Origin of the sequence: Pseudomonas mendocina (genome assembly GCF_003008615.1) — a bacterium.
GTDB classification, from domain to species: domain Bacteria; phylum Pseudomonadota; class Gammaproteobacteria; order Pseudomonadales; family Pseudomonadaceae; genus Aquipseudomonas; species Aquipseudomonas mendocina_C.
The window spans coordinates 2,996,657-3,054,327 of the sequence record NZ_CP027657.1 but is presented as its reverse complement, the minus strand read 5'-3'; the positions used below and the strand labels follow the sequence as shown (position 1 = coordinate 3,054,327).

General features: G+C 59.8%; 47 protein-coding genes, 6 tRNA genes, 3 rRNA genes and 2 pseudogenes (2 of these 58 running past the window's edge). 14 read left to right on the top strand and 44 right to left on the bottom strand.

Going from position 1 to position 57,671, the window contains the following annotated elements:
- The 22 genes from rpoC to tyrS form a co-directional block, all read right to left on the bottom strand.
- Positions 1-1,886 carry the start of a DNA-directed RNA polymerase subunit beta' gene (gene rpoC, locus C7A17_RS14200; RefSeq protein ID WP_106738639.1) on the bottom strand. It extends 2,314 nt beyond the left edge of the window, so only the first 1,886 of its 4,200 coding nucleotides appear in the window; the start codon lies at positions 1,884-1,886; its stop codon lies beyond the left edge, outside the window.
- A gap of 63 nt (positions 1,887-1,949) precedes the next feature.
- Positions 1,950-6,023 carry a DNA-directed RNA polymerase subunit beta gene (rpoB, locus tag C7A17_RS14195; protein ID WP_106738638.1) on the bottom strand — a complete coding sequence of 1,358 codons (4,074 nt, stop codon included), beginning with the start codon at positions 6,021-6,023 and terminating at the stop codon, positions 1,950-1,952.
- Positions 6,024-6,244: 221 nt separating this feature from the next.
- On the bottom strand, positions 6,245-6,613 hold the full coding sequence (rplL, locus tag C7A17_RS14190) for a 50S ribosomal protein L7/L12 (RefSeq protein ID WP_106738637.1): 369 nt from the start codon (positions 6,611-6,613) through the stop codon (positions 6,245-6,247).
- 80 nt (positions 6,614-6,693) lie between these two features.
- Positions 6,694-7,194 (bottom strand): 50S ribosomal protein L10, encoded by a 501-nt coding sequence (gene rplJ / locus C7A17_RS14185; protein WP_106738636.1) that lies wholly within the window; start codon positions 7,192-7,194, stop codon positions 6,694-6,696.
- Positions 7,195-7,405: 211 nt separating this feature from the next.
- Entirely contained in the window at positions 7,406-8,101 is a 696-nt protein-coding gene (gene rplA, locus C7A17_RS14180) for a 50S ribosomal protein L1 (protein WP_106738635.1), read from the bottom strand.
- On the bottom strand, positions 8,101-8,532 hold the full coding sequence (gene rplK, locus C7A17_RS14175; protein WP_004373444.1) for a 50S ribosomal protein L11: 432 nt from the start codon (positions 8,530-8,532) through the stop codon (positions 8,101-8,103). The genes rplA and rplK overlap by 1 nt, the downstream gene beginning before the upstream one ends.
- 118 nt (positions 8,533-8,650) lie before the next feature.
- Positions 8,651-9,184, bottom strand: a complete 534-nt coding sequence (nusG, locus tag C7A17_RS14170) for a transcription termination/antitermination protein NusG (protein ID WP_004373446.1) — start codon at positions 9,182-9,184, stop codon at positions 8,651-8,653.
- A gap of 9 nt (positions 9,185-9,193) precedes the next feature.
- Positions 9,194-9,562: a preprotein translocase subunit SecE gene (gene secE, locus C7A17_RS14165; RefSeq protein ID WP_106738634.1), complete on the bottom strand. Its 369-nt coding sequence runs from the start codon at positions 9,560-9,562 to the stop codon at positions 9,194-9,196.
- Positions 9,563-9,604: 42 nt separating this feature from the next.
- A tRNA-Trp gene (locus C7A17_RS14160) sits at positions 9,605-9,680 on the bottom strand.
- Positions 9,681-9,733: 53 nt separating this feature from the next.
- Positions 9,734-10,927, bottom strand: coding sequence for an elongation factor Tu (gene tuf, locus C7A17_RS14155; protein WP_106738633.1), 1,194 nt, complete (start codon positions 10,925-10,927; stop codon positions 9,734-9,736).
- A gap of 84 nt (positions 10,928-11,011) precedes the next feature.
- Positions 11,012-11,087: transfer RNA gene (locus C7A17_RS14150), tRNA-Thr, on the bottom strand.
- A 26-nt stretch (positions 11,088-11,113) separates the two neighbouring features.
- A tRNA-Gly gene (locus tag C7A17_RS14145) sits at positions 11,114-11,187 on the bottom strand.
- A 24-nt stretch (positions 11,188-11,211) separates the two neighbouring features.
- A tRNA-Tyr gene (locus C7A17_RS14140) sits at positions 11,212-11,296 on the bottom strand.
- Between the two features lie 142 nt (positions 11,297-11,438).
- On the bottom strand, positions 11,439-12,131 hold the full coding sequence (locus C7A17_RS14135; RefSeq protein WP_106738632.1) for a sporulation protein: 693 nt from the start codon (positions 12,129-12,131) through the stop codon (positions 11,439-11,441).
- A gap of 7 nt (positions 12,132-12,138) precedes the next feature.
- Positions 12,139-12,888 carry a pantothenate kinase gene (locus C7A17_RS14130; protein WP_106738631.1) on the bottom strand — a complete coding sequence of 250 codons (750 nt, stop codon included), beginning with the start codon at positions 12,886-12,888 and terminating at the stop codon, positions 12,139-12,141.
- Entirely contained in the window at positions 12,878-13,843 is a 966-nt protein-coding gene (birA, locus tag C7A17_RS14125; protein WP_106738630.1) for a bifunctional biotin--[acetyl-CoA-carboxylase] ligase/biotin operon repressor BirA, read from the bottom strand. Before birA ends, C7A17_RS14130 begins: the two co-directional genes overlap by 11 nt.
- Before the next feature lie 331 nt (positions 13,844-14,174).
- A 5S ribosomal RNA gene (gene rrf, locus C7A17_RS14120) occupies positions 14,175-14,290 on the bottom strand.
- 141 nt (positions 14,291-14,431) lie between these two features.
- Positions 14,432-17,326: ribosomal RNA gene (locus C7A17_RS14115) — 23S ribosomal RNA — on the bottom strand.
- Between the two features lie 253 nt (positions 17,327-17,579).
- A tRNA-Ala gene (locus tag C7A17_RS14110) sits at positions 17,580-17,655 on the bottom strand.
- A 20-nt stretch (positions 17,656-17,675) separates the two neighbouring features.
- Positions 17,676-17,752: transfer RNA gene (locus C7A17_RS14105), tRNA-Ile, on the bottom strand.
- Between the two features lie 85 nt (positions 17,753-17,837).
- Positions 17,838-19,374, bottom strand: a 16S ribosomal RNA gene (locus C7A17_RS14100).
- Together the 16S, 23S and 5S rRNA genes with 2 tRNA genes alongside form the textbook arrangement of a ribosomal RNA operon.
- 561 nt (positions 19,375-19,935) lie before the next feature.
- Positions 19,936-21,135 carry a tyrosine--tRNA ligase gene (tyrS, locus tag C7A17_RS14090; RefSeq protein WP_106738629.1) on the bottom strand — a complete coding sequence of 400 codons (1,200 nt, stop codon included), beginning with the start codon at positions 21,133-21,135 and terminating at the stop codon, positions 19,936-19,938.
- 182 nt (positions 21,136-21,317) lie between these two features.
- Between tyrS and C7A17_RS14085 the strand changes: the two genes are divergently transcribed.
- Positions 21,318-22,745 carry a peptidoglycan DD-metalloendopeptidase family protein gene (locus C7A17_RS14085; protein WP_106738628.1) on the top strand — a complete coding sequence of 476 codons (1,428 nt, stop codon included), beginning with the start codon at positions 21,318-21,320 and terminating at the stop codon, positions 22,743-22,745.
- 3 nt (positions 22,746-22,748) lie between these two features.
- Positions 22,749-23,840 (top strand): anhydro-N-acetylmuramic acid kinase, encoded by a 1,092-nt coding sequence (locus tag C7A17_RS14080; RefSeq protein WP_106738627.1) that lies wholly within the window; start codon positions 22,749-22,751, stop codon positions 23,838-23,840.
- A gap of 63 nt (positions 23,841-23,903) precedes the next feature.
- Here C7A17_RS14080 and erpA read toward each other — a convergent pair whose 3' ends face one another.
- The 4 genes from erpA to argC form a co-directional block, all read right to left on the bottom strand.
- Positions 23,904-24,254, bottom strand: coding sequence for an iron-sulfur cluster insertion protein ErpA (gene erpA, locus C7A17_RS14075; RefSeq protein WP_106738626.1), 351 nt, complete (start codon positions 24,252-24,254; stop codon positions 23,904-23,906).
- A 128-nt stretch (positions 24,255-24,382) separates the two neighbouring features.
- Positions 24,383-24,793: a bactofilin family protein gene (locus C7A17_RS14070; RefSeq protein WP_106738625.1), complete on the bottom strand. Its 411-nt coding sequence runs from the start codon at positions 24,791-24,793 to the stop codon at positions 24,383-24,385.
- On the bottom strand, positions 24,783-25,526 hold the full coding sequence (locus tag C7A17_RS14065) for a DUF6776 family protein (RefSeq protein ID WP_234035805.1): 744 nt from the start codon (positions 25,524-25,526) through the stop codon (positions 24,783-24,785). The genes C7A17_RS14070 and C7A17_RS14065 overlap by 11 nt, the downstream gene beginning before the upstream one ends.
- Positions 25,523-26,557, bottom strand: a complete 1,035-nt coding sequence (argC, locus tag C7A17_RS14060) for an N-acetyl-gamma-glutamyl-phosphate reductase (RefSeq protein ID WP_106738624.1) — start codon at positions 26,555-26,557, stop codon at positions 25,523-25,525. The genes C7A17_RS14065 and argC overlap by 4 nt, the downstream gene beginning before the upstream one ends.
- A gap of 134 nt (positions 26,558-26,691) precedes the next feature.
- On the opposite strand from argC, the gene hemJ reads away from it, so the two are divergent.
- From hemJ to C7A17_RS14035, 5 genes are all read left to right on the top strand, one after another.
- Positions 26,692-27,120, top strand: coding sequence for a protoporphyrinogen oxidase HemJ (gene hemJ, locus C7A17_RS14055; RefSeq protein ID WP_106738623.1), 429 nt, complete (start codon positions 26,692-26,694; stop codon positions 27,118-27,120).
- Between the two features lie 10 nt (positions 27,121-27,130).
- A complete protein-coding gene (locus C7A17_RS14050; RefSeq protein WP_106738622.1) occupies positions 27,131-28,093 on the top strand; it encodes an NAD(P)H-dependent flavin oxidoreductase in 963 nt (320 codons plus the stop codon).
- On the top strand, positions 28,090-29,352 hold the full coding sequence (locus tag C7A17_RS14045; protein ID WP_106738621.1) for an alanine racemase: 1,263 nt from the start codon (positions 28,090-28,092) through the stop codon (positions 29,350-29,352). The genes C7A17_RS14050 and C7A17_RS14045 overlap by 4 nt, the downstream gene beginning before the upstream one ends.
- Before the next feature lie 122 nt (positions 29,353-29,474).
- Positions 29,475-30,434 (top strand): DUF805 domain-containing protein, encoded by a 960-nt coding sequence (locus tag C7A17_RS14040; protein WP_106738620.1) that lies wholly within the window; start codon positions 29,475-29,477, stop codon positions 30,432-30,434.
- Positions 30,435-30,443: 9 nt separating this feature from the next.
- Positions 30,444-31,232, top strand: coding sequence for an SDR family NAD(P)-dependent oxidoreductase (locus tag C7A17_RS14035; RefSeq protein ID WP_106738619.1), 789 nt, complete (start codon positions 30,444-30,446; stop codon positions 31,230-31,232).
- 8 nt (positions 31,233-31,240) lie between these two features.
- On the opposite strand, the gene C7A17_RS14030 is transcribed toward C7A17_RS14035, so the two are convergent.
- Positions 31,241-32,722: an AAA family ATPase gene (locus C7A17_RS14030; protein ID WP_106738618.1), complete on the bottom strand. Its 1,482-nt coding sequence runs from the start codon at positions 32,720-32,722 to the stop codon at positions 31,241-31,243.
- A gap of 100 nt (positions 32,723-32,822) precedes the next feature.
- Between C7A17_RS14030 and C7A17_RS14025 the strand changes: the two genes are divergently transcribed.
- From C7A17_RS14025 to coq7, 3 genes are all read left to right on the top strand, one after another.
- Complete coding sequence (locus tag C7A17_RS14025) at positions 32,823-33,161, top strand: histidine triad nucleotide-binding protein (protein WP_106738617.1); 339 nt, start codon at positions 32,823-32,825, stop codon at positions 33,159-33,161.
- Positions 33,161-33,970 carry a formylglycine-generating enzyme family protein gene (locus C7A17_RS14020; protein ID WP_106738616.1) on the top strand — a complete coding sequence of 270 codons (810 nt, stop codon included), beginning with the start codon at positions 33,161-33,163 and terminating at the stop codon, positions 33,968-33,970. The genes C7A17_RS14025 and C7A17_RS14020 overlap by 1 nt, the downstream gene beginning before the upstream one ends.
- A gap of 110 nt (positions 33,971-34,080) precedes the next feature.
- Positions 34,081-34,728, top strand: a complete 648-nt coding sequence (gene coq7, locus C7A17_RS14015) for a 2-polyprenyl-3-methyl-6-methoxy-1,4-benzoquinone monooxygenase (protein ID WP_106738615.1) — start codon at positions 34,081-34,083, stop codon at positions 34,726-34,728.
- A 190-nt stretch (positions 34,729-34,918) separates the two neighbouring features.
- Here coq7 and C7A17_RS14005 read toward each other — a convergent pair whose 3' ends face one another.
- The gene (locus tag C7A17_RS14005; RefSeq protein WP_106738614.1) at positions 34,919-35,341 is read right to left on the bottom strand and encodes an OsmC family protein; all 423 of its coding nucleotides are present in this window, start codon (positions 35,339-35,341) and stop codon (positions 34,919-34,921) included.
- A 235-nt stretch (positions 35,342-35,576) separates the two neighbouring features.
- Here C7A17_RS14005 and crp point away from each other — a divergent pair, with 235 nt between their 5' ends.
- A complete protein-coding gene (gene crp / locus C7A17_RS14000; protein ID WP_106738613.1) occupies positions 35,577-36,221 on the top strand; it encodes a cAMP-activated global transcriptional regulator CRP in 645 nt (214 codons plus the stop codon).
- A gap of 46 nt (positions 36,222-36,267) precedes the next feature.
- Here the strand turns inward: crp and trpC are convergent, their stop codons facing one another.
- The 12 genes and pseudogenes from trpC to C7A17_RS13940 form a co-directional block, all read right to left on the bottom strand.
- Positions 36,268-37,068 (bottom strand): indole-3-glycerol phosphate synthase TrpC, encoded by an 801-nt coding sequence (gene trpC, locus C7A17_RS13995; RefSeq protein WP_106738612.1) that lies wholly within the window; start codon positions 37,066-37,068, stop codon positions 36,268-36,270.
- Entirely contained in the window at positions 37,065-38,111 is a 1,047-nt protein-coding gene (gene trpD, locus C7A17_RS13990; protein ID WP_106738611.1) for an anthranilate phosphoribosyltransferase, read from the bottom strand. Before trpD ends, trpC begins: the two co-directional genes overlap by 4 nt.
- Positions 38,108-38,704 (bottom strand): aminodeoxychorismate/anthranilate synthase component II, encoded by a 597-nt coding sequence (locus tag C7A17_RS13985; protein WP_106738610.1) that lies wholly within the window; start codon positions 38,702-38,704, stop codon positions 38,108-38,110. The genes trpD and C7A17_RS13985 overlap by 4 nt, the downstream gene beginning before the upstream one ends.
- 15 nt (positions 38,705-38,719) lie before the next feature.
- Positions 38,720-40,210: an anthranilate synthase component I gene (gene trpE / locus C7A17_RS13980; protein ID WP_106738609.1), complete on the bottom strand. Its 1,491-nt coding sequence runs from the start codon at positions 40,208-40,210 to the stop codon at positions 38,720-38,722.
- Positions 40,211-40,275: 65 nt separating this feature from the next.
- A pseudogene (locus tag C7A17_RS13975) lies at positions 40,276-41,097 on the bottom strand (phosphoglycolate phosphatase).
- Positions 41,094-41,768 (bottom strand): ribulose-phosphate 3-epimerase, encoded by a 675-nt coding sequence (rpe, locus tag C7A17_RS13970; protein ID WP_106738607.1) that lies wholly within the window; start codon positions 41,766-41,768, stop codon positions 41,094-41,096. The pseudogene C7A17_RS13975 and the gene rpe overlap by 4 nt, the downstream one beginning before the upstream one ends.
- Positions 41,769-41,920: 152 nt before the next feature.
- Positions 41,921-42,748 carry an ABC transporter permease gene (locus tag C7A17_RS13965; RefSeq protein WP_106738606.1) on the bottom strand — a complete coding sequence of 276 codons (828 nt, stop codon included), beginning with the start codon at positions 42,746-42,748 and terminating at the stop codon, positions 41,921-41,923.
- 158 nt (positions 42,749-42,906) lie between these two features.
- Complete coding sequence (locus C7A17_RS13960) at positions 42,907-44,154, bottom strand: ABC transporter permease (RefSeq protein ID WP_106738605.1); 1,248 nt, start codon at positions 44,152-44,154, stop codon at positions 42,907-42,909.
- Between the two features lie 68 nt (positions 44,155-44,222).
- Positions 44,223-45,254, bottom strand: a complete 1,032-nt coding sequence (locus C7A17_RS13955; protein WP_106738604.1) for an ABC transporter substrate-binding protein — start codon at positions 45,252-45,254, stop codon at positions 44,223-44,225.
- 53 nt (positions 45,255-45,307) lie between these two features.
- Positions 45,308-46,405, bottom strand: coding sequence for an ABC transporter ATP-binding protein (locus C7A17_RS13950; protein ID WP_106738603.1), 1,098 nt, complete (start codon positions 46,403-46,405; stop codon positions 45,308-45,310).
- Positions 46,406-46,625: 220 nt separating this feature from the next.
- Complete coding sequence (locus C7A17_RS13945) at positions 46,626-47,255, bottom strand: response regulator (protein ID WP_106738602.1); 630 nt, start codon at positions 47,253-47,255, stop codon at positions 46,626-46,628.
- Positions 47,252-49,657, bottom strand: a complete 2,406-nt coding sequence (locus tag C7A17_RS13940; protein ID WP_106738601.1) for a PAS domain-containing sensor histidine kinase — start codon at positions 49,655-49,657, stop codon at positions 47,252-47,254. Before C7A17_RS13940 ends, C7A17_RS13945 begins: the two co-directional genes overlap by 4 nt.
- Before the next feature lie 115 nt (positions 49,658-49,772).
- Here C7A17_RS13940 and C7A17_RS13935 point away from each other — a divergent pair, with 115 nt between their 5' ends.
- Positions 49,773-50,753, top strand: coding sequence for an alpha/beta hydrolase family protein (locus C7A17_RS13935; protein WP_106738600.1), 981 nt, complete (start codon positions 49,773-49,775; stop codon positions 50,751-50,753).
- A 196-nt stretch (positions 50,754-50,949) separates the two neighbouring features.
- Here the strand turns inward: C7A17_RS13935 and C7A17_RS13930 are convergent, their stop codons facing one another.
- The gene (locus C7A17_RS13930) at positions 50,950-52,575 is read right to left on the bottom strand and encodes a methyl-accepting chemotaxis protein (protein WP_106738599.1); all 1,626 of its coding nucleotides are present in this window, start codon (positions 52,573-52,575) and stop codon (positions 50,950-50,952) included.
- Positions 52,576-53,088: 513 nt separating this feature from the next.
- Between C7A17_RS13930 and C7A17_RS27335 the strand changes: the two are divergent.
- A pseudogene (locus C7A17_RS27335) lies at positions 53,089-53,190 on the top strand (IS5/IS1182 family transposase); the annotation flags it as partial.
- A gap of 174 nt (positions 53,191-53,364) precedes the next feature.
- On the opposite strand, the gene C7A17_RS13925 reads toward C7A17_RS27335, so the two are convergent.
- From C7A17_RS13925 to C7A17_RS13915, 3 genes are read right to left on the bottom strand one after another with little or no spacing between them, the layout of a single operon-like run.
- A complete protein-coding gene (locus tag C7A17_RS13925) occupies positions 53,365-54,126 on the bottom strand; it encodes a DnaJ domain-containing protein (RefSeq protein ID WP_106738598.1) in 762 nt (253 codons plus the stop codon).
- On the bottom strand, positions 54,127-54,798 hold the full coding sequence (gene murU / locus C7A17_RS13920) for an N-acetylmuramate alpha-1-phosphate uridylyltransferase MurU (protein WP_106738597.1): 672 nt from the start codon (positions 54,796-54,798) through the stop codon (positions 54,127-54,129). It lies immediately after the preceding gene.
- Positions 54,795-55,820 carry an aminoglycoside phosphotransferase family protein gene (locus tag C7A17_RS13915; RefSeq protein ID WP_106738596.1) on the bottom strand — a complete coding sequence of 342 codons (1,026 nt, stop codon included), beginning with the start codon at positions 55,818-55,820 and terminating at the stop codon, positions 54,795-54,797. The genes murU and C7A17_RS13915 overlap by 4 nt, the downstream gene beginning before the upstream one ends.
- Before the next feature lie 124 nt (positions 55,821-55,944).
- Between C7A17_RS13915 and C7A17_RS13910 the strand changes: the two genes are divergently transcribed.
- Positions 55,945-57,671, top strand: partial view of an LPS-assembly protein LptD gene (locus tag C7A17_RS13910; protein WP_106738595.1) — the 5' portion only. 1,072 nt of this gene lie beyond the right edge of the window; only the first 1,727 of its 2,799 coding nucleotides appear in the window; the start codon lies at positions 55,945-55,947; its stop codon lies off the right edge, out of view.

Below are 57,671 nucleotides of genomic sequence, written 5' to 3'. Positions count from 1 at the left end.
AAACCGGTGTACATCAGCTGGTCGGCGAAGATCACGGTGTCCTTCAGACCCACGGTGCGGTAGCACTGGTTGATCAGCTTGGAGATCGCCTTCTTCTTCATCGACTGGTTGACCACGTCGTAGGACAGGCCAGCCGGTACGATCTGGAACAGCAGCGCACGGCCGACAGTGGTGTCGACGATGCGGGTGTTCTTGGTGATCGAACCATCTTTCTCTTTGATGGTTTCGTTGATACGCACTTTCACACGGGCGTGCAGGGACGCTTCGCCGGCGCGGAATACGCGGTCGACTTCCTGCAGGTCGGCGAATACGCGACCTTCGCCTTTGGCGTTCACCGCTTCACGGGTCATGTAGTACAGACCCAGTACCACGTCCTGCGACGGCACGATGATTGGCTCACCGTTGGCGGGCGACAGGATGTTGTTGGTCGACATCATCAGCGCGCGCGCTTCGAGCTGGGCTTCCAGCGTCAGCGGCACATGAACGGCCATCTGGTCACCGTCGAAGTCGGCGTTGTACGCGGCGCAGACCAGCGGGTGCAGCTGGATCGCTTTACCTTCGATCAGTACCGGCTCGAACGCCTGGATGCCCAGACGGTGCAGGGTCGGTGCACGGTTGAGCAGTACGGGGTGTTCGCGAATCACTTCAGCGAGAACGTCCCACACTTCCGGCAGCTCACGCTCGACCATCTTCTTGGCAGCCTTGATGGTGGTCGCCAGACCACGCATTTCCAGCTTGCCGAAAATGAACGGCTTGAACAGCTCGAGGGCCATCTTCTTCGGCAGACCGCACTGGTGCAGACGCAGGGTCGGGCCTACGGTAATAACGGAACGACCGGAGTAGTCCACGCGCTTACCGAGCAGGTTCTGACGGAAGCGACCTTGCTTACCTTTGATCATGTCGGCCAGCGACTTCAGCGGACGCTTGTTCGAGCCAGTGATGGCGCGACCGCGACGGCCGTTGTCGAGCAGGGCGTCAACCGCTTCCTGCAGCATGCGCTTTTCGTTGCGCACGATGATGTCCGGCGCCGACAGGTCGAGCAGGCGCTTCAGACGGTTGTTACGGTTGATGACGCGGCGGTACAGGTCGTTCAGGTCGGAGGTCGCGAAGCGGCCACCGTCCAGCGGTACCAGCGGACGCAGATCCGGCGGCAGAACCGGCAGAACGGTCAGCACCATCCACTCTGGCAGGTTGCCGGAGTCCTTGAAGGCTTCCATCAGCTTCAGGCGCTTGGACAACTTCTTGATCTTGGTCTCGGAGTTGGTCTGCGGAATCTCTTCACGCAGGCGGCCGATCTCGTGATCCAGGTCGATGGCGTGCAGCAGCTCGCGAACGGCCTCGGCGCCCATGCGCGCGTCGAAGTCATCACCGAACTCTTCGAGGGCTTCGAAGTACTGCTCGTCGTTCAGCAGCTGGCCCTTCTCCAGGGTGGTCATGCCCGGATCGATCACGACGTAGCTCTCGAAATAGAGCACGCGCTCGATATCACGCAGGGTCATGTCCATCAGCAGGCCGATACGGGACGGCAGCGACTTCAGGAACCAGATGTGGGCGACCGGCGAGGCCAGTTCGATGTGCGCCATGCGCTCACGACGAACCTTGGCCAGGGCCACTTCAACGCCGCACTTCTCGCAGATCACACCGCGGTGCTTGAGGCGCTTGTACTTGCCGCACAGGCACTCGTAGTCCTTGACCGGGCCAAAGATCTTGGCGCAGAACAAGCCGTCGCGCTCTGGCTTGAAGGTACGGTAGTTGATGGTTTCCGGCTTTTTAACTTCACCGAACGACCACGAACGGATCATCTCAGGCGAGGCCAACCCAATACGGATGGCGTCGAACTCTTCGATCTGACCCTGGTTTTTCAGCAAATTCAGTAGGTCTTTCAAGGCCTTTCCTCCTGGCGGAGCGGGCAGCGAGCTGGACGAGCCCCGCTGCCGATTCACGTCGTGTTATTCGGTTTCCAGATCGATATCGATGCCGAGCGAACGGATCTCTTTGATCAGTACGTTGAAGGACTCGGGCATGCCCGGCTCCATACGGTGATCGCCATCCACGATGTTCTTGTACATCTTGGTACGGCCGTTCACGTCGTCCGACTTCACGGTCAGCATTTCCTGCAGGGTGTAGGCGGCGCCATAGGCTTCCAGTGCCCAGACCTCCATCTCCCCGAAACGCTGACCACCGAACTGCGCCTTACCACCCAGCGGCTGCTGGGTAACCAGGCTGTAGGAACCAGTGGAACGGGCGTGCATCTTGTCGTCCACCAGGTGGTTCAGTTTGAGCATGTACATGTAGCCGACGGTGGTCGGACGCTCGAACTGGTTACCGGTACGACCGTCGAACAGGCGCATCTGGCCGCTCTCAGGCAGATCAGCCAACTTCAGCATGGCCTTGATCTCGGTTTCCTTGGCGCCGTCGAACACGGCAGTTGCCATCGGTACACCGCCCTTGAGGTTCTTCGCCAGCTCGAGGATCTCGGTATCGGAGAACTCGTCGAGGTTTTCCTGACGGCCACCGATCTCGTTGTATATCTCAGCGAGGAACTTGCGCAGTTCGGCGATCTTGCGCTGCTCTTCGAGCATGCGGTTGATCTTCTCGCCCAAGCCCTTGGCCGCAAGGCCCAGGTGGGTTTCAAGAATCTGACCGACGTTCATACGCGACGGAACGCCCAGCGGGTTCAGTACGATGTCCACCGGCGTACCGTTGGCGTCGTGCGGCATGTCTTCGACCGGCATGATCACCGAGACCACACCCTTGTTACCGTGACGACCGGCCATCTTGTCACCCGGCTGGATGCGACGGCGGATGGCCAGGTAGACCTTGACGATCTTCAGTACGCCCGGAGCCAGGTCATCGCCCTGCTGCAGCTTGCGCTTCTTGTCTTCGAACTTGTCGTCGAGCAGCTGACGGCGGTCGGAGATGTAAGCCTGGGCCTTCTCCAGTTGCTCGTTCAGGGCGTCGTCGGCCATGCGCAGTTTGAACCACTGGCCACGCTCGAGACCGTCGAGGAACTCGTCGGTGATCGCAGTGCCTTTCTTCAGGCCAGCGCCGCCTTCGGCGATCGCGCCAACCAGAGCGGAACGCAGACGCTCGAAAGTCGCGCCTTCGACGATGCGGAACTCTTCGTTCAGATCCTTGCGGATCTCGTCCAGTTGCATCTTCTCGATCGACAGAGCACGGCTATCGCGCTCGACGCCATCACGGGTGAAGACCTGCACGTCGATGACGGTGCCCTTGGTGCCGGTCGGCACACGCAGGGAGGTGTCCTTAACGTCGGACGCCTTCTCACCGAAGATCGCACGCAGCAGCTTCTCTTCCGGAGTCAGTTGGGTCTCGCCCTTCGGCGTGACCTTGCCGACCAGGATGTCGCCTGGGCCGACTTCGGCGCCGACGTAGACGATACCGGCTTCGTCCAGCTTGTTCAGGGCAGCTTCGCCAACGTTCGGAATATCGGAGGAGATTTCCTCTGGGCCGAGCTTGGTATCACGCGCCACACAGGTCAGTTCCTGGATGTGGATAGTGGTGAAGCGGTCTTCCTGGACCACGCGTTCGGACAGACAGATGGAGTCTTCGAAGTTGAAGCCGTTCCACGGCATGAACGCAACGCGCATGTTCTGACCCAGAGCCAGCTCACCCATATCAGTGGACGGGCCGTCAGCCATGATGTCGCTGCGAGCAACCTTGTCACCCTTGCTCACCAGCGGACGCTGGTTGATGCAGGTGTTCTGGTTGGAGCGGGTGTACTTGGTCAGGTTGTAGATGTCGACACCGGCTTCGCCAGTTTCGACTTCATCATCGTTGACGCGAACCACGATACGGCTGGCGTCGACCGAGTCGATCACACCACCACGACGTGCCACGACGCAGACGCCGGAGTCACGGGCGACGTTGCGCTCCATGCCGGTACCTACCAGCGGCTTGTCAGCGCGCAGGGTCGGTACAGCCTGACGCTGCATGTTCGAACCCATCAGTGCACGGTTGGCGTCGTCGTGCTCGAGGAACGGAATCAGCGAGGCGGCCACCGAGACTACCTGCTTCGGCGAAACGTCCATCAGGGTGACGTCTTCCGGCGCCTTGACGGTGAACTCGTTGAGGTGACGCACGGCAACCAGTTCGTCGATCAGCTGACCCTTGTCGTTCAGGGTCGCGGACGCCTGAGCGATCACGTGGTCGGCTTCTTCGATAGCGGACAGGAACACGATCTCGTCGGTGACCTGGCCTTCCTTGACCACGCGGTACGGGCTCTCCAGGAAACCGTACTGGTTGGTGCGGGCATAGGCCGCCAGCGAGTTGATCAGACCGATGTTCGGACCTTCCGGCGTTTCGATCGGGCACACACGGCCATAGTGGGTCGGGTGTACGTCGCGGACTTCGAAGCCTGCGCGCTCACGGGTCAGACCGCCTGGGCCGAGCGCAGAAACACGGCGCTTGTGGGTGATCTCGGAGAGCGGGTTGTTCTGATCCATGAACTGCGAGAGCTGGCTGGAACCGAAGAACTCCTTCACCGCCGCCGCAACCGGCTTGGCGTTGATCAGGTCTTGCGGCATCAGGCCTTCGCTTTCGGCCATCGACAAACGCTCTTTGACCGCACGCTCAACACGTACCAGACCCACGCGGAACTGGTTCTCGGCCATCTCGCCGACGCAACGTACGCGACGGTTACCCAGGTGGTCGATGTCGTCGACGATGCCTTTACCGTTACGAATGTCGACCAGAGTCTTCAGCACGGCAACGATGTCTTCGCGGCTCAGCACGCCCGAACCTTCGATCTCGGTACGACCGATACGACGGTTGAACTTCATGCGGCCAACGGCGGACAGGTCGTAACGCTCGGCACTGAAGAACAGGTTGTTGAACAGGGTCTCGGCAGCATCCTTGGTTGGCGGCTCGCCAGGACGCATCATGCGGTAGATCTCGACCAGCGCCTCGAGCTGATTGGTGGTGCTGTCGATCTTCAGCGTGTCGCTGATGAACGGGCCACAATCGATATCGTTGGTGTACAGGGTCTCGAAACGGACGACCTGAGCCTTGGCCATCTTGACCAGCAGATCGGCGGTCAGCTCGGTGTTGCACTCGGCAATGATTTCACCGGTAGCCGGGTGCACGATCGCCTTGGCAGTGGTGCGGCCAATGACGTAGTCGAGCGGAACTTCCAGCTCTTTGATACCAGCCTTGTCCAGCTGGTTGATATGACGGGCAGTGATACGACGACCCTGCTCGACGATGACCTTACCGCTGTCATCCTTGATGTCGAGCACGGCGACTTCACCGCGCAGACGCTGGGGAACCAGCTCCAGGTTCAGGCTCTCGCCCTTCACGTGGAAGACGTTGGTGTCATAGAAGGCATCCAGCACTTCTTCAGTGCTGTAGCCCAGCGCGCGCAGCAGGACGGAAGCCGGCAGTTTGCGGCGACGGTCGATACGTACGAACACCGCATCTTTCGGATCGAACTCGAAGTCCAGCCAGGAGCCGCGGTAAGGAATGATGCGAGCGGAGTACAGCAGCTTGCCCGAGCTGTGGGTCTTGCCACGGTCGTGATCGAAGAACACACCTGGCGAACGATGCAGCTGGGACACGATGACGCGCTCGGTACCGTTGATGACGAAGGTACCGTTCTCGGTCATGAGCGGAATTTCGCCCATGTACACTTCTTGCTCTTTGATGTCCTTGATCGCTTTGTTCGACGATTCTTTGTCGAAAATGATCAGGCGCACTTTCACGCGTAGCGGCACGGCGAAGGTCACGCCACGCAGGACGCACTCCTTGACGTCGAACGCCGGCTCGCCCAGGCGATAGCCGACGTACTCCAGGGCGGCGTTGCCGGAGTAGCTGATGATCGGGAATACCGATTTGAAGGCCGCGTGCAGGCCGATGTCGCGGAACTGTTCCTTGCTCACCCCTTGCTGCAGGAATTCGCGGTACGAATCCAGCTGGATGGCCAGGAGGTAAGGCACATCCATGACATCCGGCAACTTGCTAAAGTCCTTGCGGATACGTTTTTTCTCAGTGTATGAGTAAGCCATCAGCGTTCCCCAGCTTGGTCACCTGCTTGTTTGGTCAGCGCCGGCGGCGGTGACCAGAAAATCGTGCAAACCCTAGGTTTGCGACCGTCTCGACGGACGGGTTTTTCCTGCTCCAGGCCGGCTGACGAACAGCCAACCTAGAACGGAAAAAGGCCGGTGGCATAAGCCACCAGCCATCAGCCTTACGCGAATCGCTCGGGCTGTAGACGCAAGGTACGAACTTACTTGAGCTCGACCTTGGCGCCAGCTTCTTCCAGTGCCTTCTTGGCAGCTTCGGCTTCTTCTTTCGAAACGCCTTCTTTGACCACGCCCGGGGCGCCGTCAACAACAGCCTTGGCTTCTTTCAGACCCAGACCGGTCAGCTCGCGAACGGCTTTGATCACGTTCACTTTCTTGTCGCCAGCTTCAGCCAGGACGATGGTGAACTCGGTCTGCTCTTCAGCAGCAGCAGCGGCAACAGCCGGGCCAGCGGCAACAGCAGCAGCAGCGGTAACGCCGAAGGTTTCTTCCATCGCTTTGATCAGCTCAACGATTTCCACAACGGATTTCTGGCCGATCGCTTCGATGATTTGCTCGTTAGTCAGAGACATGACTATCAATTCCTGTATTGGGGTGACGGCCTACGCGACCATCAAATTAAACGTTTGATTTCGAAAGTGCTCACGCCGCCTTAGGCAGCAGCAGCTTCTTTCTGGTCGCGAATAGCTGCCAGGGTGCGGGCGAGCTTGCTGGTGGCGCCTTGAATAACGCTCATCAGCTGCGCGATGCCCTCATCACGGGTCGGCAGAGTTGCCAGTACGTCGATCTGGTTTGCTGCGAGGAACTTGCCCTCGAACGCAGCTGCCTTGATCTCGAACTTGTCCTGACCCTTGGCGAATTCCTTGAAGATACGAGCAGCAGCGCCCGGATGTTCGTTGGAGAACGCGATCAGGGTCGGGCCTTTGAACACGTCGTTGAGCACGTCAAACTGAGTGCCTTCAACAGCGCGCTTGAGCAGGGTGTTACGCACGACTTTCACGTACACACCAGCCGCTCGGGCCTCTTTACGGAGTCCGGTCATTGCGCCGACAGTCACGCCACGGGCATCAGCCACGACAGCGGACAGACCGGCTTTGGCAGCCTCGTTGACTTCAGCGACGATGGCCTTCTTGTCTTCGAGTTTAATTGCCACGGGTTTACTCCTGGTTTTTACCGTTTCGCCGGGCCGAAGCTCGGCGGCGTTTTGGTGTCTGATTCGGTAACGAATCGGGAGCACCATCTGCGTAGGCCATCAGGCGAACCTGACATTTAAAACGCTAGTCACCTACGGTCTTGGATAGCCCCCGCCAGGCAGGGACCCCAATCTTTCATGGCTGGCGGCGCAGGCCGCCAGCCGAACTTCATTACGCTTCGAGCGAAGCCTGATCGATGATCAGACCAGGACCCATGGTGGTGCTCAGGGTCACGCGCTTGACGTAGATACCTTTCGAAGTCGACGGCTTCAGACGCTTCAGGTCGGACAGCAGGGCTTCCACGTTCTGCTTCAGCGCAGCGGCTTCGAAGCCGACCTTGCCAACGGAGGTGTGGATGATGCCGTTCTTGTCGGTACGGAAACGTACCTGACCAGCCTTGGCGTTCTTGACAGCGGTGGCGACGTCCGGAGTAACGGTACCGACTTTCGGGTTCGGCATCAGGCCGCGCGGGCCGAGAACCTGACCCAGCTGACCGACGACACGCATGGCGTCCGGGGAAGCGATGACCACGTCATAGTTCAGGTCGCCAGCTTTCATTTCGGCAGCCAGATCGTCCATGCCGACTTTGTCTGCACCGGCAGCCAGGGCAGCTTCAGCGCCCGGGCCTTGGGTGAAGACGGCAACGCGAACGCTTTTACCGGTGCCATTCGGCAGAACGGTAGCGCCACGAACGACCTGGTCGGATTTACGCGGATCAACGCCCAGGTTCACAGCGATGTCGAAAGACTCGGTGAACTTGACAGCGGACAGCTCAGCCAGCAGGCCGGCAGCTTCTTCGAAGGAGTAAGCCTTGCCGGCTTCAACCTTGGCCGCGATGGCCTTTTGGCGCTTGGTCAACTTAGCCATTACACACCCTCCACGTTCAGGCCCATGCTACGCGCGGAGCCGGCGATGGTACGCACGGCCGCATCCAGGTCAGCGGCAGTCAGATCGGCCTGCTTGGTCTTGGCGATCTCTTCCAGCTGAGCACGGGTAACGGTGCCAACTTTGACGGTGTTCGGACGAGCGGAGCCGCTGGTCAGGCCTGCAGCCTTCTTCAGCAGTACCGATGCCGGGGTGCTCTTGGTTTCAAAGGTGAAGCTACGGTCGCTGTAAACGGTGATGATCACAGGAGTCGGCAGACCAGGTTCCATGCCCTGAGTCTTGGCGTTGAACGCCTTGCAGAATTCCATGATATTAACACCGTGCTGACCCAGTGCCGGACCAACGGGCGGCGAAGGGTTTGCCTGACCGGCTTTAACCTGCAGCTTGATATAAGCCTGAATTTTCTTAGCCATTAGCTACTCCAATTTCGGGTTCGAACGCCTGACGGCTCCCCGGGTTACTTACGCATTTATCCCAGTGACGACAAAACCCCGCAGCCTGCGGCTGCGGGGTCAGGGATGCTTATGTCAGTTATGCCTTCTCGACCTGACTGAACTCCAGCTCGACCGGGGTTGAGCGACCGAAGATGGTCACAGCAACCTGGATACGGCTCTTCTCGTAATTCACTTCTTCGACCACACCACCGAAATCGGCGAACGGGCCATCGACAACACGAACCATCTCGCCCGGCTCGAACAGCGTCTTCGGCTTGGGCTTGTCGCCGCTATCAGCGACACGACGCAAGATGGCTTCGGCTTCTTTCTCAGTGATAGGCGCCGGCTTGTCTGCCGTACCACCGATGAAGCCCATGACGCGCGGCGTATCCTTGATCAAGTGCCAAGTCGCCTCGTTCATCTCCATCTGCACCAGGACGTAGCCGGGGAAGAACTTGCGCTCACTCTTGCGCTTCTGACCATTGCGCATCTCGACCACCTCTTCAGTGGGAACGAGAATCTCGCCAAAGTCATCTTCCATACCAGCCAGCTTGACGCGCTCGATCAGCGAGCGCATGACATGCTTCTCGTAACCCGAGTATGCATGCACGACGTACCAACGCTTAGCCACGAGACACCCTTAACCAACAATCAGGGAAACAAGCAAACCGAGCAGGGAATCAAGCCCCCACAACAGCAGCGCCATCACCAGAACCACAGCAACCACGATCAACGTAGTCTGAGTAGTCTCCTGGCGGGTCGGCCAAACAACTTTACGAATCTCGACACGCGCCTCTTTCAACAACACCGCGAAAGCCTGACCACGCGCCGTCTGCAGGGCAACCACACCCGCAACAGCAGCCAATACAACCAGACCGAGAACGCGATAAAGAATCGACTCAGCGGAGAAGTACTGATTACCGACCACACCCACCACAACCAGGGCAGCGACAATCAGCCACTTAACCAGATCAAAGCGAGAGTCTTTGGCTTCAGCCTTAACATTCATTCGAGAGGATCCTGTGAAAGACACGCCAGATTCGTTAGAAAATGGCAGGTCAGGAGGGAATCGAACCCCCAACCTGCGGTTTTGGAGACCGCCGCTCTGCCAATTGAGCTACTGACCTAAAGCAAAATCAGGCCGACCATTATGCCGGCCCGAGAGGAACAGATCAACCGATTACTCGACGATCTTGGCAACCACGCCGGCACCAACGGTACGACCACCTTCGCGAATTGCGAAGCGCAGGCCGTCTTCCATGGCGATCGGCTTGATCAGGGTGACAACCATTTTGATGTTGTCGCCCGGCATTACCATCTCAACGCCTTCCGGCAGTTCGCACGAACCGGTCACGTCAGTGGTACGGAAGTAGAACTGAGGACGGTAGCCTTTGAAGAACGGGGTGTGACGACCACCTTCTTCTTTGGACAGAACGTACACTTCAGCTTCGAACTTGGTGTGCGGCTTGATGGTGCCCGGCTTGGCCAGAACCTGACCACGCTCGACCTCATCACGCTTGGTGCCGCGCAGCAGCACGCCGCAGTTCTCACCAGCACGACCTTCATCCAGCAGCTTGCGGAACATCTCAACGCCGGTGCAGGTGGTTTTGGTGGTCGGACGCAGACCAACGATTTCGATTTCTTCCTGGATCTTGACGATACCGCGCTCTACACGACCGGTAACTACAGTACCGCGGCCGGAGATCGAGAATACGTCTTCGATCGGCATCAGGAACGGGCGATCAATGGCACGAACCGGCTCAGGAATGTAGCTGTCCAGAGTCTCAACCAGCTTCTTGACGGCAGTGGTGCCCAGCTCGTTGTCGTCTTCGCCGTTCAGAGCCATCAGCGCGGAGCCGATGATGATCGGAGTGTCGTCACCCGGGAAATCGTAGGTGCTCAGCAGGTCGCGAACTTCCATCTCGACCAGCTCCAGCAGCTCAGCGTCGTCAACCATGTCAGCCTTGTTCAGGAAGACAACGATGTACGGTACGCCAACCTGACGGGACAGCAGGATGTGCTCACGGGTTTGCGGCATCGGACCATCGGCAGCCGAGCAGACCAGGATCGCGCCGTCCATCTGGGCAGCACCGGTGATCATGTTCTTCACGTAGTCGGCGTGACCCGGGCAGTCAACGTGCGCGTAGTGACGAATGTTGGAATCGTACTCTACGTGTGCAGTGTTGATGGTGATACCACGAGCCTTCTCTTCCGGAGCGCTATCGATCTTGTCGAAGTCGACCTTGGCCGAACCGAAAACTTCGGAGCAGACACGGGTCAGAGCAGCGGTCAGAGTGGTTTTACCGTGGTCAACGTGACCGATGGTGCCTACGTTGACGTGCGGTTTGTTACGTTCGAATTTCTCTTTAGCCATCTTGACCGTCTCCTAGCGAAGAATTGAGCAAGCCATGCCGCCATTAAAACAAAGGCAGATACTTTCATATCTGCCTTCATTAGATGGAGCTCATGAGCGGACTTGAACCGCTGACCTCACCCTTACCAAGGGTGTGCTCTACCAACTGAGCTACATGAGCCAAACTCTTTTGCACAAACAACAAACTGGAGCGGGTAGCGGGAATCGAACCCGCATCATCAGCTTGGAAGGCTGAGGTTCTACCACTGAACTATACCCGCGGAGCTTGCAGCTCACGCTGAATCTGGTGGAGGGGGAAGGATTCGAACCTTCGAAGTCGATGACGTCAGATTTACAGTCTGATCCCTTTGGCCGCTCGGGAACCCCTCCAAAGTGAGGCGGCATTTTCTAGATCTGCCACCCTGCTGTCAAGCATTTTCTCATTTAAAATCGTGAGGTTAGCTACCTTGACAACATCTTTACAGGGAACCAACTTTGACCACCCTGCGAAGCGGGCGCCATTCTATGCAAACTACTGGGGCAATGCAACGCCTTCACAAGGCATTAATTGATGCTGCAGCCCAGCGAAATCACCCGCCAGTTTCCCAAGTAGATATTCATCAGCCAGTCGCCTGCTTTCCGGCGCCACGCGCACCCAGAAACTGCGATGCGCGCGAGACAACTCACGCATTTGGGGCTCATAACCGACCTCTCGCAAACGCTGCATGACACTTCCCGCCGAATCACTACGCGGAAAGATGCCAAGCGAAATACCGTTGGCCAACTCACCTTGGGTAATGATGTAGCTGTCGATACGTCGAGCCTGCAACTCACGCAACTGCCGCAACGACGCCTGCCGAGAAGCGAGCGGCGGCAGATAAACCCAGAACTCGACCCCCGCCGCTGCATCGATACTGCGCACATCAGCTCGTATGTCCAGACTCAGTAGGCGTTGCTCTACCACCTCTGCCTGCGTCTGCCCATCGAAGCCCCCAAGGAAAAGACACACAGCAGCCTCAGGAGGAGAGTTCTCGGCAGGAGTGGACGAGAACGAAGGCGCCCGAACAGGCGGCGACCCAGCCTCGCTCAACAAACGGATGTCCTTTCGCGCAGCCTGGTAAGCGGTCGCCGGCTCGACCTCCTTGGCACGTAGAGGCGCTTGCTGCTGATGCCAGACGTAATAAAAGGCATTCAGCAATATGAGCAGTAGCAGGATCCAACGCATGCTCACCTCAACCTAAAGGACAGGCAATTGCCAGCCCAACAAAGACCAGATCCGGAACGACCTGAGCACCAGGAGCAACATCTCGCACCAGATCGGCATCCCCCCCCGTCAGGAACACCTCGAACCCATCAGGAAAGCGCGCGCGCGCCTGAAGCAGTTGCTGCTCGACGAACCCCCTGAGCATCAATAGGCAGCCACGCTCTACAGCTTCCGCAGTGGAACGCCCCGGCTCAAGCTCCTGCAGCGCGGCTAGTGCAACCTGGCGGTCGTAGCGGATGCGCCGCGTATGCGTACTCAACTGGTCACGCATCAGCGGAAGCCCCGGGCAAATGAAGCCACCAAGATGAGCGCCGTCAGCAGAAACGAAGTCAGCCGTCACCGCAGTTCCCAGATCCACCACCAAGCAAGCCCGCTGCCCCAGATGATAAGCACCCAGCACCGCCAGCCAACGATCCAAACCCAGGCGCTGAAAGTCCTCGTAACCATTACGAACCGCACCGACCTGAATGGCTGACTGAGCAGAGACCGCCTCTACCCCCAAAGACCCACGCAAGCGATCTATCAGCTGCTCGGTTTCCACATCGCTACGCACACTTACCAATCGGCAATGAGTAATCGACAGCGCGGAAGAATGGGCAAGCGCCTCGAACAAACTGGAATCGGTGTCAACGACACCCGCCGCCGAGCGCTCACGCCCATCGATGGAGATAACGCGCCACTTGATAAAGCTGTTACCGCAGTCGAGCTCAAGAATCATTTCGCAGCCTCAAGCTCAACTCACCGCCACTGAAAGAACGCTCACAACCATCGACCTGAAGGCGAATAGCCCCTCGCTGATCCACACCAAGCACGACACCCAAGGTGGCCCCCTGCCCCGCCGTCAATGCAACGGGTTTTCCACGCCAAACGTGCAGCGCTTCCCACTCATCGCGCAACCCAGCAAAGCCATCCCGCCAATGAGTGGCGAAATAGGCACGCAATTGACGCAATAGCTCGCCAGCCAACTGATTGCGATCCATAGCCTTACCCGAGCATTGGCGTACGGACGTCCATGGCTGATCGATCACAGCCGAGGCATCGACCAGCATGTTCACATTGATACCCACGCCAACCACGACATGGCAGACATCCGCCGGATCACCAGCAAGCTCCAGCAATATTCCGGATATCTTGTGACCATCGACTAGAACGTCATTCGGCCACTTCAAACCCGCCGCAGACAGACCACAAGCCTGTAACGCACGAGCCACCGCCAGACCGACAGTAAGACTTAGCGCCTCGACCTGGCTCATGCCGCCATCGACACGCACCACGACACTGCAATAGAGGTTCTCTGCAAATGGACTCGACCATGCACGCCCCCGCCGCCCCCGCCCAGCCGTCTGACGCTCGGCGAGCAGAACAAAAGGCGCACGGACACCGGCGTCGAGACGACGAAATATCTCAGCATTGGTAGAGTCAAGACTCGACTCGACAAATACAGGCCAATCCACCTGGCCCGAGTTAAGCCGAATCTGCTCCGCATCCAGCAGCTTCATAGGCGCCGCGAGCCGATAGCCACGACCCGGAACCTTGAATATCTCGATCCCGAGCTCACTCTCCAGACCTTGTAGCTGCTTCCAGACGGCACTACGACTGACTCCCAGCGCGGCCCCCAGGGCCTCACCAGAATGGAATCGACCATCCTGCAGAAGTTTCAACAATGCCAGCATGCCAGGCCCCACTACGAACAAGGCTGGCATGATAACGACGAGCCCATTACTTGCATAGAAAACACAAGTTCCGGCCTAGTCATTCGGACAGGCTTTTCCTAGGATTGCCCTATCGCCAGCGAACCCTGCGGCAACTGATTCCATCCCCAACGCCCAAAGGCCACCTGACGGTGGCCTTTTCGTTGCGGCACGATCCCCGTAGGGTGCGCCGCGCGCAGCGGCCTGTCGGCGTGATTGGCGGTGCGCGCAGCGCACCCCACGCGAAGCGCTATTTTCCTTGCCACAAAGAAGAAACCCCAGACCGCTAGGCGATCTGGGGTTTCGTATAGGAGCTTGACGATGACCTACTCTCACATGGTGAAGCACCACACTACCATCGGCGATGCGTCGTTTCACTACTGAGTTCGGGATGGGATCAGGTGGTTCCAACGCTCTATGGTCGTCAAGCAATTTGTTGCTGTCTCGGGTTTAACCGTTACAGCGAATTGGGTATGTGATTCGTAATTTGTAGTTCTTGCAAACTTTCGGCTTTCTGTCGACTTCACCATCGACACCCTCTGCTTTGAGGGCAGATTGTTTGGGTGTTATATGGTCAAGCCTCACGGGCAATTAGTATTGGTTAGCTCAACGCCTCACAGCGCTTACACACCCAACCTATCAACGTCGTAGTCTTCGACGGCCCTTTAGGGAGCTCAAGGCTCCAGTGAGATCTCATCTTGAGGCAAGTTTCCCGCTTAGATGCTTTCAGCGGTTATCTTTTCCGAACATAGCTACCCGGCAATGCCACTGGCGTGACAACCGGAACACCAGAGGTTCGTCCAACCCGGTCCTCTCGTACTAAGGTCAGCCCCTCTCAAATCTCAAACGTCCACGGCAGATAGGGACCGAACTGTCTCACGACGTTCTAAACCCAGCTCGCGTACCACTTTAAATGGCGAACAGCCATACCCTTGGGACCGGCTTCAGCCCCAGGATGTGATGAGCCGACATCGAGGTGCCAAACACCGCCGTCGATATGAACTCTTGGGCGGTATCAGCCTGTTATCCCCGGAGTACCTTTTATCCGTTGAGCGATGGCCCTTCCATACAGAACCACCGGATCACTAAGACCTACTTTCGTACCTGCTCGACGTGTCTGTCTCGCAGTCAAGCGCGCTTTTGCCTTTATACTCTACGACCGATTTCCGACCGGTCTGAGCGCACCTTCGTACTCCTCCGTTACTCTTTGGGAGGAGACCGCCCCAGTCAAACTACCCACCATACACTGTCCTCGATCCGGATAACGGACCAGAGTTAGAACCTCAAGGTTGCCAGGGTGGTATTTCAAGGATGGCTCCATGAGAACTGGCGTCCCCACTTCAAAGCCTCCCACCTATCCTACACAAGCAAGCTCAAAGTCCAGTGCAAAGCTATAGTAAAGGTTCACGGGGTCTTTCCGTCTAGCCGCGGATACACTGCATCTTCACAGCGATTTCAATTTCACTGAGTCTCGGGTGGAGACAGCGCCGCCATCGTTACGCCATTCGTGCAGGTCGGAACTTACCCGACAAGGAATTTCGCTACCTTAGGACCGTTATAGTTACGGCCGCCGTTTACCGGGGCTTCGATCAAGAGCTTCGCTTGCGCTAACCCCATCAATTAACCTTCCGGCACCGGGCAGGCGTCACACCCTATACGTCCACTTTCGTGTTTGCAGAGTGCTGTGTTTTTAATAAACAGTCGCAGCGGCCTGGTATCTTCGACCGGCATGGGCTTACGTAGTAAATACTTCACCCTCACCGGCGCACCTTCTCCCGAAGTTACGGTGCCATTTTGCCTAGTTCCTTCACCCGAGTTCTCTCAAGCGCCTTGGTATTCTCTACCTAACCACCTGTGTCGGTTTGGGGTACGGTTCCTAGTTACCTGAAGCTTAGAAGCTTTTCCTGGAAGCATGGCATCAACCACTTCGCATTCTAAAAGAACGCTCGTCATCAGCTCTCGGCCTTAAGATCCCGGATTTACCTAAGATCTCAGCCTACCACCTTAAACACGGACAACCAACGCCGTGCTGGCCTAGCCTTCTCCGTCCCTCCATCGCAGTAACTAGAAGTACGGGAATATTAACCCGTTTCCCATCGACTACGCATTTCTGCCTCGCCTTAGGGGCCGACTAACCCTGCGTCGATTAACGTTGCGCAGGAAACCTTGGTCTTTCGGCGTGCGAGTTTTTCACTCGCATTGTCGTTACTCATGTCAGCATTCGCACTTCTGATACCTCCAGCAAGCTTCTCAACTCACCTTCACAGGCTTACAGAACGCTCCTCTACCGCTCATCCAAAGGATGAACCCGTAGCTTCGGTGTATGGTTTGAGCCCCGTTACATCTTCCGCGCAGGCCGACTCGACTAGTGAGCTATTACGCTTTCTTTAAAGGGTGGCTGCTTCTAAGCCAACCTCCTAGCTGTCTAAGCCTTCCCACATCGTTTCCCACTTAACCATAACTTTGGGACCTTAGCTGACGGTCTGGGTTGTTTCCCTTTTCACGACGGACGTTAGCACCCGCCGTGTGTCTCCCGTGCTGACACTTGCTGGTATTCGGAGTTTGCATCGGTTTGGTAAGTCGGGATGACCCCCTAGCCGAAACAGTGCTCTACCCCCAGCAGTGATACACGAGGCGCTACCTAAATAGCTTTCGAGGAGAACCAGCTATCTCCGAGCTTGATTAGCCTTTCACTCCGATCCACAGGTCATCCGCTAACTTTTCAACGGTAGTCGGTTCGGTCCTCCAGTCAGTGTTACCTAACCTTCAACCTGCCCATGGATAGATCGCCCGGTTTCGGGTCTATACCCAGCGACTAAAGCGCCCTATTAAGACTCGCTTTCGCTACGCCTCCCCTATTCGGTTAAGCTCGCCACTGAATATAAGTCGCTGACCCATTATACAAAAGGTACGCAGTCACCCAACAAAGTAGGCTCCCACTGCTTGTACGCATACGGTTTCAGGTTCTATTTCACTCCCCTCTCCGGGGTTCTTTTCGCCTTTCCCTCACGGTACTGGTTCACTATCGGTCAGTCAGTAGTATTTAGCCTTGGAGGATGGTCCCCCCATGTTCAGACAAAGTTTCTCGTGCTCCGTCCTACTCGATTTCATTGATAAGAGATTTTCGTGTACGGGGCTATCACCCACTACGGCGGAACTTTCCAGAACCTTCCACTAATCTCAAATCAACTTAAGGGCTAGTCCCCGTTCGCTCGCCACTACTTAGGGAATCTCGGTTGATTTCTATTCCTCAGGGTACTTAGATGTTTCAGTTCCCCTGGTTCGCCTCTTGCACCTATGGATTCAGTACAAGATAACCAGCTTATGCTGGCTGGGTTCCCCCATTCAGAGATCTCCGGGTCATAACGGTTGTTTGCCACCTAACCGGAGCTTATCGCAGGCTACCACGTCTTTCATCGCCTCTGACTGCCAAGGCATCCACCGTATGCGCTTCTTCACTTGACCATATAACCCCAAGCAATCTGGTTACTGTCTCAATCGTGAAGACGACATTCGCCGAAAATTTGCGTCTTGAGAACTACAAATTTTACCTTGACCAGATCAATTGCCAGTGAAAGCAATTAATCAGTCACTTCTATCACATACCCAAATTTTTAAAGAACGATGTTTCGACTGATCAAAAGACCAGAAATCAACACTCTTCTGCTTCTGCAGGAATGCTCATTTCTGAACTCTTACGCTACGATCAAACTGTAAGTGGTGGAGCCAAGCGGGATCGAACCGCTGACCTCCTGCGTGCAAGGCAGGCGCTCTCCCAGCTGAGCTATGGCCCCGTAAGCATCTGCACCTGAATTGGTAGGTCTGGGCAGATTTGAACTGCCGACCTCACCCTTATCAGGGGTGCGCTCTAACCAACTGAGCTACAGACCTATAACAGGGTCGCGTTACAGCATCGTCTTCTACAATGAATCAAGCAATTCGTGTGGGAGCTTATGAGAAAGCTGAAGTCTTCGATTAAGGAGGTGATCCAGCCGCAGGTTCCCCTACGGCTACCTTGTTACGACTTCACCCCAGTCATGAATCACTCCGTGGTAACCGTCCCCCCGAAGGTTAGACTAGCTACTTCTGGAGCAACCCACTCCCATGGTGTGACGGGCGGTGTGTACAAGGCCCGGGAACGTATTCACCGTGACATTCTGATTCACGATTACTAGCGATTCCGACTTCACGCAGTCGAGTTGCAGACTGCGATCCGGACTACGATCGGTTTTATGGGATTAGCTCCACCTCGCGGCTTGGCAACCCTTTGTACCGACCATTGTAGCACGTGTGTAGCCCTGGCCGTAAGGGCCATGATGACTTGACGTCATCCCCACCTTCCTCCGGTTTGTCACCGGCAGTCTCCTTAGAGTGCCCACCATAACGTGCTGGTAACTAAGGACAAGGGTTGCGCTCGTTACGGGACTTAACCCAACATCTCACGACACGAGCTGACGACAGCCATGCAGCACCTGTGTCTGAGTTCCCGAAGGCACCAATCCATCTCTGGAAAGTTCTCAGCATGTCAAGGCCAGGTAAGGTTCTTCGCGTTGCTTCGAATTAAACCACATGCTCCACCGCTTGTGCGGGCCCCCGTCAATTCATTTGAGTTTTAACCTTGCGGCCGTACTCCCCAGGCGGTCAACTTAATGCGTTAGCTGCGCCACTAAGTACTCAAGGTACCCAACGGCTAGTTGACATCGTTTACGGCGTGGACTACCAGGGTATCTAATCCTGTTTGCTCCCCACGCTTTCGCACCTCAGTGTCAGTATCAGTCCAGGTGGTCGCCTTCGCCACTGGTGTTCCTTCCTATATCTACGCATTTCACCGCTACACAGGAAATTCCACCACCCTCTACCGTACTCTAGCTCGCCAGTTTTGGATGCAGTTCCCAGGTTGAGCCCGGGGCTTTCACATCCAACTTAACGAACCACCTACGCGCGCTTTACGCCCAGTAATTCCGATTAACGCTTGCACCCTTCGTATTACCGCGGCTGCTGGCACGAAGTTAGCCGGTGCTTATTCTGTCGGTAACGTCAAAATTGCAGAGTATTAATCTACAACCCTTCCTCCCAACTTAAAGTGCTTTACAATCCGAAGACCTTCTTCACACACGCGGCATGGCTGGATCAGGCTTTCGCCCATTGTCCAATATTCCCCACTGCTGCCTCCCGTAGGAGTCTGGACCGTGTCTCAGTTCCAGTGTGACTGATCATCCTCTCAGACCAGTTACGGATCGTAGCCTTGGTGAGCCATTACCTCACCAACTAGCTAATCCGACCTAGGCTCATCTGATAGCGCAAGGCCCGAAGGTCCCCTGCTTTCTCCCGTAGGACGTATGCGGTATTAGCGCCCGTTTCCGGACGTTATCCCCCACTACCAGGCAGATTCCTAGGCATTACTCACCCGTCCGCCGCTAAATCAGAGAGCAAGCTCTCTTCATCCGCTCGACTTGCATGTGTTAGGCCTGCCGCCAGCGTTCAATCTGAGCCATGATCAAACTCTTCAGTTCAATACTGCTTGGGTTTTGAGAAAACCCTAAACTTGGCTCAGCAATCGCAAATAAACTCTCGAATTCACGAGTGTTACTTGTGATGCTGATAATCAGTCGACTATCAGTCTTACCTCACAAGCACCCACACGAATTGCTTGATTCAGTTGTTAAAGAACATTCGGTTAAGTCTTTCGCCTCAACCAAGGCCGCGCATTCTACAGCAGCCTCTCTATCTGTCAAGCTGTTTTTCGAATTTGTTTCCGGAGAAACTTCTTTCTACTCAACCACTTGCGCTTTCGATCAGAACTTCTTCTCTCCAGCGGGAGGCGCATTCTACAGCGTTCAAAACCGCTGTCAACCACCTCTTTCAAACCGCTTTCGATCCATTCGACCGAAGCATCAACAGGATCAAACCACCACCCCGTCGACCCGTGCGCATTCTACACACCACCTCCAGCTTTGCAACCCCTCTTTTAAACTTAACTTATTGATTAACAAGAAGTTTTTGAAGAGCTTCATCGCTGAAGTGGCGCGCATTCTACATCCAACAGAACGCGCGTCAAGCATTTATTTGAACTATTACTCAGCCTTTAGCGTAACGCGGGCAAATGCTTTCTTTCCTGCCTGGCAAACGTGAGCAGCCCCCACCCTGAACAGGAACGTGCGATCAACCACCTGACCATCTACACGCACACCGCCCGAACCCAGCAGATCACGCGCAACCGCCGCATTCTTTACCAAGCCCGCCTTATTAAGGACGGACGAGATCGGCATATCCTCAGCAGAAGCCAAAACAACCTCCGGCAGATCTTCCGGCAGCTCACCGTCCTTCATGCGATTGCCCGCCGAACGATGAGCATTGGCAGCCGCCTCCTCACCATGGAAACGCGCGACAAGCTCTTCTGCCAGCTTGATCTTGATATCACGCGGATTGGCGCCCCGCTCGACATCGCGTTTGAACTGTTCGATTTCATCCATGGAGCGGAAGCTGAGCAGCTCGAAGTAACGCCACATCAAGGCGTCCGGCATGGACACCAGCTTGTTGTACATCACGCCAGGCGCTTCCTGGATACCTACGTAGTTACCCAGGGACTTGGACATCTTCTTAACGCCGTCCAAACCCTCCAGCAAAGGCATGGTGACGATGCACTGCGACTCCTGACCGTAGGCCCGTTGCAGCTCGCGCCCCATCAGCAGGTTGAACTTTTGATCAGTACCGCCCAGCTCGACATCTGCCTTGAGCGCTACGGAGTCATAGCCCTGCACCAGCGGATAGAGGAACTCATGGATAGCGATTGGTTGATTGCTGGTGTAGCGCTTGTCGAAATCATCACGCTCGAGCATGCGAGCCACGGTGTATTGCGATGCCAGGCGAATGAAGTCAGCCGGCTTGAGCTGATCCATCCAGGTAGAATTGAAAGCGACCTCGGTCTTGGCTGGGTCAAGAATCTTGAAAACCTGCTGTTTGTAAGTCTCAGCGTTATCCAGCACCTGCTCGCGAGTCAGCGGCGGACGAGTAGCGCTCTTGCCACTGGGATCACCGATCATTCCGGTGAAGTCACCGATCAGGAAGACCACCTGGTGACCAAGCTCCTGGAACTGACGCAGCTTATTAATAAGGACGGTGTGGCCAAGATGCAGATCTGGTGCGGTAGGATCGAACCCAGCCTTGATCCGCAGCGGCTGACCCCGCTTGAGCTTCTCGACCAGCTCAGCTTCAACCAGAACCTCTTCCGCACCGCGCTTGATCAGCGCCAGCTGCTCTTCGACCGACTTCATGAGAAAAACCCGCAACCACTGGAAATTGAAAGGGAACCAACCATACAAGATCGCGAACTAATTACAAGTTTTGCCCAGGGTAAGCGCCTTGAGCATCCACTCGGCATGTCAAGGGTTGCCCCGAGCCGATTTTGGTTATATTTTATACAGTTAATACACATTCCAAGAAAACGCCTCACGCCATGACGCAAAATATCCCTAAAGCCCCGCCCTACCCTAAGAGCCATATCCTGGCTGCTAGTGGTGTAGCTGCGCTGCTGAGCCTGGCTCTGCTGGTGTTTCCTTCGCGTGAAGTCGAAGCGCAGAAAACCTTCCTCGACCTGGATCTGGGCAACGATGCCGAGATGGTGCTGCAGGAAAAGGACGATCTCCGAGCGGGATTGCCAGTGCCAGGTGCAGCCTCGCCATTTGCCGATATCGAGCAAGGCACCGAAACCGCCGAGAACAGCGCAGAAGACGCTGACGAAGACCTCCTAGAAACAGCTGACACCACTCCTCCTTCCGATCCCAACCACCACAACGTCACGGTCAGTAATGGCGATACGCTTTCTACCGTGTTCGCCAAGGTCGGTCTGAACGCCAATGATCTGCATGAGGCACTCAACAGCAGCAAAGACGCCAAGCAGTTCAGCCGTCTCAAAGTCGGCCAGGTGCTGGACTTCGAACTGAACGAAGAAGGCAAGCTGAAGAGCCTGCAGAGCAAACTCAGCGATCTGGAAACCATCCGCCTTAGCCGCACCGACAAGGGTTTCGATTTCCAACGCGATCAGGTCAAACCGGAAGTGGTAACCGCCTACAGCCGTGGCGTGATCAACAGCTCGTTGTTTCTCTCTGCCAAACGTGCAGGCCTGTCTCATAACCTGACCATGGATCTGGCCAATGTGTTCGGCTACGACATCGACTTCGCCATGGATATTCGCGAAGGCGACGAATTCGAAGTGATCTACGAAGAGAAGGTGGTCAACGGCAAACGCGTTGGCACCGGCAACATTCTCTCAGCGCGCTTCACCAACCGCGGCAAGACTTACACCGCCGTCCGCTACACCAGCAAGCAGGGCACCACCAGCTACTACAACGCCAATGGCGAAAGCATGCGCAAGGCGTTCATCCGTACCCCGGTGGATTTCGCTCGCATCAGTTCGCGTTTCTCCACTGGCCGCAAGCACCCCATCCTGAACAAGATTCGCGCACACAAAGGCGTCGACTATGCAGCACCACGTGGTACGCCGATCAAGGCTGCCGGTGACGGCCGCGTCACCCTGGCCGGGCGTAACGGCGGCTACGGCAATACCGTGATCATCCAGCATGGTCAACGCTACCGTACCCTCTACGCACATATGCAAGGCTTCGCCAAAGGCGTGCGCAATGGCTCGAACGTCAAGCAAGGGCAGATCATCGGTTATATCGGCACGACCGGTCTTTCTACCGGCCCTCACCTGCACTATGAGTTCCAGGTCAACGGCGTACATGTCGACCCGCTCAGTCAGAAACTGCCGATGGCCGATCCTATCGCCGCCAGCGAAAAGCAACGTTTCATGCAGCTGAGCAAACCGCTGATGGCTCGCATGGATCAGGAAAAGGCCACCATGCTGGCCGCCAATCAACAATAAGCCATGCCTCTCTATCTCGGCGTGATGTCCGGTACCAGCCTGGACGGACTGGACATCGCGCTGATCGAGCATGATCAGCACACCCGCCTATTGGCCACCGCCTATCGCCCCATGCCTGAGCAACTGCGCAGCGACATGCTGGCGCTCTGTGCATCGGGAGCCGATGAACTGGCTCGCGCCGCACTCGCAGAACAGCAATGGGTTGAGTTGGCAGCCACTGCCATCGGCGAACTACTGCAGCAGCAAGGCCTGCAGCCACAGCAAATCCGCGCAATCGGCAGCCATGGCCAGACCGTACGACACGAACCTGCACGTGGATTCACCATCCAGATTGGTAACCCGGCACTGCTGGCCGAGCTGACCGGCATCTGCGTGGTGGGCGATTTCCGGCGGCGTGATGTAGCCGCTGGGGGCCAGGGCGCCCCCTTGGTGCCAGCCTTCCATCAGACTTTGTTTAGCGACAGCGGCAAACACGTCGCGGTACTCAATGTCGGCGGATTCAGCAATTTGAGTCTGCTTTCTCCGGGCCAGGAAGTTCTGGGGTTCGACAGCGGCCCGGGCAATGTCCTGCTCGACGCCTGGATCCAGCATTGCCAAGGGCAAGCCTATGATCGCAATGGCGACTGGGCTGCCACCGGCCAGGTACATGCCGAGCTGTTAACTCGCCTGCTGGGTGATCCCTTCTTCGCTGCGCAGGGCCCGAAGAGCACTGGGCGCGAGCTGTTCAACCTGGATTGGCTGCTCAGGCATTTGCAGACACTTGCGCCCATTGCCGCAGAGGATGTGCAGGCGACCCTGGTCGAGCTTACTGCCCATAGCATCGTCGGCGCGCTGCGCAAGGCACAAGCCCAGACCGATGCCCTGCTGGTATGCGGTGGAGGCGCTCATAACCAGTGCCTGATGACGCGTCTGGGTTCACTGCTACCAGAAGCTCATGTCACCAGCACGGCCGACCGGGGTATCGACCCCGACTGGGTCGAAGCCATGGCATTCGCCTGGCTCGCCCATTGTGCCCTCGAGGGCATCCCTGGCAATCGCCCCAGCGTGACCGGAGCACGCGGCCTGCGCGTACTCGGTGCCATCTACCCCGCCTAGGGATGTAGCGAGCAAACGAAAACGCCGCGCACTAGGCGCGGCGTTTCATTCCAACGAATCGCTTCAGATCGAGAAAGACGAACCACAGCCACACGTCGTGGTGGCGTTGGGGTTCTTGATCACGAAACGCGAGCCTTCCAGGCCTTCCTGATAATCGACCTCCGAGCCTGCCAGGTACTGGAAGCTCATGGCATCGACCACCAGACTGACCCCTTCGCGCTCGACGATGGTGTCATCTTCAGCAATGTCTTCATCGAAGGTGAAGCCATATTGAAAGCCCGAGCAACCGCCGCCCGTGACGAACACGCGCAGTTTCAGGCGTGGATTACCCTCTTCATCGACCAGGGTCTTCACCTTGCTGGCCGCACCTTGGGTGAAGTGCAAGGGGGCAGGGGTGAAGGTTTCGACGCTCATGCTATGACTCCCGGCGCCACGCGCCATACTGCGTTAGCAGGTTGTTGAAAACTACCTACGTTGCCTGGCTGTCGCTAAGAACAGCCTGCTAGGCAAGCATTATCCGCTTGCCCTACAAAATTGGTCAACTATTGCTCGGCATCCACTGTCGCCGGAAGCTCCAGCGGCCGCTCGCCATCTTTCAGGTGATAGAGCCGGCCTTCGATCTGCGCCCCCATGGCCATTTCCATGAGCCCGTAGTGCAGGTTGCCACGCACCCGGGAGCGCGAACCCAGCTCAAGGTGACCGCTGGAGAAGACATCCCCGATTACCTCACCGTCGATCACGATATGGGGGGCGCGAATCTCACCTTCAACCATACCGCCCACGCTGACTCGCACCAGCCCCTCGGTCGCCAGCAGATTACCGGTGACCCGGCCATCTACCTGCACCGCGCCCTGAAAGCGCATATCACCCACCAGCTCGGCACCAGCGGCGATCAGACTGGTTTTGCCGCTGAAACGCTGCAAATCGGGCTTGGCCTTGTCTTTATTCCACATGGGTGGGTATCACTCCTGATTTTATCCAATCGAACGTACGATCCAGCGGTTTGTCACCTTCGACCTCCGCACGAACCTTGACCTGTAGCGGCTCGAAACCGTCAGGCAGTTGCAGCTCACCGAAGCGTCCGGCCTCGGGGAAAGACTGAAAGTGCTTGAAGGAGAACGGAATGGCACTCTCGTTCACCTCATCGGACAGCGCCGACAGCTCCAGACTGACGTCCTTGCCGCCCTGCTTGCCTTCGATGGTGATGCGCAACTGCCCCTGCAGCGGCTCATCGCTGGTACCGACGCGGCTCATCAGCACTTTGTAGCGGAAACGTTGCGGTACATCCGTCGCTTGCAACTCAAAGGCACGCAGACGAATGCCTTCGCGGCGGCTGGCCGGAGCCAGTACGCCTTTGTAGAAAGCCAAATCCTGCTGCTGCTTGAAGATCTGCTCCTCGAGCAGCTTGATGGTACGACGGTTCTGCTCGATGGCCTGCTGGCTGACCTTGTCACTGCTGCCGACCACGGCCAGGCGCTGACGTAACAACTCCAGTTCCTGATCCTGCTCAGCCAGACGGGTGAGCAGCGCCTGATCATCACCCTGACGCTGCTGAAACTGTTGCTGAGGCCAGTACATGCCGATCAGGAATGCTGCCGGCACGGCCAGCAGCAACAGAAACAACAGCCAACGGCGCCGGCGATCACGACGTGGATCGCTGAGGCGAACCTCCCAGGCCGGTGTCACGGCAGCAGGGCCGCATGGGACAGACCGAGGCGCTCATCGAGACCAAAGAGAATGTTCATGTTCTGCACGGCTTGGCCCGATGCCCCCTTGACCAGGTTATCGATCACCGACAGCACCACGACCAGATCGCCACCCTGTGGGCGGTGCACGGCGATGCGGCAGACGTTGCCGCCACGCACGCTACGGGTTTCCGGATGACTACCGGCCGGCATCACGTCGACGAAGGGTTCATTCGCGTAACGCTTCTCGAACAGCGCCTGGAGATCCACCGAGGTATCGGCCACACGGGCGTAGAGAGTGGCGTGAATGCCGCGAATCATCGGCGTCAGATGTGGCACGAAAGTCAGGCCGACATCACTGCCAGCAGCCAGGCGCAGGCCTTGGCGAATTTCCGGGAGATGGCGATGGCCCTTCACTGCGTAGGCTTTCATGCTTTCGCCCGCCTCGCAGAACAGAGAACCGACACTGGCTCCGCGCCCCGCACCACTGACACCGCTCTTGCAGTCGGCGATCAGACTGGCGGTATCGGCCAGACCGGCTTCGAGCAGCGGAATAAGACCAAGCTGAGCGGCTGTCGGATAGCAACCAGGCACGGCAATCAGGCGCGCTGCCTTGATCGCCTCACGGTTGACCTCGGGCAGGCCGTATACCGCCTCGCTCAGCAGCTCCGGCGCGCCATGTGGCTGACCGTACCACTTGGCCCACTCCTCGGCGTCCTGCAGGCGGAAGTCGGCGGACAGGTCGATAACCCGCGTGCCGGCGGCCAGCAGCTCACCTGCCAGGGCATGTGCAACGCCATGCGGCGTGGCGAAGAACACCACGTCACAGGCACCCAACGTGGCGACGTCCGGCACGCTGAAAGCGAGATCCGGGTAATGGCCACGCAGGTTCGGGTACATCTCGTCGACGCGCAGGCCGGCCTCGGAACGGGAAGTGATCACGGCCACTTCTGCCTGCGGATGTTGCGCCAGCAGACGCAGCAGTTCGACACCGGTGTAGCCCGTGCCGCCGACGATACCGACCTTGATCATCACATGCCCCTTTGCAAAAACCATTGGAAAGGTGCCGATGATAAAGCCGCATCGGCCAAGCTCCAACCGCGGAGGTGACTCAGACTGTCAGCTACCTCTACTATCGAGGACATTTTCCCGCGCAAGGATCGAAAATGCTCTACCTATGGCTCAAGGCCCTGCACATCATTGCCATGGTCTGCTGGTTCGCTGGTCTGTTCTACCTGCCGCGCCTGTTCGTCTACCACGCCATGAGCAGCGATACCATCAGCCACGAGCGTTTCTGCATCATGGAGCGCAAGCTCTATCGCGGCATCATGATCCCGTCGATGATTCTCACCCTGGCTCTCGGCATCTGGCTGCTGAGCCTCAACCCCAGCTACTACTTCAGCCAAGGCTGGATGCACGCCAAGCTCACGCTGGTCATCGCCCTGGTGATCTATCACCACCTGTGCGGTACTCAGCTCAAGCGTTTCGCTCGCGGCGAGAACAGCCGCGGCCATGTGTTCTACCGCTGGTTCAACGAGGCGCCGGTACTGGCGTTGCTCGGCATCGTCATCCTGGTCGTCGTTCGCCCTTTCTGAGGAAATCGCCATGTCTCTGCCTGCCCTGCTCGAGCAACGCCTGCGTTTACCCCTGGTAGCCGCCCCGATGTTCCTGGTATCCAACCCTGCCCTGGTCAGCGCCTGCTGCAACAGCGGTATCGTCGGTAGCTTCCCGGCACTGAACCAACGTGAAAGCGCAGGTTTCAGCGCCTGGCTGGATGAGATTTCCGCCAGCCTGACAGCCGACGCCGCGCCCTTTGCCGTCAACCTGATCGTTCACCAGAGTAACCCGCGGCTGCAGGCGGATCTGGCGATCTGCGTCGAGCGCCGCGTACCTATCGTCATCACCAGCCTCGGCGCGGTGAAGGAAGTGGTCGACGCGGTGCATAGCTACGGTGGTCTGGTGTTCCATGACGTAACCACCCGTCGACATGCCGAGAAAGCCGCCGAAGCGGGCGTCGACGGCCTGATCGCCGTTGCTGCCGGTGCCGGCGGACATGCTGGCACCTGGAGCCCGTTTGCCCTGCTGGCCGAGATACGCCAGTTCTTCGACAAAACCGTACTGCTGTCAGGCTGCCTCAACCATGGCCACGAAATTCTCGCGGCGCAGTTGCTCGGCGCCGACCTGGCCTACATGGGCACCCGCTTCATCGCCACGACCGAGAACAATGCCTCGCAGGCTTACAAGGAGATGATCCTGGGCGCCCGAGCTGCCGACATCATCCATACCCCCGCCGTCTCCGGCGTACCGGCCAGCTTCATGCGCCAGAGCCTGGAACAGGCCGGCTTCGACCTGAAGCAACTGCAGAACAAGGCCGATATCAACTACGGTGAGAAGCTCAAGCCGATGGATGAAGAAGCCAAGGCCTGGAAAACCGTGTGGTCGGCCGGCCAGGGCGTCGGCGGTATCGATGACCTGCCATCGGTACAAGCACTCGTGGCACGACTGGACAACGAGTACCGCGCCGCACTGACGCAGAGCCAGCAATTGGGACAACGCTGGCCCCGATGAAGCGTCGCCATCTGCTGGGCCTGGGCGCCCTCGGCTTGCTCGGGGGCTGGGCACTGCGGCCACATGATCGTGGCCGAGAGCATGATGCCTACTTCGCCGCGCTCAACCAGCAGATGCGGCGTGACGCCGAAGGCATTCCGACACTGCTGATCGATCTTGATCGCCTGGATGCCAACGCGGATCTACTGGCCGAGCGTTTGCGCGGTCGCCTGGAACTGCGCCTGGTGGCCAAGTCCCTGGCCAGCAATGGCCTACTCGACTACCTGGCCAAGCGTCTACAAACCCAGCGCTTCATGGTCTTTCACCAGCCTCAGCTGAACCGTCTGGCTCGTGATTTCCCGCAAGCCGACCTGCTGCTGGGTAAACCCATGCCGGTACAGGCGGCCCTGACGTTCTACCGCCAGCTACCGCGATACCTGCCTTTCGATCCAGCACGCCAACTGACCTGGCTGATCGACAGCGAAGCGCGCTTGTTGCAATACGCCGAACTGTCCACGGCCTTGCAGCAGCCGCTGCGTATCGCCCTGGAGATAGATATCGGTCTGCAGCGCGGTGGTTTCACTACGCCGCAAGCGCTGGGCCAGGCGCTGCAACACCTGCACCAGCACCCAACGCTGCAACTACAGGGACTGATGGGCTATGACGCGCATGTCGCCCACACGCCTCCCTGGACCTCGCAGCAACAATCCTTCACCGACGCCAACGCTCGCTATCGCGAGTTCATTGCTGCTGCTGAGGCCTTCCCCAAGCTATGGCCCGCGACACCGCTGCTCAATGGTGGTGGAAGCTTGACCTACCCGCTACACAGCCAACTGGATACGTCGCTCAACGAGATCGCCGTAGGTTCGGCGCTGCTCATGCCCGGGGAGTTCGATACCCCTCTGTTGGCGCAGCACCAGACAGCACTGTGGATCGCCAGCCCCCTGCTGAAGGCTGCCGATGGCGCGCTGCCCTACCTGCAGCCGGTACAGCCCTTGATCGCCAGCTGGAATCCAAATCGCCAGCGAGCGTACTACCTCTATGGTGGGCGCTGGCCTGCACAACCGGTCTCGCCCGAAGGGCTCGACTACGACGCGCTCTATGGCCGCAGCGCCAACCAGGAGCGCCTGATCGGCAGCGCGAGCACCGGTTTGAGCGAGGACGACTGGGTATTTCTGCGACCGGCCATCAGCGAAGGCCTGCTGGCCGATTTCAATGAAATACGCCTATTGCGACGTGGCCAACTGGTCGGTCGCTGGAGCACCCTGCCCAACGGTTGAAGCACGGCTACGAACTGTGCTCCAGGCCGCTTGTGCATTGGCCTCACCGCACTCTAGGCTAGGAACCTGTTCCCGAACGGGCCAGCAGCTCACTCCAACTTCCCGCCGACAAGGAAGCTCGCATGAACCAACCGCGTTACAAGATCGTGTTCGACGGCCAATTGATGCCCGAGACCACGCTGGAAACGGTCAAGGAAAATTTGGCCCGCCTGTTCAAGAGCGATCAAGCCCGCATCGACAGCTTGTTCAATGGCAATCCGGTAGCGCTCAAGCGCGACCTGGGTGAAAGCGAGGCCGTTCAATACCTCAGTGCCTTGCAGAAGGCCGGCGCCAAGGTGCGCAAGGAGTTGGATCAGGCTGCCAGCCTGAGCCTGATACCGACCGACGACGAGGTACAGCAGGCCACGCAGGTCGATACCTCCAGCATGAGCTGCCCCAAGTGTGGCCACCAGCAAGCCAAGGCCAACGAATGCGCGGCCTGCGGCATCATCATCGAGAAGTACCTGGCGCGTCAGGCGCAACTGGCCGAACAACCTCAAGCCGCAACGACTGCCAGCAACGCATCGCCCTATGCCCCGCCACAAGCCAATGTCGCGGAGCGTCTGCCCGAGTTCGGCGAACTCAAGGTGTTCGGCGTGAATGGCCGCATAGGTCGCGTACGTTATCTGGGCTGGCTGATGGCGATGACCCTGTGTTCCATTCCGATCCTGGGTGCATGGATCGGCCTGACAGCGCTCTCCTCGACTCTGGGCATGCTGGTGATCGGCCTGCTCAGCATTGCCGCCATCGTCGTCAGCGTTTTTATCGGCGTGCAGCGCCTGCATGACATCGGCTGGTCGGGCTGGCTGCTGCTGGTTCACCTGATTCCGGTCGTGGGTAGCGTATTCGCCTTGCTGATGCTGATCATCCCTGGCACCCAGGGCGCGAATCGCTTCGGGCCACCACCGCCGCCCAACAGCACATCGGTCAAGATTCTGGCCTGGTTGTTCCTGCTGATTCCCATCAGCGGTATCGTTGCCGCCATCGCCATTCCCCAGTATCAGGGCTACGCCGAACGCGCCGCCGAATACCAGGAGCAGTAACCGCCTACCATGCGCAGTTATGCATTGATCACCGGAGCATCCAGCGGCATTGGCCTGGCCATGGCCGAAGCCCTGGCGCGCCGAGGGCGTCATCTGATTCTGGTGGCGCGCCGCCGCGATGCGCTGGAAAGCATCGCCTGTGAGTTGGCGCAACGTTTCGGTGTCGAGGTGCTGTTTCGCCTCTGCGACCTCAGCGAGCCACTGCAACTGTCGGGTCTGCTACATGAACTGGAACAGGGACAGTGGCGAATCGATCTGCTGGTGAATAATGCCGGGCTCGGCTGCGCAGGCCCATTCCTGGAGCAGGACTGGAGCCGCGAACGGGAACAACTGGAGGTCAACGTGCTGGCCCTGACACGCCTGTGCCACGCACTCGGCCAGCACATGGCGCAACAGGGCGGCGGACAGATTCTCAACGTGGCATCGATTGCCGCCTTTCAGCCGGGCCCGTGGATGAGTAGCTACTACGCCAGCAAAGCCTATGTGCTGCACTTCTCCGAAGGTCTGCGTGAAGAGTTGCGCCCACGCGGGATACAGGTTTCCGTGCTCTGCCCCGGGCCGACGCACAGCGCGTTCTTCCGCGGCGCACAGATGAACGTCGCCCGTCTGGAAGGCAGCAAATTGATGATGAAAGCCGAGGAAGTGGCGCTCATCACGATACGTGCACTGGAGAAAAACCGCGCCATCATCATTCCCGGTTGGCGTAATCGCCTGTTGGCACTCAGCCCGCGTCTGGCGCCACGCTGGCTGGTACGTAAACTCAGTGGTCGCCTGACCCGGCCATTCACCGGCTCCTGAGCAGGTCGCTAACCGGCATTGACCGTCCGCCCATCGGCCCAGTGGCGAAGCTCGGCCAGCCGCTCGGCCATCACCACCGACAGCGGCGCAGTACCTTGCAGTGCCCGTAGCATCAACGCCTGATCGACAGCCTGCTGCTGCGCCTGCCCGGCGTACAGCGCACTGACCACCGCCTGCTCGATCTCCGCCCCGGAAAAACCTTCGCTGGCCGCAGCCAGTTGCAACAGATCGAATGCTGCCGACTCCAGCTCGCGGCGCTGCAGGTGGATACGGAAAATCTCGGCGCGCACCTCGGCACTGGGCAGATCAACGAAGAACAACTCGTCGAAACGCCCCTTGCGCACCAGCTCCGGTGGCAAGCGGTCGATGGCGTTGGCCGTGGCGACGACGAACACCGGCGCCTTGCGCTCGGCCATCCAGGTCAACAGCGTGCCCAGTACGCGCTGGCTCACGCCGCCGTCATGATCACCGCTGGCCAGGCCCTTCTCCACTTCGTCCATCCACAGCACACAGGGCGCCATCTGCTCCGCCAGACGCAGTGCTTCGCGCAGGTTGCGCTCGGTTTCGCCGAAGAACTTGTTGTACAGGCAAGCGAAATCCAGCCGCAGCAGTGGCAGCCCCCACAATCCGGCGACGGCCTTGGCCGCCAGACTCTTGCCGCCACCCTGCACGCCGACCAGCATGACCCCTTTGGGTGCGTCAGCGATCTTGCCCTCGATGAAACCAGCCTGACGCTCGGCCAGCCAACGTTTGAGATTGAGCAACCCGCCAACATCGGCAAAGCGCGCGGTGTCGTATTCGAAACTGAGTACGCCTTCCAGATCCAGTAACTGGAACTTGGTCTTGTTCAGTTCGGGGATATCTTCCTGGGTAATCGCACCGTCATCGCAGATCACATTACGCGCCAGCGCCCGCGCTTCGGCGTGACTGAGACCTCGCAGGTTCTTCACCACCTGTTGCAGGGTGCGATTGTCAGTGCGCACCCGCGCGCCTCGATGGCGCTCGCTCCAGCGCGTGGCCTCGTCACGAACGATGCTCAGCAGCTCATCTTCCGAAGGCAGGGACAGGCTGAAGCGCGCCGCGTAGCGTTGCACCTCGGCCGGCAACTTGAGCGCATGGGAAACCAATACCAGGGTCGGCTTGTGCGCCGCCTCGCTCATGGCGATTTCCTTGAGCAGGCGCACCAGGCGGGGGTTGTCGGCAAGGAACGGATGCAGATCGCACATCACGTAGAGGTTGGGCTGCGGGTCAGCCTTGATCATGCGCAGCGCGGCTTCCGGCTCCAGCGTTGCCGATTCATCCACGGGTGCACCCGCAAAACCAAGGTGCTGCAGGCCTTCCGTCACCGACCAGGTGTGCAGCCCAAGGCCGCGTTTCACGGCCAGCCCGGTCAGGGTTTCCAGCACACGCAGCTCGTCCCAGGACTCGATGACCACCAGCTTGACCTTCGAGTCCAGCACCAAACCCAGATCGTGAATATCGTTCTTCAACACCCGCTCCTTCTGAAAGCCACGCCGAGGCGGCGCTCGCGCCCTCGATAGCAGCAGGCTGTTAAACTCCCGGCCTCGACCATCGCCAGGAGTCCGCCGCATGGACTGTCTGTTCTGCAAGATCGTCGCTGGTGAAATTCCGGCGCGCAAGCTCTATGAGGACGATCAGATCATCGCCTTTCACGATATCGCGCCGCAGGCACCCGTTCACTTTCTGCTGTTCCCGAAACGACACATCGCCACCCTCAATGACCTGAAGGAAAGCGACAAGCCACTGGCCGGGCACCTGCTTTACAGCGCCCAGCGTCTGGCCAGCGAACAGGGCTGCGAGGAAGGTTTCCGCCTGGTGATGAATTGCAACGACCTCGGCGGGCAGACGGTTCATCACATCCATATGCACGTGCTCGGACAGCGCCAGCTGCACTGGCCTCCGGGTTGATGCGCCTGCTGACGGGCATTGCCCTGACACTGCTGACGCTGCCGGCCTGGAGCCTGCAACCGGGGCAGGTATTTCATGACGAGCTCGACGCTGGCGGCAATGGCCCGCAGTTGGTGGTCGTGCCTGCCGGGCAGTTCCTCATGGGCGATGGCAGCGGGCGTGGCAATCACAACGAACGTCCGCAACGGGCCATCGAGATCGCGGCTCCATTTGCTATTGGTCGTTACGAGGTGACCTTCGCGGACTGGCAGCGTTATGCCGCCGCCAGTGGCACCCAGATGCCGGATAACGAAGGCTGGGGGCTTTCGTCTACGCGCCCGGTGATCCATGTGTCGTGGCGCGATGCCCATGCCTATACGCAATGGCTGTCCAGGCAGACTGGCGCACGTTATCGCCTGCCGACCGAAGCCGAGTGGGAATATGCCGCACGTGGAGGCAGCACGACCTACTACTGGTGGGGCGATGAGCTGGACAGTACAGAAGCACGGCCACGCGCCCACTGCCGCGGCTGCTCCAGCCCGCGTCTGCTGCAGAACAAGACGGCCACGGCAGGCCAATTCCCCGCCAATGGCTTCGGCCTCTACGACACCGCCGGCAATGTCTGGGAATGGACAGCTTCGCGCTTCACGCAAAGCTTCGATGGCAACGAAACACAGAGTGCCGGCCTGCTCGACAACAGCCCGCGCGTCGTGCGCGGTGGTGCCTGGAACAGTGGCCCAGCCTACCTGCGCAGCAGCATGCGCGACCTCAAGCAGCCTCATCATCGCGATTACGCCCTAGGCTTTCGCGTGGTGCGCGAACTGCCTTGATGGGCGCTGGAGTTGTTTCGATGCCACGGCGCACCCTACCGCTCTGCTGTTTCGGCGATGTGGTCACATTTGCAGTAAACTGGCAGCGTTGTGTTTTTCGGAGGTAGCCCATGGCCAGCGAACGCCAATATTCCCCCGTCGACCGCCTGCTACTGCAGGCCGATGCCGCCCTGCGCACGCTGCTGCCATTCAGCGGCGCCTCTAGCCGACCATCGCCAGCCATCGTGCAGAGCGATGCGGAGCTGAACCCCGAGGAAAGTCGTCATATCGCCGGCCTGATGCGCATCAACCACACAGGCGAGGTTTGCGCACAGGCGCTCTATCAGGGCCAGGCATTGACCGCCAAGCTGCCGGAAGTGCGCAGCGCCATGGAGCACGCGGCCGACGAAGAGATCGACCACCTGGCCTGGTGCGAACAGCGCATCCGTGAACTCGGTAGCCACCCCAGCGTGCTCAACCCGCTGTTCTATGGCCTCTCCTTCGGTGTCGGCGCGGTAGCCGGCCTGGTCAGCGACAAGGTCAGCCTGGGCTTCGTCGCAGCCACCGAGGATCAGGTCTGCAAGCATCTGGACGAGCACCTGCAACAAATCCCCGAGCACGATGCCAAGTCCCGCGCCATTCTCGAACAGATGCGCGTCGACGAAGAGCAACACGCCAACAGTGCCCTGGCCGCCGGCGGCGTACGCTTCCCGGCGCCGATCAAGTTCGGCATGACGCTGCTGTCGAAGGTCATGACCAAGAGCACGTATCGCATCTGAAACGACAAGGGCGCCATTCAGGCCGTGTGAAAACGTAGCGAGCGAAGGTCAGGCAAGGCAAAAACAGGCGAAGAAGCGGAGTTTACGTTTTGTAAATGAGCATTCTGAGCCTGTTTTTAACGCAGCATGGCCGAGCGCAGTAGTTTTCACACAGCCTGATCGGCGCCCTTGCTCTTTGTGGTGAAGCGACTCAGCCCAACTCGACGATCTCGTAATCGTGGCTGATATCCACACCGGCACGGCCGAGCATGATCGAAGCCGAGCAGTACTTCTCTGCCGACAGCTCCACCGCCCGCTTGACCTGCGCTTCTTTCAGCCCACGGCCCTTGACCACGAAATGCAGGTGGATCTTGGTGAACACCTTGGGTTCTTCAGTGGCACGCTCGGCTTCGAGGAACACCTCGCAGCTCTCCACCGGCTGACGGCCCTTGCGCAGGATGCTGACCACGTCGAAGTTGCTGCAACCACCCAGGCCGATCAGCACCATCTCCATGGGACGCACACCCAGGTTGCGACCACCGGCATCGGGCGGGCCATCCATCACCACCGCATGGCCACTACCGGACTCGCCGAGAAACAGAGCTTCACCGGCCCACTGCACACGCGCTTTCATCGATCTTGGCTCCCAGAGTGGAAAAGTCCCGCAGATTAGCACAGGCAGCCGGGCAATCCGACGTGCGCGCCATGCGCTAAAGTTCCGCTGCGTTATGTTACCCAGGTCGCAAAAAACTCCCTGGTCATAGTATGTTTGTTAAGCTGACGCCGGATTGCTGGCACACTTGGCCGGATAACAAATAAGAAATTGCCGTTGGACAAAGGCCTTCATTTTTCATATTCGGGACTCGGGCATGGTTGCTATTACCCTTACACCTAAAATCAAGAACCTCGATAAACTTCTCGCGCATTGTCACCGTCGTCGCTACACCTCGAAAAGCACCATCATCTACGCGGGTGATCGCTGCGAAACCCTGTTCTTCATCGTCAAAGGCTCGGTCACCATCCTCATCGAAGATGACGATGGCCGTGAAATGATCATCGCCTACCTCAACGCCGGCGATTTCTTCGGCGAGATGGGCCTGTTCGAGAAAGAAGGCACGGAGAAGGAACGCAGCGCCTGGGTTCGCGCCAAGACCGAATGCGAGGTCGCGGAAATCAGCTACACCAAGTTCCGCGAACTGACCCAGCAGGATCCAGACATCCTCTTTGCCCTCGGCAGTCAGATGGCCGAGCGCCTGCGCAATACCACGCGCAAGGTCGGTGACCTGGCGTTCCTCGATGTCACCGGGCGTGTCGCCCGCACCCTGCTCGATCTGTGCAAGCAGCCGGATGCGATGACCCATCCAGATGGCATGCAGATCAAGATCACTCGTCAGGAAATCGGCCGCATTGTCGGCTGTTCGCGGGAAATGGTCGGCCGCGTACTCAAGTCCCTGGAAGAACAGGGGCTGGTACACGTGAAGGGCAAGACCATGGTGGTATTCGGCACTCGCTGAGTCTGGTGCCATGAAAAAGCCGGCTATCGAGCCGGCTTTTTCGTTTTCACGGGAAGAACAAGCGGTTCAACTCGGCGCCGGGGTCTTCTGCGCGCATGAAGGCTTCGCCAACCAGGAAGGCGTGAACCTCGTTGATTTCCATCAGCTCGACATCCGCGCGGTTGAGAATGCCGCTCTCGGTGACCACCAGGCGCTCGGGCGGAATGCGCGGCAGCAGATCCAGAGTGGTATCCAGACTGACTTCGAAAGTGTGCAGGTTGCGGTTGTTGATGCCCACCAAAGGTGTGTCCAACAGCGTCAACGCACGGTCCAGCTCTTCGCCGTCATGCACTTCGACCAGCACATCCAGTCCCTGGGCCTTGGCCACCTGGGCCAGCTCGACCATCCGCGCATCTTCCAGCGCCGCCACGATGAGCAGAATGCAGTCAGCACCCAGGGCACGCGCCTCGACGACCTGATAGGGATCGATCATGAAGTCCTTGCGGATCACCGGCAGGCTGCACGCGGCGCGGGCTTGCTGCAGATAAGCATCAGCGCCCTGGAAGAAGTCGATGTCGGTCAGCACCGACAGGCAGGTGGCACCGCCCGCTTCGTAGCTGCGGGCGATATCGGCCGGTACGAAATCCTCGCGGATCACCCCCTTGCTCGGCGAGGCTTTCTTGATCTCGGCGATCACCGCCGGCTGCTTCTGCAGGGCACGAGTGAGCATCGCCTTGGCAAAACCACGCGGTGCATCGGCCTGGCGGGCTTCGCGTTCGATCTCTTCGAGACTGACGATCGCACGACGAGCAGCAACCTCTTCAGCCTTGCGGGCGAGGATCTTTTCCAGAACGGTTGGCACGCTCACCCTTCATTCTCCTGTTTGAATACGGCAGTAAAGGACACCAGCTCCTCGAGCTTCTCCCGCGCCAAGCCAGTATGCAACGCATCATGCGCCAGCAGCATACCTTCGCGCAGGCTGCTGGCATGGTCAGCGGCGTAAAGCGCAGCACCAGCGTTGAGCACGATCATGTCGGCCGCTTTCTGGCCATTCTCGGTCTTGCGGCGACCCAAAGCATCGCGGATCAGCGCCAGCGACTGCTCGGCATTGTCGACGGTCAGGCCGATCAGGCTCTGGCTCTTGATGCCGAAGTCCTCGGGCTGGACGCGGTATTCGCTGACCACGCCATCCTTGAGCTCGGCGATGAAGGTCGGCGCCGCCAGGCTGATCTCGTCCAGGCCATCCTGCGCATGCACCACCAGCACATGGGTGCTGCCCAGACGCTGCAGCACTTCGGCCATCGGCCGGCACAGCGCCTGGCTGAACACGCCTATCACCTGATGCTTGGCGCCAGCCGGGTTGGTCATCGGACCGAGCATGTTGAAGATGGTGCGCAGGCCCAGCTCGCGACGCGGGCCGATGGCATGCTTCATCGCACCATGATGAGACGGGGCGAACATGAAACCGACGCCGACCGCTTCGACGCAGCGTGCCACCTGTTCGGATTTGAGCCCCAGGTAGACGCCGGCCGCTTCCAGCAGATCAGCGCTGCCGCTCTTGCCGGATACGGCGCGGTTGCCATGCTTGGCCACCTTGCCGCCAGCCGCGGCGACGACGAAGGCCGCTGCAGTGGAGACGTTGAAGATATTCATGCCATCGCCACCGGTGCCACAGGTATCGACCAGACGCTCAGCGTCGATCACCACCGGCGAGGCCAGTTCACGCATGACGCTGGCAGCACCGACGATCTCGTCGATGGTCTCGCTCTTCATGCGCATGCCCATGAGGAAGGCGCCGATCTGCGCCTCGGTGCACTGGCCGGTCATGATCTCGCGCATGACCGCCTGCATTTCCTCGGTGGTCAGATCGAGCTGGGCAACGATCCGGTTGAGGGCTTCCTTGATATTCATGCGCGCACGCCTCCGGTCTGCTTGAGGAAGTTGGCGAAGAGCTCGTGGCCCTGCTCGGTGAGGATGGACTCGGGGTGGAACTGCACGCCTTCGATGTTCAGGGTCTTGTGGCGCAAGCCCATGATCTCGTCGACGGCGCCGTCTTCATGCTGCGTCCAGGCAGTGATTTCCAGGCAGTCCGGCAGGGTTTCGCGCTTGACCACCAGGGAATGATAGCGGGTCACGGTGAGCGGGTTGTTGAGGCCGGCGAACACGCCCTTGTCCTCATGGAACACCGGACTGGTCTTGCCGTGCATCACCTGGCGCGCGCGCACCACGTCACCACCGTAGGCCTGGCCGATACTCTGGTGGCCGAGGCAGACACCGAGGATCGGCAGCTTGCCGGCGAAGTGCAGGATGGCCTCGATGGACACCCCCGCCTCGGTCGGCGTGCACGGGCCGGGCGAGACGACGATGCGCTCGGGTTTGAGTGCCTCGATCTGGGCGATGGTCAGTTCGTCGTTGCGGATCACGTGCACATCGGCACCCAGCTCGCCCAGGTACTGCACCACGTTGTAGGTAAAGGAGTCGTAGTTATCGATCATCAAAAGCATGGTACGGCTCCTTACTTATACCTTGGCCTGGGGGACAGTCTGTTCGGCGAGCGCAACGGCGCGGAACATGGCGCGGCGCTTGTTCAGGGTTTCTTCCCACTCCAGCGCAGGCACCGAGTCGGCGACGATACCGGCACCAGCCTGCACGTGCAGTTCACCGTCCTTGATCACTGCGGTGCGGATGGCGATGGCGGTGTCCATATTGCCGTTCCAGGCGTAGTAACCGACCGCGCCGCCGTAGACGCCGCGCTTGACCGGTTCCAGCTCGTCGATGATTTCCATGGCGCGGATCTTCGGCGCACCGGACAGGGTGCCGGCCGGAAGAATGGCGCGTAGGGCATCCATCGAGGTCAGGCCCTGTTTCAGCTCGCCGGTAACGTTGGAAACGATATGCATGACGTTGGAATAACGCTCGATGACCATCTTCTCGGTCAGTTTGACCGAGCCGATTTCCGAAACGCGACCAGTGTCGTTGCGACCCAGGTCGATCAGCATCAGGTGCTCGGCGACTTCCTTGGCATCGGCGAGCAGATCTTCTTCCAGCGCCAGGTCGGCCTCTTCGGTGGCACCGCGTGGGCGGGTGCCGGCGATGGGACGCACGGTAACCAGATTGTCCTCGACGCGTACCAGCACCTCGGGCGACGAACCCACCACGTGGAAGTCGCCGAAGTTGAAGAAGTACATGTATGGCGTCGGATTGATGCAGCGCAGCGCGCGATAAAGGTCGATCGGTGCAGCCTTGAACGGGATCGACATGCGCTGGGAAATCACCACCTGCATGCAGTCTCCGGCCAGGATGTAGTCCTTGATGGCACTGACCGAGCGCTCGTAGTCCTCGCGGCTGAAGCTGGAGCGAAACGCTGGCTCCTCGCCTGCCGGCTTGTTCAGATCCACGCCCAGACGCGGAGTGAAGGGTTGGCGCAGCTTGCGCAGGATTTCCTGCAACTGCGCCTGACCACGCTCGAAGGCGTCCGCCTCGGCCGGGTCAGCCAGGACGATGGCGTGCATCTTGCCCGCCAGGTTGTCGAACACCACCACGGCATCGGAAACGTTGAGCAGAATGTCCGGCGTGCCCAGCGCATCGGGGTTCACCCCGGCAGCCAGCTTGGGCTCGACGTAACGCACGCTGTCATAGGCGAAGTAGCCGACCAGGCCGCCATTGAAACGTGGCAGACCGGCGATGGTCGGCACCCGGTAGCGGGCCTTGAACGCTTCGACGAAATCCAGGGGGTCGGCGCATTGATGCCGCTCGACTTCGACGCCGTCGGTGGTGATCACCACCTCGTGGCCGTGCACGCGCAGCACGGTGCGCGCCGGCAGGCCGATGATCGAGTAACGGCCCCACTTTTCACCGCCCTGCACCGATTCGAGCAGGTAGGAGTTGGGCGCGTCGGCCAGTTTCAGGTAGATCGACAGCGGCGTGTCGAAGTCGGCGATGGTTTCGCAGGCGAGCGGAATGCGGTTGTAGCCTTCAGCGGCTAAACGCAGGAATTCTTCATGGATCATGATCAGCCTCATGGCTTGGAAAATCGGTCAGGTGCAAACGGGCCGCGCGCAGCGGCAGGACGAAATCAGGCGCGCCAGCGCCAACGGGCCAGAGCCTTGATCACTTTCATCCAGAGTTTGCAGCTAACCACCACGGTGCGATCTCGACAGGCGGGGGAATTAAGGAGAGCGGCCAAGGTAGCGCAGCCGCTCAGGCTAAGCAACTAGCAGAGCAGTTCGGCGAGGCTATCGACCACCAGGCTCGGCTGCTCCTCGGCAACGGGACGGCCATGGTTGTAGCCATAGCTCACCGCAATGCAGGGGATTCCGGCAGCGCGAGCTGCCAGTACATCGTTGCGCGAGTCGCCGACGAACAGCGACTGAACCTGGCTGACGCCAGCCAGGTGCATGACCTGCAGCAGAGCGGCCGGATCCGGTTTCTGTTGCGGCAGGGTGTCGCCGCCGATGATCCAGCGGAAGTAGCCACCCAACCCGACCTGCTCCAGCAGCGGTGCGACGAAGCGCTCCGGCTTGTTGGTCACCACGGCCAGCTCGACCGCAGCAGTGCTCAGGGCCTCCAGCAATTCGTGAACACCCGGATAGAGCACGGTCAGTTCATGACAGTCGGCATAGATATCGAGAAAGCGCCCCAGCGCCCCCTCGATCTCGGCGTCGGACACCGCGGCGTGATCCAGTCCACCAGCCAGGGCACGGCGCACCAGCACGCGCGCACCGTTACCGACCCATTCGCGTACGCGCTCGATACCAGCTGGTGCGCGCCCTCTCTCGACCAGCATGCGATCGACGGCTGTCGCCAGATCCGGTACCGAATCGACCAGCGTGCCATCCAGATCGAACATCACCAGACGCGGCAACTCACCGGCGCACAGTTCGCGCAGCGCTTTCATCCACGCACCTGGGCCAGCTCGGCGCGCATGGCGTCGATCACGCTCTTGTAGTCCGGCTGGTTGAAGATCGCCGAACCGGCGACGAAGGTGTCGGCGCCCGCTGCGGCGATCTCACGGATGTTCTTGGCACTGACGCCGCCGTCGATCTCGAGGCGGATATCACGACCGCTGGCGTCGATCAGCGCACGGGCTTCGCGCAGCTTGTCGAGCGTGCCGGGGATGAACTTCTGCCCGCCGAAGCCGGGGTTGACGCTCATCAAGAGGATCATGTCGACCTTGTCCATTACGTACTTCAATGCATCCAGCGAGGTCGCCGGGTTGAACACCAGGCCGCACTTGGCACCGCCATCCTTGATCAACTGCAGGGAGCGGTCGATGTGCAGGGTAGCTTCAGGATGGAAGGTGATGTAGCTGGCGCCGGCTTCGAGGAAATCACCGATGATGCGATCCACCGGGCTGACCATCAGGTGCACATCGATAGGTGCGGTAACGCCGTACTTGCGCAGCGCCGAGCAGACCATCGGGCCGATTGTCAGGTTGGGCACGTAGTGGTTGTCCATGACATCGAAGTGGACGATGTCCGCCCCGGCGGCGAGTACGTTGTCCACTTCCTCACCTAGGCGGGCGAAGTCGGCGGAAAGGATCGACGGAGCGATGGCGAAGGGTTGCATGGCGCACCTCTGAGTGCTGGATCACGGTGGCGCGCATTGTAGCGGCTGACGCGCCGTATGGCAGCGCCACCAAGACAAGCGCGCCAATTCGCCTCACGGCAAAAGGCCCCGCCGGTTTCCCGACGAGGCCTTGCTCATGCAGCGCTCGCCATTTATTCCGGCGTCGATGTCCGCAGTTTCTCGCTACGCCCGCGCAGCCATTCCAAAGTCAGCAGCAGGAGGATGGAGAAACCGATCAATAAGGTCGCGGCGGCAGCGATGGTCGGTGACAGGTTCTCGCGGATGCCGCTGAACATCTGCCGTGGCAGGGTGGCCTGCTCCGGCCCTGCGAGGAACAGGGTCACCACCACTTCGTCGAACGAGGTGGCGAAGGCGAACAGCGCACCGGAGATCACCCCAGGTGCGATCAGCGGCAGGGTCACCCGGCGAAACGCAGTGATCGGCGAAGCGCCGAGGCTGGCTGCGGCGCGTACCAGGTTGTGGTTGAAGCCCTGCAAGGTGGCCGACACGGTGATGATGACGAACGGTACGCCAAGCACCGCGTGAACCAGGATCAGCGACAGGTAGCTGTTGCCCATGCCCAGTGGGGCGAAGAACAGGTAGCTGGCCACACCGATGATCACCACCGGGACGATCATCGGCGAGATAAGCAGACTCATCACCAGCGCCTTGCCGCGGAACTCGCCACGGGTCAGGCCGATGGCCGCCAGAGTGCCGAACACCATGGCCAGCAGGGTCGCAGCCGGGGCGATGATCAGGCTGTTCTTCAGCGAGCGCATCCAGTCGGCGGACATGAAGAAGTCCTCGTACCAGCGCAGCGAGAAGCCCTGCAGCGGGTAGACCAGGAAGGTGCCGGAGTTGAACGACAGCGGCACGATCACCAGCACCGGCAGGATCAGGAATAGCAGTACCAGGCCGCAGATGATGCGCAGGCCGTAGTACCAGAGACGCTCGACGGGTGACATGTAGGGGCTGAGCATGGGTGTTACTCCAGTAAGCTTTTAAGCCCCCCTCTCCCATTCATGGGAGAGGGGCTGGGGGAGAGGGTTGGTAAAACAGCCGCCCTCTCCCGCCCTTCGGGCACCCTCTCCCATAAATGGGAGAGGGTCATCAGTTGGCCTGCTGCGCAGGCCGTGTTCTAGCCAAGACGCAGTTTGCTTGCACCGACCAGCCAGCTGTACACCACGTAAAGCACCAGGGTCGCAGCCAGCAGCAGACCGCCGAGGGCCGTGGCCATGCCCCAGTTGATGGTGGTGTTGGTATAGAAGGCGACGAAGTAGCTGATCATCTGATCGTTCGGGCTGCCCAGCAGCGCCGGGGTGATGTAGTAGCCGATGGACAGGATGAACACCAGCAGGCAACCGGCGCCGACACCGGCCAGGGTCTGCGGGAAGTAAACCCGCCAGAAACTGGCGAACGGATGGCAACCGAGTGACACCGCCGCACGCATGTAGCTGGGCGAGATGCCCTTCATCACGCTATAGATCGGCAGGATCATGAACGGCAGCATGATATGCACCATGGCCACGTAGACACCGCTGCGATTGAACACCAGCTGCAGTGGCTGCTCGATGATGCCCAGTGATATCAGCGCGCTGTTGATCAGACCGCCGGACTGCAACAGCACGATCCAGGCTGCGACCCGTACCAGGATCGAGGTCCAGAACGGCAGCAGCACCAGAATCATCAGCAGGTTGCCCTGACGGGTCGGCAGGTTGGCCAGCAGGTACGCCAGTGGGTAAGCCAGCACCAGGCAGATGGCGGTGATCACCAGGCTCATCCAGAAGGTGCGGGCGAAGATATCCAGGTAGATGGCCTGATCCGGCGTGGCACTGGCCAGTTCGCCCAGGTCGTCGATTCGATGATCGAGCGCCGCCAGCAGGTAGTACGGCGTTACCGAAGAAGCGTTGCGACGGATCACCTGCCAGTAGGCGGGATCGCCCCAGCGCTCGTCCATTTCCTGCAACGCATCCTGGTAGGACGCCGGCTCTTCGCGCAGCGGCAGTTTGCGTGCGGTGCTGCTGACCAGGCTGCGGAAACCCGCCAGTTCCATGTTCAGCCGCTTCGACAGGTCGCCCAAACTCTGGTTACGCCGGGCTTCGGCGATGTCCAGAGTGATGGCCTGATAGACCGTCTCATCGGGCAGACCACGGCCGTCCCAGCTGGCAATCGCCTCGACCGTGCGCGGCAGGCTGCCAACCACTTCCGGGTTGTCGACACTGCGCAGCAGCAGCGCGCCGATAGGCAACAGGAAGGTCAGCAGAAGGAACAGCAGCAAAGGCAGGATCAGCGCCTTCGACTTCAGCCGGTTGAAGCGCTCGGCTCGGGCCAGACGCTGCTTCAGGCTCGGCCCGGGCAGCGCGGTGGCGGACAATTCGCTGGCCATGGACAACTCCGCAAGCAAGGTAGGAATTCAGACGGCCCCGCCAAAGACGGGGCCGGGTAGGCGGCTGATTAACGTGCTGCCCAGGCGTTGAAACGCTGCTCCAGCTGCTCGCCGTAGTCAGCCCAGAAGGTCACGTCGATGGCCACCTGGTTGGCGATGTTCTCCGGCGTGGTCGGCATCAGGTTCAGACGCTCAGGCGCCAGCAGCTCGATGGCCTGCTTGTTGGCCGGACCGTAGGCGATGTTCTCCGAGTAGGTCTTCTGCGCTTGCGGCTTGACCGAATAGGCGATGAATTCCTTGGCCAGCTCGGCGTTCTTGGCGCCACGCGGAATGGCCCAGGAGTCGAAGTCGTAGATACCGCCGTTCCACACCACCTGCAGATTGCTCTCGCCCTGCACCGCGGCGATACGACCGTTGTAGGCCGAGCTCATCACCACGTCACCGGACGCGAGGTATTGCGGCGGCTGGGCGCCAGCTTCCCACCACTGGATGTTCGGTTTCAGCTCGTCGAGTTTCTTGAAGGCGCGATCCTGGCCGTCTTTGGTGGCCAGCACCTTGTACACGTCCTTGACCGGCACGCCGTCGGCCATCAGGGCGAATTCCAGGGTGTACTTGGCGCCTTTGCGCAGGCCGCGCTTGCCCGGGAATTTGTTCACATCCCAGAAATCGGCCCAACTGGTCGGCGCCGCGCTGAGTTTGTCGGCGTTGTAGGCCAGCACCGTCGACCATACGAAGAAACCAACGCCGCATGGCTGGATGGCGCCTTCGATGAAGTTGGATTCATCGCCGAACTGCGCCGGATCGAGCTCTTCGAACAGGCCTTCATCGCAACCACGGGCCAGCTCCGGTGACTCCACCTCCACCAGATCCCAGCTCACGCTGCGGGTATCGACCATGGCTTTGACCTTGGCCATTTCGCCGTTGTATTCGCCGCCCAGCACCTTGTTGCCGGTGTCCTTCTCGAAGGGTTCGTAGAACGCCTTGACCTGCGCCGCCTTGTTCGCGCCGCCGAAGGACACCGCCGTCAGATCCACCGCCAGTGCCGGCATGGCACAGCTCACGCCCAGGGCGAGAGCCGCGAGCTTCAGGGATTTCGTCATTCTTGTAAGCTCCTCTGTGTTACGTGGTAAAGGTGAAGCACTGCGCGAAGCGGTCACTCGGCTTGGAGTGGATCGAGCGCGCGGACATGCTCGACAGACCAGCCGAGCGGAACCAGATCGCCAACCGCCAGGCCAGGATCGAGCTCGGCCACGGGTTGCTTGACGTAGAAATCGGACTTGCCACAGACCTCCATGCGGATACGCACGTGGTCGCCCAGGTAGATGAATTCGGCGATGCGCCCGGAGAAACGGTTCGGACAGGCCTCGCTGTGGCCGTTCATGCGGATGCGCTCAGGGCGGATCGACAGGCTCACCGGCTCACCGATGGCGCCGACGTTCACTGCCGTGGCGCGCACTTCCTCACCACGCGCCAGGCGCACCACGCACTCCTCGCCCTGCTGGCTGACCAGTTCGCCAGCCAGGCGGTTGTTCTCACCGATGAACTGGGCAACGAAGGTGTTATGCGGCGCTTCGTAAAGCTCGCGCGGCGGGGCGATCTGCTGGATTTCGCCTTGATGGAAGACCGCCACACGGTCGGACATGGTCAGCGCCTCGCCCTGATCGTGGGTGACGTAGACCACAGTCACGCCCAGGCTCTGGTGCAGGTGCTTGATCTCCATCTGCATGTGTTCGCGCAACTGCTTGTCCAGCGCGCCGAGGGGTTCGTCCATCAGCACTAGTTGCGGTTCGAACACCAGTGCGCGGGCCAATGCCACACGCTGTTGCTGGCCACCGGACAGCTGGCCCGGGTAGCGGTTGCGGAAGCTGTCGAGCTGCACCATCGACAGTGCGCGCTTGACCCGCTCGCTGGTGTCGGTGCGGGACATGCCGCGTACGCTCAGGGGGAAGGCCAGGTTTTCGGCCACGGTCATGTGCGGGAACAGGGCGTAGTTCTGGAACACCATGCCGATGTCGCGCTTGTGCGGCGGCAGTTTGTTCAGCGAACGGCCATCGAGGAGGATTTCCCCGGCGGTCGGCGTTTCGAAACCAGCCAGCATCATCAGGCTAGTGGTCTTGCCGGAGCCGGACGGGCCGAGCAGGGTCAGGAACTCGCCCTTGCGGATATCCAGATTGAGATCCTTGACGATCAGCGTCTCACCGTCATAGCTCTTCTGCACGCCACGGAAGCTCACCAAAACATCGTTTGCCATCACCGCACCCTTGTTCTTGTCTCTGGCTGATGACTAGAGATTAGAACTGCCTGGCGAACCGGCAAATCAGGCGGGATGACAAGCTGATATCAGGCACGAGGAGAATCTGCTGTAGGGATTGCCCTACAAAATCCGAGCAGAGAAATCGGGCATTACGTCCGTAGGGTGCGCCGTGCGCACCAATTGCCTTGGAGCCGAAAGATCGGTGCGCACGGCGCCCCTACAGCAACCGATGCTCCATGGCGTAACGCACCAGATCGGCCATCGAGTGCGTACCGAGCTTCTGCATCAGACGCGCCTTGTGGGTGCTCACGGTCTTGTTGCTGATGGCCAGGTGCAGGGCGATATCGTTGACCCCCTCACCACGCACCAGACGCTCGAACACCGAGAACTCGCGTTCGGAAAGCTGTGCATGCGGCGGCCTTGAATCGGTCAGGCCGACCTCGAACACCATGCGATCGGCTAACGCCGGGTCGATATAACGCCCGCCGGAGGCCACCTTGCGAATCGCCGTGATCAATAGCGCCGGGTCACTGTCCTTGGTGGCATAGCCAGCCGCACCGACCTTGAGCGCCCGCGCCGCCATCTGCGCCTCGTCATGCATCGACAGTACCAGAATCGCCGGCGGCGTACTCAGCGCCCGGATACGCGGAATGGCCTCCAGGCCGTTGACGCCGGGCATGGAGATATCCAGCAGCACCACATCGCACGGTGTGCGGCGCAACACGTCGAGCAGTTGCTCGCCATTGCAGGCTTCACCCGCCACTTCGAGATCGCGTGCCATGCCGATCAGCTGCTTGATGCCTTCCCGCACGATTGTGTGATCCTCAGCCACCAGTACCCGAATCACGCGCTCTCCTCCTCATCCAGAACCACCCGTGCGTAAAGGGTAGTGCCCTCGCCCGGCTGACTGTCAATCCGCAACTCGCCACCCAGCATGAGCATGCGCTCCTGCATGCCGACCAAACCGAACGACTGCCCTGCTTTGCGCTGGGACGGATCGAACCCCTTGCCATCGTCGGCCACTGCCAGGCACAGCGTGCTCTGCTCCTGCCACAGGCGTACCTCGACGCTATGCGCACCGGCGTGACGCATCACGTTGGTCAACGCCTCCTGCAGGATGCGGAACAGACCGATGGCCTGGGCATCCGGCAGGCGCGGCAGATGTTCAGGCACCTCGACCAGACAGGGAATTTGCGTGCGTTCTTCAAAACGCCGCACTTGCCACTCGATGGCCGAGGCGATGCCGGCATCGAGAATTGGCGGACGCAAAGCGGTGGCGACATCACGCACCAGTTGGAACAGTTGAGCGATCAACCGCTTCATGCTCGCCAGGCGCTCATCCAGCGCCGGAACCTGCCCCGCGCAGACCAGCTCGCACATCGCGGTTTCCAGCTTGAGCACGGTGAGCACCTGACCCAACTCGTCATGCACTTCACGGGCGATGCGCGCCTTTTCCTCTTCGCGCACGCTCTCCAGGTGCGCGGACAGTTCACGCAGACGCGCGCGGGAATCAGCCAGGGCCAACTCCGCCAACTTGTTCTCGGTGATATCCCAGAGAATGCCGTCCCAGACCACCCGCCCATTGCCCAACGGTCGCGCGGTCGAGCGAATGTCAGCCCAACGCACCAGGCCCTGATGCGTCTGGATACGGCCTTGCCAGTCCCAGTCACTCTCGCTTTCCAGCGCCAGCGTCTGGCTGTTCAGATAACTGGCCAGATCCTGCGGATGCACCAGGCTGCGAATGCCGCGATCCTCGCGCTGCAGCTCGCGCGCCGGCCAGCCGACCATCTCCTGACTGGCTTCGCTGATGTAGGCGAAGTTGACCGCCTGCCCCGGCCCGGCACGCTCCAGGCGGAACACCAGCCCGGGGACGTTGCCGGCGATGCCCTTGAAGCGCGCCTCGCTTTCCTCCAGCGCCGCACGCGCCCGACGGCGCTCGGTCACATCGCTGAGAAACACCACCAGATACTCGGCCTGGCGATAACGCAGAAAGCTCAGCGACACATCCGCCGGCATGCGACTACCGTCGGCACGCAGGCAGTCGATTTCGAAACTCGGCGAGCCCGCGTCCTGCTCGCGCACGCGCTTCCACAGGCGCAACCAGCGATCCATATCGAGTCCGGGCTCGAGCAGCCCCAGCGGCTTGTCCACCAGTTCACCCGCGTCATAACCGAGCATGCGTTCGGCCGCACGGTTGGCGTAACGCAGGTGACTATCCCAATTGACCCAGAGAATCCCCACCGTGCTGTTGTCGATGGAGAACTGACTCAGGCGCAACGACTCTGCCGCCTGACGGTGGCGGTCGAACTCACCACGCGCAGCCAGCAACTCACGCTCCAGCTGGCGGGTCTGCTGGCGCTGGCGATAAAGGGCGGTTGCACCGATCAGCAGCAACAGGCCGAGGAACAGGGTCAGGGTTTTCCAGAAGCCGACGAAGTCGCTGGACTGCGGATAGCGCAGTGGCATCCAGGCTTCACGTAATTCCTCCAGCTCGCGCGCAGGCAATGCTTTCAGGGTTCGGTCGACGATGGCGGATAAGGTCGGCTGATCACGGCGGGTCGCCAGGCGCAACAGCTGCGGCAGACCAATATCGCCGACGATGCTGAGAATGGAGAAACGCGATTCGCGCAGCAGCAGGCTGAGGCTGGCTTCATCCAGCACCGCATAGCTGGCTTCCTGGCTCAACACCTGCTGCAACGCCGCACGCTCGGAGGGCACCAGATGCAAACGCAGATTGGTGTGGGTTCGTCCCAGGTACTCCGCCGCCTGGCTCGGCGCACGTACGGCCACCAGCTGCTCCAGGGGGAGTTGATCGATATCCACCGCACCGCCGCCGCTGCGCTCGCCCACAACCAGATGCGGGACACGCATATATGGCATGGAGTAGTGCCAGATACGCAGGCCGGCCGGCGTCTGCTGAAGGCCTGGAGCAAGATCCACTTCGCCAGCCAGAGCGGCTTGCTCCAGCGCCTCAAGGGTTGGATAGATGTGCCAATCCGGGCTGACGCCCATGCCCTCCAGCAGACGCTCCATCAGCTCGACATTGGCGCCGGTCAGTTGTCGATCCCGCCCACGCTGCACCCAAGGCGCCTGCAGCACGAGCCCTACCCGCAACACCGGATGCGCCTGGAGCCAGGCACGCTGCTCGCCATCGAAGGCCGGGCGCAGCGGCACACGCGTGGTATCCGCCCAGCAAGTAGAAACGCCCAGCATCAGCAGGACGAAAAAGGAGGACAGGAGGGACTTCATGCGCGGGGTAGATCCGATGACGCGATCCCTTACCTTACTCCAGTCTTTATCCAACTTCCTGACAAAAACGGAAGTCGGCATTAGGCTCTGCTGCAGACACTCAGGAGTCTCACTGATGCGCTCGACCTTATATGCAATGTTCGGATTCTGCCTGCTCGCCTGGACGACCGCCTGGGCACAGGAGCCCACGAGCAGCGCGGATGCCGCCTCGCCAGGCACCAGCGAGTCGCCTGCAACGACGGAGCGCCCGGCTTTACCCGAGCGCAGCGTCAACGAAGCGCTAGCGCTGGAGCAACGCCTGGACAAACGTGAACAACAGACGTTGCAAGCCAAGGATGAGGGCTTCCTCGCGCTCTGGTTGCCAGCCAATGTGGGTGAGCCCAGCGGCGCCGTGATCCTGCTGCCTGGCGACGTCGAGAATGCCGACGGTGCCGCGGCCGCCGGCCCACTGCGACGCAAGCTGCCCGACGCCGGCTGGCACAGCCTGAGCCTGACGCTGCCGGATCCGGACGGCGACCCACTGCCCCTGCGCAGCGCAGCGGCTGACAACACGCCCAGCGAAGGTGCTCCAGCAGCCGACACATCAACTACGAGCACGGGCGGCGCCGCGCCAGCCGAGCCCCAATCCACCACGACCGAGATCAGCCCAGAACAGCGGCGGCAGGCTCACAGCGAGCGCGTCATGGCCCGTATCGATGCAGCCATTGCATTTGCCAGCCAGCAGCAAGCCAAGGAGATCGTCCTACTGGGGCACGGCAGCGGCGCCTACTGGGCAGCGCGCTATTTGAGCGAGCGCAAGCCGGACAACATCCACAATCTGTTGATCGTCGCCGCGGAAGTGCCGGCAGGGTTCGCCCCACCACTCGACGAACTGGTTCCGCAATTGCCCGTGGCGACAGGGGATTTCTACTACAAGGATCAGCCGAGTGATCGCAATGCAGCGTTGAAACGTCTGCAAGCCAGCAAGCGAGCCAAGTTACCTACTTATATACAGGTGGCCATGAAAGCCCTGCCGGGTAACCTGGACGTTCAGGAAGAACAGCTGTTTCGACGTTTACGCGGCTGGCTCAAACTGCACATTCACGCCGCTGGGTAATCATTTACGCTTAGGGAAAGTCTGAAAAAGACTTCCCGAACCTGATGAAATACACCGATCCTGCCAGCCGAGCTTTCCATGAAGCAGATGACCTCGTCGATGCCAAGTACTCGAACAGGCGCAAGCAGATCCGCTCAGGGAAACTCGGCTCATACTGCGCGCTAGCAGCGAAATTCTGTTGACGCGCAGGAGTCGGCTACACCACGAAGTGTTGGGTTTGCTGCTGCAGACGGCTTGCCATCTGGGCAAGATCGCGGCTGGCTGCGAGGCTTTGCTGCGCCCCGTTGACCACTTCGGCGATGCTGCCGTTGAGCTGGTTGACGTTCTGGCTAATCTCGTTGGCGACGGCGGTCTGCTCTTCGGTGGCCGTGGAAATCTGCTCGTTACCAGAGGCAATGACCTGAACAGCACTGGTGATGGAGATCAACGCATTGCCTGCGTCCTTGGCTTGCTGCACGCAACCGTGGACATGTTCGCGCGACTGCTGCATGGCCTCCACTGCCGCCTGGGCACCACCTTGCAGCGCTTCGATCATGCTCCTGATCGATTCGGTCGCCGTCTGGGTGTTGCTGGCTAGCCCGCGAACCTCATCGGCTACCACCGCGAAGCCTCGCCCAGCTTCGCCAGCACGTGCCGCCTCGATCGCAGCGTTCAGGGCTAGCAAATTGGTCTGCGCTGCTATGCTTTGAATCACCCCGAGCACCTTGCTGATTTCATCACTCTGCGTATGCAGCTTGTCGATGACTTCGCCCGCCTTGGCGATCGACAAGGAAACGCTCTCGATGGATTCCACGCTGGCGTGAACCAGGTCACCACCTTGCACCGCCTGCCGGTTGGCGTCGGTGGCGCTGGCTGCGGTTGCCAACGCATTGTTCGCGACTTCCTGAATCGCCATGCTCATCTCGTGCACGGCTGCCGCGACCATGTGGGTCTGATCGCCCTGCAGGGTTGCCGTCTGACTGACCTGGGCGCTGATTGCGTTCATTTCCTCGGATGAGCTGGAGAGCTGGGTGGCCGTGGCCGACAGCTCGAGAATCAGCGCACGCTGATGGTCGATCAGCGAGTTAAAGGCACGCGCCGTATCGGCCACCTCATCCCGACCGAGCACGTCGGCGCGCAGGGTGAGATTCGACGTCTGCTGAACCGCGCTGATCAGGCTGCGTAGCCCGGACAAAGGGCGAATGATCGAGAGGCTGATCAGCAGTGCCGCGACCAGCAGGCCGATCAGCGACAGGGTGCCAATCACCAGAAAAGTGTTGATCATCGTGTGGTACTGGGCGTTGGCGTCCACATAAATGACCTTACCTTCGCTCAGTTGCAGGTCGATCAACTCGGACAGTTTGGTGCCCAGCGGATCAAAGGCGCCATAAAGGCTGGTGTTGAAGCGCTGGGCATCCATGCTGCGCAAGCTGCCATCGGCGACGGAGCGGACAAACCCCTCAGAGACCGTTCGTACGATCCGCAATGCACCGTCCACCTCATTGACGAGCGCGCGCTCACTTTCCGTCAGCTTGGTTGCACGGTACTCATCCCAGGCTTTGTTGCCCTGCTGCAGCGCCTTATCGAAATCGCGCTGTAGTCTCGCCTCGTCAACGAGACCGGCGCGATATTTGTGGAGTGTGTCGACCATACTGACCGCGTAGCTGTCAGACACAGTTTTCAACTGACTGATCGGCGTCATTCTGTCGACGAATAGGTGCTCCATGTTTTCGTTGATGCGCTGGGTGTTTATCGAGGCAATCATGATGACTGCCAGAAGCACCAGAAGAGGGGCGATAACGAGCAAGGCCAAACGGGTGCGAATGGTCAAATTAGCGAGCATAGGGCTATCTCAGGAGGATAAAGGCCGGGTGGAGCTCATGCTCCGGCACTACGACCTTCACCGCAGGGGTAGAAGCTCGGATATCCATCTCGTGAGCTTGAAACGCATCCCTGCACCTTATGGCGCATATCCCTCTTTTCGTTGAGGTTCCTGATACCGCGAACCCATGGCAATAGGTACGAATGTACTGTCACTTGAAAAGGCCCGAAATTCTATCGGCTTGCTGATCACTAACTTTAACGAGCTTGTGGCACCGTGATCGACGGCGATTAGATAGGTGCTGAGCTATGCCGCTGGCGGGCTGTTTACATTCAGAGTTGGCGGTAAACCAGATTCTTTCTTGCAACCTGAGGTCGGTCGCGTGATGACGACTGCAGCGTCATCGCGCATGGTTACCTCCGGATAGCGTCTTGCTTCAGTTACGGAGCGCTTTCGCGGCCGCATCACCATAGGTCTCGGCGCGGCTCGTATGGTAACTGCCATCCCCACATTCGATGTTTTCAGATCGGGCATCTCGCCACGATGGAAAACCAGCTCCATACCCTGGCAGCGTTGCGCGTTGTGTGGATGGCGCGCCGACATTTACTGGCTGCAGCGGGAGAGGTGCGCCTGTAATGAGGAAAATGGCCGTCACGAGTTGCTCGTGACGGCCAAACGGAGAATTGAGCGGGTTATCGGGTCGATTTTGATCGGCGGCCCGCTCTCAAATATCGGCGAAGACTGGGGTTGGTCAACATTACAGGGCTACCTCAGACCATCCTTAAGCGGTACATGCGACTTGCATGGGCTTCAACGCAAACCTCGGCGTTGGCGAATCAGTGCATAGGCCTGGTGCAACTGGCGCGTGGTATCGGTGGCTTCGCGGATACGCTCAGGGGACGCTCCGGAACCTGCCAGCTTGTCGGGATGGTGACGACTCAATAGACGCCGATAGGCGCGCTTGATCTGTTCCGGCTCGCTATCGGCCGCCACCCCCAGCAGACGCAACGCTTCCTGATAACTGCCGCCCGCTGGAGCCGGCTGCTGGCCTCGGCGCGGGGCATATTCCTCGCCCAGTTTCTCCAGCTGGGCAGTGCCCCAGCCCAGCCACTTGCCCCACAGCAGAATCAACTCATGTTCATCAGGCGCTACCTGGCCATCGACCCAGGCCATCCGCCAGCAGGCACGCAGCAGGGTGTCGGCTCGTTCTCGCTGTCGCTGCAGAGGCGCACGCAGATTATCGCGACCGGTCTTGCCGCGGGAGAACGCCTCGATGGCGCGCCGCCGCCCAGCCTCATCGAACGCCAGGCGCTGCATCTCCGAACGTGCCTGCTGGATATGGCTCTGCAGAACGCGCCCATTACTCTTGGCCATGCGCCCCAACATCAGAAACAGCAGATCATCGTCAGTGGGCGCAGCACGTCCACCGAGGCGCTCACGCAGGTTGTCCCAGCCATGCAAACGCAGGCGTCGATCCAGCACCTGCCCCAACAAGCCACCCAGCAGCGCTCCCGGGATGCTGGCCAGGGCAAGCCCGGCAGCAGCACCCAGCATGGTTGCAGGCCACAACACTTAAGGTGACTCCTGCAGCAGACGCTCGACTTCCGCCAGGCGTTCGTGCGTACCGACATCGATCCAGCGCCCGGTAAAATACTCGCCACTGACCTGGCCATCAGCCATGGCGCGACGCAGCAGAGGTGCAAGCTTGAAGGCACCATGCTTGCAGCCGTCGAACAGCTCCGGGCTCAGCACGGCCAGGCCGCTGTAGGTCAATCGATTGCTATCTGGCGGCTCATCCGTCACCTTGCCGTCGACCAATCGGAAGTCGCCTTGCGGGTGATGGCTCGGGTTCGCCACCAACACCAGGTGCGCCAAGCCGGCCAACGGCCAACGCAGTTCGGCGAAGGCGTAGTCGGTGAAGACATCGCCATTGACCACCAGAAACGGCTGCTCACCGAGCAACGGCAGTGCCTTGAAAATGCCGCCACCGGTTTCCAGTGGCTCGCCCTCGGGGGAATAGACAATGCGCACGCCAAAACGCGAGCCATCGCCGAGGTAATCCTCGATCTGCTGGCCAAGCCAGGCGTGATTGATCACCAGCTCGGTGAAACCCGCAGCCGCCAGGGCACGCACGTGATACTCGATCAAAGGAACGCCTGCTGCACGTACCAGCGGCTTGGGGGTGTGCAGGGTCAGCGGGCGCATACGCTCGCCCTTGCCTGCCGCCAGGATCATTGCCTTCATGCTGGCACGACCTCGGATTGTGGAAGGCTGGCGAACAACTCGCCCAGCTCGGCCAGTTCCGGGCGACGCTCTAATACCGCCTGGATATAGGCGAAGAAGCGCGGCACGTCGCTCAGATACCTGAGCTTGCCATCGCGGTGGCAGATACGGGCGAAGATACCGATCACCTTGAGGTGCCGTTGCACGCCCATCAGATCGCTGGCGCGCAGGAAGTCCTCCAGCGAGATCTGCACTGGAATTCCAGCCGCCCTCGCCTGCTCCCAGTAGCTACGCAGCCAACCCTGAACTCGCGCCTCGGGCCAACTGAGGAAGGCATCCTTGAACAGGCAGGTGATGTCATAGGTTACCGGCCCATAGACAGCGTCCTGAAAATCCAGCACACCGGGATTAGGCGTACTGAGCATCAGGTTGCGCGGCATGAAGTCGCGGTGCACCAGCACCTTGGGCTGAGCCAGGGCGCTGTCGATCAGCAGTTTGCTGATGCGCTGCCAGGCAGCGTCTTGCTCGGCAGTGAAGGTATGACCCAAATGGCGCTGCACGTACCACTCGGGGAACAGTTGCAACTCACGTCGCAGCAGGGCGTCGTCGTAATGCGGTAGATCACCGTCGAGTGGCAAACGCTGCTGTTGCAACAATGCCTCGATGGCGTCAGCGAACAGCGCATCGGCGTTACTCTCATCGATCACATCCAGGTAGGTCTGCCGACCAAGATCGTCGAGAATCAGAAAACCTTGTTCAAGATCGGCTGCCAGCACCTCGGGCACATGAATGCCAGCGCTAGCCAGCAGTGCGGCGATTCTGACGAAAGGCGCGCAGTTCTCCTGAGGAGGTGGCGCATCCATCAGAATCAGGCTGCGTTCTGCAGACTGCCAGCGGAAGTAGCGACGAAAACTGGCATCGCTGCTGGCCGGCGTCAGACTGGCCGCCGGCACCGCCCCCCAGCCACGCGCAGCGAAGAGGACAGGCAATTGCTCGGCAAGCCAGGTTTGCAGCTGTTGCAGACGTACATCGTGTTCGGACATCAAGGGGTCTCCGACGGCGCTAGCCGTTGCGCGGGTCATGCTTTATTATCCAGCATCTTTTTCAGCCCATCGAGAGGCGTGCGGCCCCTGGGCCGATAGCGCGCAGGAAGCCCGGACTAACAAGATGGCAGTAAAATACCCCGCGTTCCGCAAAAAATTCCCGCTGCTGGTAACTGGCAGCCTCCTGGCTTTACAGCCCGCGTTCAGCCTACAGTCCTTTGCCGCCGAGCAATACGATTGCCAGGCGTCGTCCTCGGGCGGCTGGGCCTGCGCGCCGAAAACGGCGACCAGCGCCCTGCCTCCTCGCCCGCAGCACAGCCGCAATGCTGTCAGCACTTCGAGTGGCACAGCTGGCGAAACGACTGCCAAGCAAGAGGCGGCTCCCGCACTGGTGACCGAGAGCAAGGGCCGCGCCCTCGCCTCGCGTAGTGCTGACTACAGCCACTTGGACTGGGTTCCGCGCGAGAAGCTGACCGCCGCACAGCTAGCCGAAGCAGGCCCTTATTGCGCAGGTGCCTATGTCGAGCCGCTGCGCCCCGGCATGGATGACACCACGCCGCTGGACGAGTCGCCGATGTTCGTTTCCGCCAAGGCCTCGCGCTTCGAGCAGGAAAAACAGATCGCCACCCTCGCCGGCGACGTCGTCCTGCGCCAATCAGGCATGCAGGTCGAGGCCGACGAAGCCAGCCTGCACCAGACGGAAAACCGTGGCGAACTGGTCGGCAACGTGCGCCTGCGCGACAAGGGCATGCTGGTGGTTGGTGATCGTGCCGACCTGCAGCTGGATAACGGCGAAGCCCGTATCGACAATGCCGAATACGTGATGCACAAGGCCCACGTACGCGGCAGTGCGCTCTACGCCAAGCGCGAAGAGACCGCGATCATCCGCCTCAAGGATGGTACCTATACCCGCTGCGAGCCGGGTGACAACGCCTGGCACCTGAAAGGCAACAACGTCACCCTGAACCCGGCGACCGGCTTCGGCACCGCAACTAACGTGACGCTGCGGGTCAAGGACATTCCGGTGTTCTACACCCCGTACATCTATTTCCCGATCGACGACCGTCGCCAGTCCGGCTTCCTGCCACCGAGCATCGGCACGTCGAGCAGTAACGGCTTCTCGCTGCAAACGCCTTACTACTTCAACCTGGCGCCCAACTACGACGCCACGTTGTACCCGACCTACATGGCCAAACGCGGCCTGCTGATGGAGGGTGAATTCCGCTACCTGACAGAAAGCAGTGAAGGCCAGGTCGGCGGAGCGTGGCTGAACGACGATGAAGACGAGCGCAAACTTCAGTCCGAGTACGAAGACCAGCGCTGGATGTACAGCTGGCAGCATAAGCAGGGCCTGAACTCGCGCCTGCTCGCCGAAGTCGACTACACCGATATCAGCGACCCGTACTACTTCCAGGATCTGAGTACCGACCTAGGCATCGAGACAACCACCTACGTAAACCAGCGTGGCACGCTGACCTATCGTGGTGACAGCTATACCGCGCGCTTGAACCTGCATGCCTACGAGCTCGCCAACATCACCGACGTGACGCCGTATGACCGCCTGCCGCAGATCACCCTGGACGGTAAACTGCCGTTCAATCCGGGCGGCTTGGACTTCACCTACGGCACCGAGTACGTGCGCTTCGATCGCAACCTGCGCTCGGGCTTCTTCACCGACAAGGACGGCGTAACCGGTCGCCCACAAGATCGCTGGTACGATGAACGCTTGACCGGCCTGAACCGCGCCGACGGTGAGCGTCTGCACCTGGAGCCAGGCGTTAGCCTGCCACTGGATTGGAGCTGGGGCTACATCAAACCTCAGCTGAAATACCTGCAGACTCAGTACCAGGT

Bases quoted from the DNA above. Each gene is read 5' to 3' on its own strand.
- rpoB (WP_106738638.1), bottom strand. From the start codon at position 6,023: ATGGCTTACTCATACACTGAGAAAAAACGTATCCGCAAGGACTTTAGC.
- rplL (WP_106738637.1), bottom strand. From the start codon at position 6,613: ATGTCTCTGACTAACGAGCAAATCATCGAAGCGATCGGCCAGAAATCC.
- rplA (WP_106738635.1), bottom strand. From the start codon at position 8,101: ATGGCTAAGTTGACCAAGCGCCAAAAGGCCATCGCGGCCAAGGTTGAA.
- rplK (WP_004373444.1), bottom strand. From the start codon at position 8,532: ATGGCTAAGAAAATTCAGGCTTATATCAAGCTGCAGGTTAAAGCCGGT.
- secE (WP_106738634.1), bottom strand. From the start codon at position 9,562: ATGAATGTTAAGGCTGAAGCCAAAGACTCTCGCTTTGATCTGGTTAAG.
- tuf (WP_106738633.1), bottom strand. From the start codon at position 10,927: ATGGCTAAAGAGAAATTCGAACGTAACAAACCGCACGTCAACGTAGGC.
- C7A17_RS14135 (WP_106738632.1), bottom strand. From the start codon at position 12,131: ATGCGTTGGATCCTGCTACTGCTCATATTGCTGAATGCCTTTTATTAC.
- C7A17_RS14130 (WP_106738631.1), bottom strand. From the start codon at position 12,888: ATGATTCTTGAGCTCGACTGCGGTAACAGCTTTATCAAGTGGCGCGTT.
- birA (WP_106738630.1), bottom strand. From the start codon at position 13,843: ATGCTGGCATTGTTGAAACTTCTGCAGGATGGTCGATTCCATTCTGGT.
- tyrS (WP_106738629.1), bottom strand. From the start codon at position 21,135: ATGAAGTCGGTCGAAGAGCAGCTGGCGCTGATCAAGCGCGGTGCGGAA.
- C7A17_RS14085 (WP_106738628.1), top strand. From the start codon at position 21,318: ATGACGCAAAATATCCCTAAAGCCCCGCCCTACCCTAAGAGCCATATC.
- C7A17_RS14080 (WP_106738627.1), top strand. From the start codon at position 22,749: ATGCCTCTCTATCTCGGCGTGATGTCCGGTACCAGCCTGGACGGACTG.
- erpA (WP_106738626.1), bottom strand. From the start codon at position 24,254: ATGAGCGTCGAAACCTTCACCCCTGCCCCCTTGCACTTCACCCAAGGT.
- C7A17_RS14070 (WP_106738625.1), bottom strand. From the start codon at position 24,793: ATGTGGAATAAAGACAAGGCCAAGCCCGATTTGCAGCGTTTCAGCGGC.
- argC (WP_106738624.1), bottom strand. From the start codon at position 26,557: ATGATCAAGGTCGGTATCGTCGGCGGCACGGGCTACACCGGTGTCGAA.
- hemJ (WP_106738623.1), top strand. From the start codon at position 26,692: ATGCTCTACCTATGGCTCAAGGCCCTGCACATCATTGCCATGGTCTGC.
- C7A17_RS14050 (WP_106738622.1), top strand. From the start codon at position 27,131: ATGTCTCTGCCTGCCCTGCTCGAGCAACGCCTGCGTTTACCCCTGGTA.
- C7A17_RS14045 (WP_106738621.1), top strand. From the start codon at position 28,090: ATGAAGCGTCGCCATCTGCTGGGCCTGGGCGCCCTCGGCTTGCTCGGG.
- C7A17_RS14040 (WP_106738620.1), top strand. From the start codon at position 29,475: ATGAACCAACCGCGTTACAAGATCGTGTTCGACGGCCAATTGATGCCC.
- C7A17_RS14035 (WP_106738619.1), top strand. From the start codon at position 30,444: ATGCGCAGTTATGCATTGATCACCGGAGCATCCAGCGGCATTGGCCTG.
- C7A17_RS14025 (WP_106738617.1), top strand. From the start codon at position 32,823: ATGGACTGTCTGTTCTGCAAGATCGTCGCTGGTGAAATTCCGGCGCGC.
- C7A17_RS14020 (WP_106738616.1), top strand. From the start codon at position 33,161: ATGCGCCTGCTGACGGGCATTGCCCTGACACTGCTGACGCTGCCGGCC.
- coq7 (WP_106738615.1), top strand. From the start codon at position 34,081: ATGGCCAGCGAACGCCAATATTCCCCCGTCGACCGCCTGCTACTGCAG.
- C7A17_RS14005 (WP_106738614.1), bottom strand. From the start codon at position 35,341: ATGAAAGCGCGTGTGCAGTGGGCCGGTGAAGCTCTGTTTCTCGGCGAG.
- crp (WP_106738613.1), top strand. From the start codon at position 35,577: ATGGTTGCTATTACCCTTACACCTAAAATCAAGAACCTCGATAAACTT.
- trpD (WP_106738611.1), bottom strand. From the start codon at position 38,111: ATGAATATCAAGGAAGCCCTCAACCGGATCGTTGCCCAGCTCGATCTG.
- C7A17_RS13985 (WP_106738610.1), bottom strand. From the start codon at position 38,704: ATGCTTTTGATGATCGATAACTACGACTCCTTTACCTACAACGTGGTG.
- trpE (WP_106738609.1), bottom strand. From the start codon at position 40,210: ATGATCCATGAAGAATTCCTGCGTTTAGCCGCTGAAGGCTACAACCGC.
- rpe (WP_106738607.1), bottom strand. From the start codon at position 41,768: ATGCAACCCTTCGCCATCGCTCCGTCGATCCTTTCCGCCGACTTCGCC.
- C7A17_RS13965 (WP_106738606.1), bottom strand. From the start codon at position 42,748: ATGCTCAGCCCCTACATGTCACCCGTCGAGCGTCTCTGGTACTACGGC.
- C7A17_RS13960 (WP_106738605.1), bottom strand. From the start codon at position 44,154: ATGGCCAGCGAATTGTCCGCCACCGCGCTGCCCGGGCCGAGCCTGAAG.
- C7A17_RS13955 (WP_106738604.1), bottom strand. From the start codon at position 45,254: ATGACGAAATCCCTGAAGCTCGCGGCTCTCGCCCTGGGCGTGAGCTGT.
- C7A17_RS13950 (WP_106738603.1), bottom strand. From the start codon at position 46,405: ATGGCAAACGATGTTTTGGTGAGCTTCCGTGGCGTGCAGAAGAGCTAT.
- C7A17_RS13940 (WP_106738601.1), bottom strand. From the start codon at position 49,657: ATGAAGTCCCTCCTGTCCTCCTTTTTCGTCCTGCTGATGCTGGGCGTT.
- C7A17_RS13935 (WP_106738600.1), top strand. From the start codon at position 49,773: ATGCGCTCGACCTTATATGCAATGTTCGGATTCTGCCTGCTCGCCTGG.
- C7A17_RS13930 (WP_106738599.1), bottom strand. From the start codon at position 52,575: ATGCTCGCTAATTTGACCATTCGCACCCGTTTGGCCTTGCTCGTTATC.
- murU (WP_106738597.1), bottom strand. From the start codon at position 54,798: ATGAAGGCAATGATCCTGGCGGCAGGCAAGGGCGAGCGTATGCGCCCG.
- C7A17_RS13915 (WP_106738596.1), bottom strand. From the start codon at position 55,820: ATGTCCGAACACGATGTACGTCTGCAACAGCTGCAAACCTGGCTTGCC.